65 protein-coding genes and 1 pseudogene (1 of these 66 only partly in view) are annotated in these 57671 nt (G+C 40.9%); 16 read left to right on the forward strand and 50 right to left on the reverse strand.

Annotated elements, in window-relative coordinates; all coding sequences use genetic code 11:
• The 13 genes and pseudogenes from EV146_RS07395 to pdxR all read right to left on the reverse strand — a co-directional run.
• Positions 1-624: the beginning of an electron transport protein gene (locus EV146_RS07395; RefSeq protein ID WP_132004064.1), read on the reverse strand. It extends 1326 nt beyond the left edge of the window; the window shows 624 of its 1950 coding nt (coding positions 1-624); its start codon is at positions 622-624; its stop codon lies off the left edge, out of view.
• Positions 625-893: 269 nt separating this feature from the next.
• On the reverse strand, positions 894-1037 hold the full coding sequence (locus EV146_RS26865) for a hypothetical protein (RefSeq protein ID WP_158287035.1): 144 nt from the start codon (positions 1035-1037) through the stop codon (positions 894-896).
• A 471-nt stretch (positions 1038-1508) separates the two neighbouring features.
• Complete coding sequence (locus EV146_RS07400; protein WP_132004067.1) at positions 1509-1712, reverse strand: hypothetical protein; 204 nt, start codon at positions 1710-1712, stop codon at positions 1509-1511.
• A 108-nt stretch (positions 1713-1820) separates the two neighbouring features.
• Positions 1821-2312 carry an SRPBCC family protein gene (locus EV146_RS07405; RefSeq protein WP_132004070.1) on the reverse strand — a complete coding sequence of 164 codons (492 nt, stop codon included), beginning with the start codon at positions 2310-2312 and terminating at the stop codon, positions 1821-1823.
• Between the two features lie 66 nt (positions 2313-2378).
• A complete protein-coding gene (locus EV146_RS27840; protein ID WP_241993844.1) occupies positions 2379-2855 on the reverse strand; it encodes a redoxin domain-containing protein in 477 nt (158 codons plus the stop codon).
• 405 nt (positions 2856-3260) lie between these two features.
• Positions 3261-4055, reverse strand: coding sequence for a rhamnogalacturonan acetylesterase (locus EV146_RS07420; RefSeq protein ID WP_241993845.1), 795 nt, complete (start codon positions 4053-4055; stop codon positions 3261-3263).
• Positions 4056-4107: 52 nt separating this feature from the next.
• A complete protein-coding gene (locus tag EV146_RS27845) occupies positions 4108-5679 on the reverse strand; it encodes a pectinesterase family protein (protein WP_241993846.1) in 1572 nt (523 codons plus the stop codon).
• Positions 5680-6059: 380 nt separating this feature from the next.
• Positions 6060-6392, reverse strand: a pseudogene (locus tag EV146_RS07430) (hypothetical protein); the annotation flags it as partial.
• A gap of 15 nt (positions 6393-6407) precedes the next feature.
• Positions 6408-6575, reverse strand: a complete 168-nt coding sequence (locus EV146_RS27475) for a hypothetical protein (protein WP_181215922.1) — start codon at positions 6573-6575, stop codon at positions 6408-6410.
• A 16-nt stretch (positions 6576-6591) separates the two neighbouring features.
• A complete protein-coding gene (locus EV146_RS07435; RefSeq protein WP_132004083.1) occupies positions 6592-7026 on the reverse strand; it encodes a DoxX family protein in 435 nt (144 codons plus the stop codon).
• A gap of 58 nt (positions 7027-7084) precedes the next feature.
• Complete coding sequence (locus EV146_RS07440; RefSeq protein ID WP_132004086.1) at positions 7085-7939, reverse strand: M56 family metallopeptidase; 855 nt, start codon at positions 7937-7939, stop codon at positions 7085-7087.
• On the reverse strand, positions 7936-8352 hold the full coding sequence (locus tag EV146_RS07445) for a BlaI/MecI/CopY family transcriptional regulator (RefSeq protein ID WP_132004089.1): 417 nt from the start codon (positions 8350-8352) through the stop codon (positions 7936-7938). Before EV146_RS07445 ends, EV146_RS07440 begins: the two co-directional genes overlap by 4 nt.
• Positions 8353-8471: 119 nt before the next feature.
• Positions 8472-9875, reverse strand: coding sequence for a MocR-like pyridoxine biosynthesis transcription factor PdxR (gene pdxR, locus EV146_RS07450; protein WP_132004092.1), 1404 nt, complete (start codon positions 9873-9875; stop codon positions 8472-8474).
• 111 nt (positions 9876-9986) lie between these two features.
• Here pdxR and EV146_RS07455 point away from each other — a divergent pair, with 111 nt between their 5' ends.
• Complete coding sequence (locus EV146_RS07455; protein WP_132004095.1) at positions 9987-10424, forward strand: GNAT family N-acetyltransferase; 438 nt, start codon at positions 9987-9989, stop codon at positions 10422-10424.
• Between the two features lie 48 nt (positions 10425-10472).
• Here the strand turns inward: EV146_RS07455 and EV146_RS07460 are convergent, their stop codons facing one another.
• Positions 10473-11474, reverse strand: coding sequence for a DUF3231 family protein (locus EV146_RS07460; RefSeq protein ID WP_132004098.1), 1002 nt, complete (start codon positions 11472-11474; stop codon positions 10473-10475).
• Positions 11475-11650: 176 nt separating this feature from the next.
• Between EV146_RS07460 and EV146_RS07465 the strand changes: the two genes are divergently transcribed.
• Both EV146_RS07465 and EV146_RS07470 read left to right on the forward strand, forming a co-directional pair.
• Positions 11651-11848, forward strand: coding sequence for a DUF2187 family protein (locus EV146_RS07465; protein ID WP_132004101.1), 198 nt, complete (start codon positions 11651-11653; stop codon positions 11846-11848).
• A 75-nt stretch (positions 11849-11923) separates the two neighbouring features.
• Entirely contained in the window at positions 11924-12727 is an 804-nt protein-coding gene (locus EV146_RS07470; protein WP_158287036.1) for an STAS domain-containing protein, read from the forward strand.
• Between the two features lie 123 nt (positions 12728-12850).
• Here the strand turns inward: EV146_RS07470 and EV146_RS07475 are convergent, their stop codons facing one another.
• The 3 genes from EV146_RS07475 to EV146_RS07480 all read right to left on the reverse strand — a co-directional run bounded on the left by EV146_RS07475 (position 12851) and on the right by EV146_RS07480 (position 15345).
• The gene (locus EV146_RS07475; protein WP_132004107.1) at positions 12851-13711 is read right to left on the reverse strand and encodes an aminoglycoside 6-adenylyltransferase; all 861 of its coding nucleotides are present in this window, start codon (positions 13709-13711) and stop codon (positions 12851-12853) included.
• A 471-nt stretch (positions 13712-14182) separates the two neighbouring features.
• Positions 14183-14356 carry a hypothetical protein gene (locus tag EV146_RS26870; RefSeq protein ID WP_158287037.1) on the reverse strand — a complete coding sequence of 58 codons (174 nt, stop codon included), beginning with the start codon at positions 14354-14356 and terminating at the stop codon, positions 14183-14185.
• Between the two features lie 146 nt (positions 14357-14502).
• Positions 14503-15345, reverse strand: coding sequence for a P-loop NTPase family protein (locus EV146_RS07480; protein ID WP_132004110.1), 843 nt, complete (start codon positions 15343-15345; stop codon positions 14503-14505).
• Positions 15346-15481: 136 nt separating this feature from the next.
• Between EV146_RS07480 and EV146_RS07485 the strand changes: the two genes are divergently transcribed.
• Entirely contained in the window at positions 15482-16339 is an 858-nt protein-coding gene (locus EV146_RS07485; RefSeq protein WP_132004113.1) for a manganese catalase family protein, read from the forward strand.
• A gap of 102 nt (positions 16340-16441) precedes the next feature.
• Here the strand turns inward: EV146_RS07485 and EV146_RS07490 are convergent, their stop codons facing one another.
• Complete coding sequence (locus EV146_RS07490) at positions 16442-16903, reverse strand: 2-thiouracil desulfurase family protein (protein ID WP_132004116.1); 462 nt, start codon at positions 16901-16903, stop codon at positions 16442-16444.
• Positions 16904-17403: 500 nt separating this feature from the next.
• On the opposite strand from EV146_RS07490, the gene EV146_RS07495 reads away from it, so the two are divergent.
• Positions 17404-17748 carry a LapA family protein gene (locus EV146_RS07495; protein WP_132004119.1) on the forward strand — a complete coding sequence of 115 codons (345 nt, stop codon included), beginning with the start codon at positions 17404-17406 and terminating at the stop codon, positions 17746-17748.
• 197 nt (positions 17749-17945) lie between these two features.
• Entirely contained in the window at positions 17946-18110 is a 165-nt protein-coding gene (locus tag EV146_RS27480; RefSeq protein WP_181215921.1) for a hypothetical protein, read from the forward strand.
• 89 nt (positions 18111-18199) lie between these two features.
• Here EV146_RS27480 and EV146_RS07500 read toward each other — a convergent pair whose 3' ends face one another.
• From EV146_RS07500 to EV146_RS07505, 3 genes are read right to left on the reverse strand one after another with little or no spacing between them, the layout of a single operon-like run.
• A complete protein-coding gene (locus EV146_RS07500; RefSeq protein ID WP_132004122.1) occupies positions 18200-18406 on the reverse strand; it encodes a heavy-metal-associated domain-containing protein in 207 nt (68 codons plus the stop codon).
• A gap of 15 nt (positions 18407-18421) precedes the next feature.
• A complete protein-coding gene (locus EV146_RS26880; protein ID WP_158287039.1) occupies positions 18422-18589 on the reverse strand; it encodes a hypothetical protein in 168 nt (55 codons plus the stop codon).
• Positions 18590-18637: 48 nt separating this feature from the next.
• A complete protein-coding gene (locus EV146_RS07505; protein WP_132004125.1) occupies positions 18638-19216 on the reverse strand; it encodes a uracil-DNA glycosylase in 579 nt (192 codons plus the stop codon).
• Positions 19217-19419: 203 nt separating this feature from the next.
• On the opposite strand from EV146_RS07505, the gene EV146_RS07510 reads away from it, so the two are divergent.
• From EV146_RS07510 to EV146_RS07520, 3 genes are read left to right on the forward strand one after another with little or no spacing between them, the layout of a single operon-like run.
• The gene (locus EV146_RS07510) at positions 19420-20229 is read left to right on the forward strand and encodes a TrmB family transcriptional regulator (protein WP_132004128.1); all 810 of its coding nucleotides are present in this window, start codon (positions 19420-19422) and stop codon (positions 20227-20229) included.
• A gap of 39 nt (positions 20230-20268) precedes the next feature.
• The gene (locus EV146_RS07515; RefSeq protein WP_132004853.1) at positions 20269-21003 is read left to right on the forward strand and encodes an AzlC family ABC transporter permease; all 735 of its coding nucleotides are present in this window, start codon (positions 20269-20271) and stop codon (positions 21001-21003) included.
• Positions 20994-21323, forward strand: a complete 330-nt coding sequence (locus tag EV146_RS07520) for an AzlD domain-containing protein (RefSeq protein WP_132004131.1) — start codon at positions 20994-20996, stop codon at positions 21321-21323. Before EV146_RS07515 ends, EV146_RS07520 begins: the two co-directional genes overlap by 10 nt.
• Positions 21324-21409: 86 nt before the next feature.
• On the opposite strand, the gene EV146_RS07525 is transcribed toward EV146_RS07520, so the two are convergent.
• The 3 genes from EV146_RS07525 to EV146_RS07535 all read right to left on the reverse strand — a co-directional run bounded on the left by EV146_RS07525 (position 21410) and on the right by EV146_RS07535 (position 24248).
• Positions 21410-22174 carry an RsbR, positive regulator of sigma-B gene (locus tag EV146_RS07525; RefSeq protein ID WP_132004134.1) on the reverse strand — a complete coding sequence of 255 codons (765 nt, stop codon included), beginning with the start codon at positions 22172-22174 and terminating at the stop codon, positions 21410-21412.
• 339 nt (positions 22175-22513) lie between these two features.
• The gene (locus EV146_RS07530; protein WP_132004137.1) at positions 22514-22894 is read right to left on the reverse strand and encodes a hypothetical protein; all 381 of its coding nucleotides are present in this window, start codon (positions 22892-22894) and stop codon (positions 22514-22516) included.
• 355 nt (positions 22895-23249) lie between these two features.
• Positions 23250-24248: an LLM class flavin-dependent oxidoreductase gene (locus tag EV146_RS07535; RefSeq protein WP_132004140.1), complete on the reverse strand. Its 999-nt coding sequence runs from the start codon at positions 24246-24248 to the stop codon at positions 23250-23252.
• Between the two features lie 707 nt (positions 24249-24955).
• Here EV146_RS07535 and EV146_RS07540 point away from each other — a divergent pair.
• Entirely contained in the window at positions 24956-26317 is a 1362-nt protein-coding gene (locus EV146_RS07540; protein ID WP_132004144.1) for an alanine/glycine:cation symporter family protein, read from the forward strand.
• Positions 26318-27057: 740 nt separating this feature from the next.
• Here EV146_RS07540 and cdaS read toward each other — a convergent pair.
• The 21 genes from cdaS to EV146_RS07640 all read right to left on the reverse strand — a co-directional run bounded on the left by cdaS (position 27058) and on the right by EV146_RS07640 (position 44988).
• Positions 27058-27696: a sporulation-specific diadenylate cyclase CdaS gene (gene cdaS, locus EV146_RS07545; protein ID WP_132004147.1), complete on the reverse strand. Its 639-nt coding sequence runs from the start codon at positions 27694-27696 to the stop codon at positions 27058-27060.
• 346 nt (positions 27697-28042) lie between these two features.
• A complete protein-coding gene (locus EV146_RS07550; protein WP_132004150.1) occupies positions 28043-28513 on the reverse strand; it encodes a DMP19 family protein in 471 nt (156 codons plus the stop codon).
• A gap of 262 nt (positions 28514-28775) precedes the next feature.
• A complete protein-coding gene (locus tag EV146_RS07555; RefSeq protein ID WP_132004153.1) occupies positions 28776-30125 on the reverse strand; it encodes a D-serine ammonia-lyase in 1350 nt (449 codons plus the stop codon).
• Between the two features lie 172 nt (positions 30126-30297).
• Positions 30298-30486, reverse strand: a complete 189-nt coding sequence (locus EV146_RS07560; RefSeq protein ID WP_121612900.1) for a YezD family protein — start codon at positions 30484-30486, stop codon at positions 30298-30300.
• On the reverse strand, positions 30470-30919 hold the full coding sequence (locus EV146_RS07565; protein ID WP_132004156.1) for an RrF2 family transcriptional regulator: 450 nt from the start codon (positions 30917-30919) through the stop codon (positions 30470-30472). Before EV146_RS07565 ends, EV146_RS07560 begins: the two co-directional genes overlap by 17 nt.
• Before the next feature lie 278 nt (positions 30920-31197).
• Complete coding sequence (locus EV146_RS07570) at positions 31198-32208, reverse strand: aliphatic sulfonate ABC transporter substrate-binding protein (protein ID WP_241993848.1); 1011 nt, start codon at positions 32206-32208, stop codon at positions 31198-31200.
• A 101-nt stretch (positions 32209-32309) separates the two neighbouring features.
• Positions 32310-33125 carry an ABC transporter permease gene (locus EV146_RS07575; protein WP_241993874.1) on the reverse strand — a complete coding sequence of 272 codons (816 nt, stop codon included), beginning with the start codon at positions 33123-33125 and terminating at the stop codon, positions 32310-32312.
• A 36-nt stretch (positions 33126-33161) separates the two neighbouring features.
• A complete protein-coding gene (locus EV146_RS07580; RefSeq protein ID WP_132004162.1) occupies positions 33162-33932 on the reverse strand; it encodes an ABC transporter ATP-binding protein in 771 nt (256 codons plus the stop codon).
• A 23-nt stretch (positions 33933-33955) separates the two neighbouring features.
• Entirely contained in the window at positions 33956-35302 is a 1347-nt protein-coding gene (locus EV146_RS07585; protein ID WP_132004165.1) for an LLM class flavin-dependent oxidoreductase, read from the reverse strand.
• Positions 35303-35399: 97 nt separating this feature from the next.
• A complete protein-coding gene (locus tag EV146_RS28115; protein ID WP_277873208.1) occupies positions 35400-35711 on the reverse strand; it encodes a hypothetical protein in 312 nt (103 codons plus the stop codon).
• Complete coding sequence (locus EV146_RS28120) at positions 35668-36078, reverse strand: riboflavin kinase (RefSeq protein ID WP_277873209.1); 411 nt, start codon at positions 36076-36078, stop codon at positions 35668-35670. The genes EV146_RS28115 and EV146_RS28120 overlap by 44 nt, the downstream gene beginning before the upstream one ends.
• A gap of 63 nt (positions 36079-36141) precedes the next feature.
• Positions 36142-36309 carry a Fur-regulated basic protein FbpA gene (locus tag EV146_RS07595; protein ID WP_132004168.1) on the reverse strand — a complete coding sequence of 56 codons (168 nt, stop codon included), beginning with the start codon at positions 36307-36309 and terminating at the stop codon, positions 36142-36144.
• Positions 36310-36369: 60 nt separating this feature from the next.
• A complete protein-coding gene (ssuE, locus tag EV146_RS07600; RefSeq protein WP_132004171.1) occupies positions 36370-36918 on the reverse strand; it encodes an NADPH-dependent FMN reductase in 549 nt (182 codons plus the stop codon).
• Between the two features lie 158 nt (positions 36919-37076).
• Complete coding sequence (locus EV146_RS07605) at positions 37077-37844, reverse strand: ATP-binding cassette domain-containing protein (RefSeq protein WP_132004174.1); 768 nt, start codon at positions 37842-37844, stop codon at positions 37077-37079.
• Between the two features lie 11 nt (positions 37845-37855).
• Positions 37856-38620, reverse strand: coding sequence for an aliphatic sulfonate ABC transporter permease SsuC (gene ssuC / locus EV146_RS07610; RefSeq protein WP_132004177.1), 765 nt, complete (start codon positions 38618-38620; stop codon positions 37856-37858).
• Positions 38621-38625: 5 nt separating this feature from the next.
• A complete protein-coding gene (gene ssuD / locus EV146_RS07615; protein ID WP_132004180.1) occupies positions 38626-39774 on the reverse strand; it encodes an FMNH2-dependent alkanesulfonate monooxygenase in 1149 nt (382 codons plus the stop codon).
• A 20-nt stretch (positions 39775-39794) separates the two neighbouring features.
• Positions 39795-40766, reverse strand: coding sequence for a sulfonate ABC transporter substrate-binding protein (locus EV146_RS07620; protein WP_132004183.1), 972 nt, complete (start codon positions 40764-40766; stop codon positions 39795-39797).
• A 216-nt stretch (positions 40767-40982) separates the two neighbouring features.
• Positions 40983-41873: a sulfite exporter TauE/SafE family protein gene (locus EV146_RS07625; RefSeq protein WP_132004186.1), complete on the reverse strand. Its 891-nt coding sequence runs from the start codon at positions 41871-41873 to the stop codon at positions 40983-40985.
• 350 nt (positions 41874-42223) lie between these two features.
• Complete coding sequence (locus tag EV146_RS07630; protein ID WP_132004189.1) at positions 42224-43360, reverse strand: bifunctional cystathionine gamma-lyase/homocysteine desulfhydrase; 1137 nt, start codon at positions 43358-43360, stop codon at positions 42224-42226.
• Between the two features lie 2 nt (positions 43361-43362).
• Positions 43363-44286 (reverse strand): PLP-dependent cysteine synthase family protein, encoded by a 924-nt coding sequence (locus EV146_RS07635; protein WP_132004192.1) that lies wholly within the window; start codon positions 44284-44286, stop codon positions 43363-43365.
• A gap of 63 nt (positions 44287-44349) precedes the next feature.
• On the reverse strand, positions 44350-44988 hold the full coding sequence (locus tag EV146_RS07640; protein ID WP_132004195.1) for a class I SAM-dependent methyltransferase: 639 nt from the start codon (positions 44986-44988) through the stop codon (positions 44350-44352).
• A 305-nt stretch (positions 44989-45293) separates the two neighbouring features.
• Here EV146_RS07640 and EV146_RS07645 point away from each other — a divergent pair, with 305 nt between their 5' ends.
• Both EV146_RS07645 and EV146_RS07650 read left to right on the forward strand, forming a co-directional pair.
• Positions 45294-46655 (forward strand): PepSY-associated TM helix domain-containing protein, encoded by a 1362-nt coding sequence (locus EV146_RS07645; protein ID WP_241993849.1) that lies wholly within the window; start codon positions 45294-45296, stop codon positions 46653-46655.
• Between the two features lie 13 nt (positions 46656-46668).
• Positions 46669-47127 carry a FixH family protein gene (locus tag EV146_RS07650; protein WP_132004201.1) on the forward strand — a complete coding sequence of 153 codons (459 nt, stop codon included), beginning with the start codon at positions 46669-46671 and terminating at the stop codon, positions 47125-47127.
• Between the two features lie 56 nt (positions 47128-47183).
• On the opposite strand, the gene EV146_RS07655 is transcribed toward EV146_RS07650, so the two are convergent.
• Positions 47184-48590, reverse strand: a complete 1407-nt coding sequence (locus tag EV146_RS07655; RefSeq protein WP_132004204.1) for a cobyrinic acid a,c-diamide synthase CobB — start codon at positions 48588-48590, stop codon at positions 47184-47186.
• Between the two features lie 304 nt (positions 48591-48894).
• Between EV146_RS07655 and EV146_RS07660 the strand changes: the two genes are divergently transcribed.
• Positions 48895-50319, forward strand: a complete 1425-nt coding sequence (locus tag EV146_RS07660; protein WP_132004207.1) for a Na+/H+ antiporter NhaC family protein — start codon at positions 48895-48897, stop codon at positions 50317-50319.
• 236 nt (positions 50320-50555) lie between these two features.
• Positions 50556-50786, forward strand: coding sequence for a YppF family protein (yppF, locus tag EV146_RS07665; RefSeq protein ID WP_132004210.1), 231 nt, complete (start codon positions 50556-50558; stop codon positions 50784-50786).
• Between the two features lie 275 nt (positions 50787-51061).
• Here the strand turns inward: yppF and EV146_RS07670 are convergent, their stop codons facing one another.
• From EV146_RS07670 to EV146_RS07680, 3 genes are all read right to left on the reverse strand, one after another.
• Positions 51062-53026: an alkaline phosphatase family protein gene (locus EV146_RS07670; protein ID WP_132004213.1), complete on the reverse strand. Its 1965-nt coding sequence runs from the start codon at positions 53024-53026 to the stop codon at positions 51062-51064.
• A 199-nt stretch (positions 53027-53225) separates the two neighbouring features.
• Complete coding sequence (locus tag EV146_RS07675; RefSeq protein WP_132004216.1) at positions 53226-54206, reverse strand: aldo/keto reductase; 981 nt, start codon at positions 54204-54206, stop codon at positions 53226-53228.
• 106 nt (positions 54207-54312) lie between these two features.
• Complete coding sequence (locus EV146_RS07680; RefSeq protein WP_132004219.1) at positions 54313-55239, reverse strand: aldo/keto reductase; 927 nt, start codon at positions 55237-55239, stop codon at positions 54313-54315.
• A 502-nt stretch (positions 55240-55741) separates the two neighbouring features.
• Here EV146_RS07680 and EV146_RS27485 point away from each other — a divergent pair.
• Both EV146_RS27485 and EV146_RS07685 read left to right on the forward strand, forming a co-directional pair.
• Positions 55742-55915 (forward strand): DUF8096 family protein, encoded by a 174-nt coding sequence (locus tag EV146_RS27485; RefSeq protein WP_181215917.1) that lies wholly within the window; start codon positions 55742-55744, stop codon positions 55913-55915.
• 158 nt (positions 55916-56073) lie between these two features.
• Positions 56074-56949, forward strand: a complete 876-nt coding sequence (locus tag EV146_RS07685) for a GNAT family N-acetyltransferase (protein ID WP_132004222.1) — start codon at positions 56074-56076, stop codon at positions 56947-56949.
• 227 nt (positions 56950-57176) lie between these two features.
• Here EV146_RS07685 and EV146_RS07690 read toward each other — a convergent pair whose 3' ends face one another.
• Entirely contained in the window at positions 57177-57665 is a 489-nt protein-coding gene (locus EV146_RS07690; protein ID WP_132004225.1) for an STAS domain-containing protein, read from the reverse strand.
• Between the last annotated feature and the right edge of the window lie 6 nt (positions 57666-57671).

Raw genomic sequence — 57671 nt, forward strand, 5'->3', positions numbered from 1 at the left:
TGGGGCGCCCTCCACCACCTTATCTGTCTCGGGATCAAAGGAAGCGTGGCAGGCGGCACAGCTGATTCCCACACGGACTCGTCCGTCGTGAACTGAAACAGGTAATCCTATCGGAACATAGGCTCCCTTTGCTACATCAATCCCTGTATCCACTTTTTCGCCTTTCTTAAAGGTTTTATCTCCTAAAGTAACATCCTCGGCCAGTTCCACACGCAAGTTGTTTGTTCCTTTACCTTTGAGGGCAAAAATGGCTTTCATTACATTTCCGAGCGTAAATGGCCCATCTACCATACCAAGAATGTCAGTCAAAAATACCTCATTTCCAAATGTTTCTTCATAGAAGGTTTTCCTGCCAAGCTCCAATAGCTCCTTATCAATTTTCACGGCTCCATTTTCAGGAGATAGCTTTTCCCTTCCTTCTTGGGTTTTTGACAAAACCTTTGCCTGTTTGTCCGTAATATATTCTCCCCAAAAATCGTAGCTGCTCCGTTTATTGGGCTGATAATCCATCAATTTTTCTTCTGGGGGTATGTAAGCATAATCAACGTCAAGAAGGTAAAATGTACCGAAACCTATAAATATCAGCAATAAAAAGCTCAGCCAAACCCAGCTTCTTTTTTTCATTTCTTCCTCCCTCTTGCGTTCGGTGAAAGTTCCGTATAAAAATAAACGATAAGTATTAAGAATTATCGTGCCCCAATTTATTGTTTTCATCCATAAAAAAACCATTGTCCAATGACAATGGTCATACTGCAGACAAACTACATAGAAGTGTTTGCTTTTAAACTTGTTTAGCTCAGTTTGTTGACCCTGGTCAGGTCCGCTGGCGGCACCGTAAGCTCCTGAATGCTTAATTATTTTCTTATACCTTTTAGTTTCAGAACTCTAGGCTTCTATTTTAGCTTTGCCATTCTATGTTTAATTGGCAGGCTGTAACAATCGTCGCAAACCCCATGATTATCGATATATTCAGCCTCTTCGGTAATTTCCTTCTGGCATTCAGAGCAAATCCAATACTGAACAGTAACCTGCTCCATTCTACTCAACTCCTTTTATTAACAGGATTCGGCCGAATTTCCTGATTTCCTTCATAAATCACCATTTTATTTCTATTTTTGCAAGCATATGTTTAAAAAGTTTTAAAACTTTGGTCATAATTTTTTCATATTTTCTCGTTATGATTAAGACATGAAAAGGACACCCATCCCTTTTCATATCGCCCCCCTTTTTTTATATAGATTGTACAGATCCGGCTTTAGGCCGGATTCTCTTTTTTTTGGCTCTGATAGGTCTTAATCCTGGTGTTTTTGCAACCATGCGAAGCCTTCCAGTCGGCATAAACAGCAGACTCGAATTATAGATATTTTTTTCTGCTAGAGTCCTCGAGATTGACTTGTTGGGACGAAGCTCCCCTCATAAAAAAGAAGAGGTTAGAATAAAATCACCCATACCTCTCTTGCCAACATACTGAAAAAGCCGCCAGATTTGGCGGCTCTCTCTCTTCCATACTATTTTCCATTTGTTTGTTCAACTAATTTTTCCACGCAGGATATATGAGAAGGATTTACTTTTAGTGTCTGCTCACGGTCTAAATAGACTAGGCTGTTTTTTAAATCCTGATCAGGATTTATAAGCTCTTCCTCTAGCGCAGCAAAGCTTTGTGAATGAACAATATACTCTTTCCCACTGGCCATTGTGATTTTGAACTTCATCTGATCTCCCACCCATTCTTCAATTTTATTTAATATGTATTTGATTATATTATTCGATAAAAAGGCCTGGAAATCCTTCTTGAAGTGAAGAAAGCCCGTCATTTCGAGTTAAATCTGAGTTTTTTTCAGATAATCTTCTATAATTTGATTATATTCTTTGAAGTGTTTTTCCCAGATTTCCTGTGGGTGACTGAATTCTTTCCCGTCAAGCAAAGTCTCAATGACATCAAGACAGACATGCCAACCCGCCAGGTCCCTGGGTGTATGGCTTGTGATTCCATTGAGCTTTTCATTCATGACGAGCTTGCAGCCTTCCAGGTGTTGTTCTAGCTCAAATCTCACCTTGTCCTCACCCCATGTATATTCAAGGATAAAAGGTGCTTCAAGATCTAGTATTTTCATTTCTTCGAAGGTTCCATCCTGCATATCGAATTTAATAACGCCATCTTTACGAAGGTCTTCGATACTTAGTTCAGGAAACCATTTTTTCAGCTGGGCATTTTCAGTAAGCATGGACCATACCTTTTCTATCGGATGGTTGATGTAACGTTCAAATCTTGCCGTGAAGCCTGTTTTATCTTTTGTTAAACATGCGGCCACCTGTCGTTCCTCCTCTATTAAAAGCTCTCCCTTTTATAAAACTTCCACATTACGTGCAAATTTCCTTTAAGGATTGGTCCCTAGTTTTTTAAGTTCTTCAAACACAGCTTCATAGTCACTCTTCTTATCTGCCTTAAAGGAAGTATTCATATAGGTAATGATCCCTTTTTTATCAACGATGAAAACGGATCGGACAGCTGTTTCTCCTTTCTTATTAAACACCTTGTATGCTTTGGCAGTCTCCTTATGCCAATCAGACAGCAATGGATATGGCAGTGTCCCCATGCTGGCGGCAAATACACGATGAGAATGGATATGGTCAACCGAAATCGCAAGCACCTCCGTATCCATTTGCTCAAGGCGATTGTAATCCTCTTTCCAAGAGGCAATTTCCTTTATTCAGCCAGGAGTAAAATCCATTCCATAAAAAGCTATAAGTATATTTTTGCTGTTCCGATAGTCGGTTAAAGACAGCTTTTCTGCAGTGGTAGCAGCTAATGAAAAGTCTGGGGCCAGTTCGCCAATGGTCAATGAATCTTCCACTTTATCCCTCCTTTATTTAAGTTACTCTTTAGCCATTTTAGCCTTGTTTTTACATAATTAGACCATTATCCTGTTTTTTGAAAAAGTGCTTAATGAACTTTTGCAGCAATCAAACGGACTCTAAAATTGCAGCGCTAAAATGGGCCGTTCATCCTGATCCTTTATGAAATAAAGTGCTGGATCATCGTTTTGCACAACGAAAAAAAGGCAGCATATTCTCGCTGCCTATATCATTGTATTATTGTTTTTTCAGGATTTCTGGTGGCATATGGTTCACATGAAATACGTAGGGTTGCACTCAATCCATTATAGGAAGGGAAGATGGCGGACTTCCTATTCTCAACTGCCTGAAGCTCTCCGTCTTTAACTTTAGCTCTTAAAAATCTTGCATCCCTAGGCTTTTACCTATTTATATAGATGGTTTCTTAATGGGACTAGCTTAAGCTCCTTCAAACCTTCTGTCACCAGAACCGCAATTTTCTCTGCCCCTGCCTCCTGAAAATGAGTATTATCCTGAACACCTTCCGGGTAGTTCATGTGTTCACCGGGTTCAAGCCATAAGAATACTTCTTTTGTAGCTTCAGGTCCTAGCTCCTGAAACAAGGACTTGCTTTTAGCTGTAAGATCAATAACCGGGACATTTTCTTCCTTCGCAAGCTCCTTCATGGCAGCTGGGTATTCTCCATGCGAATCACGTGCCAGACCTTCTGCTGTAAAACGTCTGCGCTCCACAGGGGTTACAAGGACAGGAAGAGCATTTTTAGCACGAGCCCCGTCAATGTACTGTTTCAGATAACTTTTATATGTTGAATACGGTTCAGTATAACGGCTTGGATCCTCAATTTTCTGGTCATTATGGCCAAATTGAATGAATAGATAATCCCCTTTTTCAATTTCATCCAGGATCGCATCCAGTCTTCCTTCATCAATGAAGCTTTTCGAGCTCCTGCCAGAAGAAGCTTCATTTTTAACCACAATTTTATCATCAAAATAACGGTCTAAGACTTGCCCCCACCCCATTCTTGGTGCGAGCGACTGATCGTAGTTTGATACAGTTGAATCACCTGCGAGATAAACAGTAATGGTATTTCTATTACTATTTGCATTAGCAGCAGAAGCAGTAAGGTTTCCAAATAAAAGGCTTGAAAGGACAAGGAGCATAGAAGCGATAAGAGACTTTTCTTTTATCCTGTTTAGCATGTTAATCCTCCTTAATTATAGTGAAAAGACGTCACACAGCATAATGGCCCTGCTATATCGACTCGTTATCCTTTTCATGCAGTTCTTTAGGATTCCAGCCTCTTAATACATTTTCAATGGTAAACTGCTCTGCTTCCTCATCAGACAGCTGTCTCCGGTCTTCATTAATGACGGCACCGGGGCCATAATTCTGATATTCATAGAATCTTGCATCCTTGTATGAGAAACCGGACATATCGGTCCAGCCTTGCGGGATAATATGAGGACCAAGATAGCTGTTCATAAACACCACGCTTCCGATGGCATTTGGGTCCCCGCTTGGATGCCATGGCCGTCCTAAATAAACCGTTTGATCAGGGGCATCACTTAATAGTCTGGAATTCAGGAAGAGGTACCCATAAGGCTCGCTGATCAAAGTACTGGCCGCTGTCACATATCCATTATTGGTCGTTGAACCACGGTTAAGTGAAAAAATATCACAGTCTTCAAAAACAGCACGTCCTCCGCCAAAGATAAAGTCTACATCCCCTTCAATATACGACTGATAAAAATATTGAGTACCTTCTCTTACATAGAGAGTATCCTGATTTCCAATGAATCTGGAATTGATGAAGGCCTGGCGTTCTCCTCTTGTATAGACGGCCACTGCCTGTTTGTCCTTTACATCAACACTTTGCTCATCAAAGGAATTTTCGAATGTAAGGTTTTCCGCTATGAAATCATCCCCATAAACGTACACACTTGCACTTCCGGTTGTGCCGTAGGTTCCGCCGCCAGGCTTGGGCTTTCCGGAATAATTATCGTATGTAATGACCGTGTTGGAGGCATCCTCTCCCCGCAGGTGAACAAAAGGCTTATTTTTAGAAATGGTAACAAGTTCCTTATAAATCCCGGCTTCTATGGTAATTTCTACTTTTTCCTTGTTGTTTTCTGGAACAGCGTCAATTGCAGCCTGGACAGTACTATAATCAGCCGGTCCGTCCTTTGATACGGTGAGCAAGTTCGGAATCCCGGCCAGCTCTGCCGTTACATCTCTCATTTTGCGATGGTCACCGCTTTGCATTCTGTTGTCATTTTTGTCAGCAGAAGTGGTCTGGACAATTTTTGCCTCTACTTTTTGCTCACCCGAAAACAAATCTGGGTTAAGGGAGCCGGTTAATTGATAAAGAATCACCGTATTTCCTTCGGGACTCGTGCCAATTGAGGCTCTTTTGACCGGAAGAAGCTCACCATTTTGCAAGAAGGCAATGTCATTCGCATGTACCGATTCCAGCTTTCTATCCAAAGTAACTGCAATCAGACTGTTGCCGATCCATTCAACTTGTTTCATCTTTACTTTGTTTCCGGGAGGAAATTCCGTTGGCTGAACAGTTGAATTTTCACCCTTTGAAAGAATCCCCATCACCTTCAGCTTTTTTAAATGAAGGCCGCTCGTTATCTCCTCAAGCTGTACAATCTGTAATCCCCCATCTTGGTAAACGCTTTCAATTTTTTCGTCATTTGTATTACCCCCTAGTTCACTTGCTATTACGCTGTTCGACATTGCATGGCTGCCGCTCAACACAGCAAATGCTGATACGGAAGAGATTAATAGTTTCTTGCCGTTTTTCTTAAATTTTGTCATCAGGCTTCCTCCCTTTTCTGTAAATCTAAGGGTTATTATATAAAAGTCTTGAGTTAAAACAATATAAAATATTTAGAATATTGTTTCATTTCTTTAGCTATTTCCTTCCTTTCCTTCCCTTTAGTGATAATGTACCATGTCAAATTTAATGACCAAACTTGTATAATAGGTCTAAAGGTCTGAAATATCGTTCAAACTAATCTCTGAAATAAAAACTAGTCTCACCTTCTTACTTCCATCAAGAATAGGGTATTTTTCTTGCCTTTTCATTATGGGTTAACCGTTATTGAGCGGCTATAGCTATTAATTGAAAAAAAGATACGTATATTCTTTCTTTTTATGATTTTTTACGAAAATAAAACCGCAGGAATTCTGCGGTTTTATTCTTTATTAAGTTTCGTATATTCTTTTTTAATTTCTTTCAGTGTTTGATCAAATTGCTCGCCCCAGTGGTCATTGATGGTATGGAAAACAACCCTGCCGTCTTCATCCAGCATGCCATATCCTCTGTAAGCAGAATCCCCATTTTTCATTTCAAATAAATCAATTAATTCCAGACCAGAATCTGAAACAAATGGAAGGCTCTTCCCAAATTGACTTTCCAGCAGGCCATGAAGCTCAAGCTGCTGTTCGGGTGAATCACCGCTTACGATGTAGATGCTCGCATCCAGGCTGTCCAATTTGTCAAGATTTTCATGCAACTGAACCAGTTGCTGCTGGCAATGGCTTCAGGTATACGTGGTAATAAAAAAGAATAATACAGGTTTCTTTTGCGGAAATGTGACTTCCTCATTGTTCTGATTCCGCAAAGTCATGGAGCCTTGCATCATTTCTTGGCCGCATGCAGATACCACAAGGATGGTAATCAGCATTAAAAGTAATATTCTTGCTTTCATGTTCTCTTCCTTTCTATTAGACAGTTCTTTCTGCCCTTTTCCTTTGAGTATCGGTTGAACGAGGCAGCTTAGCGTCAATGCTTAACAGGAAACTTCCATTCAAAGCTAGAAAAACGGCTATTGCCATTAAGACGATATCTAGCTCATAACCTGATCCCTGTCCATTCCCGAGAAATCCAGCTCCCAGCTTGACCTTCAGGATTGCCCCGAGCATAATCATCGCCAGTAAAGCTGATATGATCCTTGTTCCCAGGCCGACGATTAACGCGATACCTCCGGCTAATTCTATCACAGCAACCAGGTAAGCGAGGAACCCCGGTAAGCCAATACTGGAAAACCATCCTGCTGTGTTCTCAATTCCCCCCTGGAATTTTGATAATCCATGAAGTAAGAAGGTAATGCCTAAAACCACTCTTAAAATTAAGGATCCAATTTCTACATTATGTTTCATTTTCATTCTCCTTTCAAGCATATTGCACTACATTGCGTAGTGTTAATAGATAAAAAAATTAGGCAAGAGTAAAAAGAACCATGCCCATTAATAACAGCATTACATGGATGGATATAACGATATGAAACAGTTTTAATTTGACTGGTATAGCCTTCTGCGGTTCAACAAGCTGCTGAAGCCTGAAATTCACTGACTCTCCGGAAAATTGCACCACTAACGTGGAAGGAGTTTTAAAGGAATTTTTTATTAGTTTAAGCAGGGCGCTTCCCAAACTCATTTCTGAACCCATTTTCGTTACAGCATACTCATCTGCCATTAATTCACTCATGATTTTAAAATTTTCATAACACCATTTTGTGAGCGGAATAAACCAAAGCGAATGAGCGATTACCTGAAGTATAAATATTTTTAAAGGGTCCCGATTATTTTTATGGAAGGTTTCATGTTCAACCACCGCCTCCAGTTCCTCCGTTTCAAGCATCTGGACCAATGAAGTGGACAGGACGATAACCGGATTTTTGATGCCGGTTGTAAAAGCAAGAATTCTATCACTCTTAATAATCATCAGATCTTCATGCCGATTCAGTCTAGTGCCATATAACCTCGTCATTTCGTGGTCCTTTAAGTTTAACAATCTTTTTCGAAACCGAAAGGATAGAAAGATTTGAGCAATTACTTTACCAATTGTGACCAGCAGGATATAAGCGATCATCGTGTTCAGGAGGAAGATGACCAAAAAGTAGTAAAAGGAATTTTCCCTGAACAAACTTATACAGAATTTAAAGAAGTTCAGCTTTAAATTCACCCCAAATATCAAATGTGTAAGAAACATACCCATTTGAATCCAGACCATCGAAGCCAGAACCAGGCTCAATAATAAAAGATACCAGGATTTTCTTCTCCACCACATCATGTTTTATCCTTTTTCAGCTGCTGGATTTTTTGTTCCAATTTGTAAAGCAGGGTTTCATCGACATCAGTTAGAGAATCGATCATATGACTGATGACTACTCCGCCAAATTCATCTAGTAAATTCTCGGTAAGCTTTTTGGATTGTTGTTCAAGGAAGTCATCTTTTGACAGGACTGGACTGAACAAAGATATACGCCCGCTTGTCCTCTTCTTAAGAGCACCTTTTTCTACCAGCCTGTTCATTACTGTCATGACCGTATTGAAATTGACTGGCTTTTCAGATTCAAGCTTCTGCTGAACTTCTTTAATGCTGCATTCCTCACCTAGCCAAAGGAATTCCATGATCTTCGCTTCAAGTGGTCCAAAGAACCTGGAAAGTCCTTCTTCATTATACTTGAATTTCTTAATATTCAATCCTCTCACCCTTCCACTACTGATTGTAGTGCTTTGGAGGATCACATTCAAGAGTTTTATATATTTATTTATCATTACAATTGTTACGTACCTTTTAAGATTTTAGAGGATACCAAAATTTAAAGCCCCCAGGCCTCCTTTAGCAGCATAATCCCTTTTTCGATTTCTTGTTCAGAAAGAGCTCCAAACCCTAATAAGATTTTAGGCGGTTGCCTTTCCAGTGGTTCGTTAAAGTATATCGATAAAGGGTAGACCTTTACGCCTGCATTCATTGCTTTTTGAATTAATTCAGGTTCCTCCATTCGACATATTACTTCTAACACAATATGAAGGCCTGAATGTTCACCAATTACCCTGACTTTATTTCCAAAATTGCTTTGAATAGCTGCAAGTAATGTACGCTGTTTTTTACGGTAAAGGGTTCTCATTTTATTTAAATGTCTTTGCCACAGACCTCCTTTCATAAAATGATACAGAGTATCCTGATGGAGACGGGAAACTGTCTGCTTATAGATGGTAAAGTGTTCCCCGTACTTTTTTATGAGACTTAAAGGCAACACCAGATAGCTGATCCGAATAGAAGGAATCAGCGCCTTGGAGAATGTCCCCAGGTAAATCACGTTTCCATTGCGATCGAGCCCTTGCAAGGATGGTATTGGTTTTCCTTTATAGCGATATTCACCGTCATAATCGTCTTCAATAATATAGGCACCCTTTTCTTCAGCCCATTTTAACAGGCCCATCCTTAGTGATATCGGCATGACCATGCCAAGGGGAAATTGGTGTGACGGTGTAACATATACTGCATTGGCATGGGTTTGGTTTAACACTTTTAGGTTGATTCCGTCTCCTTCTAGGGGGATAGGAGCAACCTGTACTCCTAAATCTTCTAGGACCGTTCGAGTGCGGTGGAATCCGGGATCTTCTATAGCATATATTTGTTCCCGGCCTATTAACAGGCATAAAAGCCCAATAAGGACCTGCGTTCCCGCTCCTATGACAATCTGGTCCGCCGAGCATCTTACGCCCCTTGATGCATAAATATGCTTGACAATTTGCCGGCGAAACTCAGGCTCTCCTTGCGGATGTCCCATATGAAACAGTTCCCCGCTGTCCTCATAAAGAGACTGTACAGCCAGCTTGCGCCATGCCTTGTACGGAAAGTGTTCGGTATCAATCTTCCCTGAATTGAAATCAATCAGCACATCTTCTTTTACGTCGGTCGAATGCTGAACAGGTTCCTGGTCGGAAACGCGATCTTGGAAGAGATCATGATCCAGATTCTTAACAAATAAGCCGCTTCGAGGCCTGCTCTCAGCATAACCTTCGGCGCAAATCTGTTCATATGCGCCCTGGACTGTATTTAGGCTTAATCCTAGGTGCTTGGCTAAATTGCGTTTAGAGGGCAATTTTTCTTTTGGTTTTATTCTACCCGCTAAAATTTCTCTCCTAATGAAGTCTGCCAATTGAATGTACAGAGGTGTTTTACTTTCCTTATCTAAAATTGGGGTCAGTTCGATCATAATTCCTCTCCTATTTAACTGATACCATTAAAATGATGTAATTTGGTTCTTTAAATTATACCAGATTATGATTCAATTAATGGTAAACAGAGAGGAAAGGGGCAATAAGAAATGAACAAAAAGATCTTCATTAAAGAACTGTCGAATAAGGAGGAGTGGCTGGAGGCCTTACCGGTTATGAAACAATTGCGCACTCATCTTGATGAGGCTGCATATCTTCAATTAATAGAGGAAGCTGCTGAAAAAGAGGGCTATAAAATGGCTGCTTTATTTGAAGGTTCTAAAATCGCTGCGGTGATCGGCTTTATGCCCATGATCACCTTATATAATGGGAGATTCATCTGGGTCTGTGACCTGGTTACACATGAAGAAAGACGTTCAAAGGGATATGGGAAAGCATTGCTTCAGTTTGCAGAAAACTGGGCGCAGGAACACGATTACAAACTGGTTTCCCTTTCATCGGGATTACAGCGGGAGGAAGCACATCGTTTTTATCAGGAGAAAATGGAATATGATAAGGTAAGCTATGTCTTTTTAAAAAAATTATGAACGTTATTCGCACGAAAGCCTCTCGCGCCTGCCGGAGGCTTTGCTTAACTATTTTTTATGGCGGACAGCTTTCGGAGGAGATTCGAGCCACTTATGCTTGATCATGATGTTCATACCGTCCTCCGCATACAGCTGAATCTCCATTAATAATCTATTGTATGCAGCGGCGATATCCCTTCTCATGCTGGCTCCTAAACCAAGTCCGTAAAAGCCGATACCCATGGCAGTTAAACTACCAGCAACGTACATCATCAGCTTGTCTGAAAAGACATATTCCGTTGTATCGGTTACCTGAGAATCCCAATACAAGCCTGCCGGAAGATGATCCTCTTTTAAGAATGTGCTGAATATTTCACAATGCTTCTCCGCAATCTCTTTTCCTCTTATAAAATGCTTGGATATTTCCTTTGATTTTGCCACTTGGCTGAAGCCCAGCATCACTGATGCTCCCAGAGAATTTCTTTGAAAATTGGCATACAGATTTGTCACTTCTGTAGACAGCAATGGTCTTCGATCTCCAAAAATTCCTGTAAGAAAACCTTGTTCCTCGATAAAATCTGCGCTCTCAGCTGGCTCCAGGAATGGAGAATGAATGTAAAGTCCATTTACGATCAAAGCATTTTTTGCAAGATTATAGAGACGTATGGAATCTGAAAGGCACTTTTCAAATAGATCTGTCGTATCCTTCCGTACTGCGAGTGAAAGATTCACAGCATGGCTCCTCATGCCCACCCTTCCAAACTGGTGCAAAAATTCAAGGATAAAACTGTCTGAAAACAATTCTGAATTGCTGGAGGAAGTTACGTCATTATCTAACGAAAAGCCAAACGGAATAGGATAACTCTCTTCTTTAAATAAAGCAGAAATAATTTCTAAATGCTCCAAAGCGCCCTGGTAGGCATCCTGAACAATAATTTTTATACTTTCATCTTTTGTTATATGTAAAAAATAACTTAGTATACATGCCTGTGCACTATCCCCCATATAAGTTCCCCATAGCTGGGAAATTTCTTGAGAAGTTAAACGATCAAGATTGTTCTCTTCCATCATGCTTCCTCCATCACTACCCTATTTTTTCACAGTGAGCTGCCTGCATTTTTGTTTTGTTAGTATACTTCTTTCGCAAGAATTTATTCTTCAACATTATTCCTTATGAATTCGTATGAGATTAGTTTAAATTGATTTTTAATGGGTATAAACTTTTATACCGAGGAGGAATGAGGACAATGAAAACTGCGAGAGCAAAAATTGGGGATCAGATTATTTCCCAAAATAAAATTAAAGGGATTGTAACAAAAATAAACGAAAATTCCGTTATTATCGACATTCTGGAAAATAACAGCGACCTTGAGTTTCCAAATAACAAGACGGTAATCTCACATAAGCATTATGAGCTTTCGAAGGAACAAGCCCTGCTGCACTAAAGGCAGAAAGTAAACAATATTTCTCAATACATATAAATTTTATTGTGCAATTCAGCAGTCAAAGGGTGAATGGTAGTGGAAAAATTCATAAATAAATTATTTGAAAACAACTCCAAGCAAATCGAGAATTACTGGAAAACTGAAATGGAAGAGGCTATTAAAAAAGAGAAAAGTGCCTCCGCCTTTAATGAACCATTAACCCTTGAATTATTTACAATTATTTTTGAAAGCATAAAGAAAGTAGATACTCAAATTACATCAGATTTGCAGTTCTTTTATTCAAAAATTCTAGAATACAATGGGTCGATAAATTTCATCACTCTTGGATTTCAGTCATTTCGGCGAGTCGCATTGAAAGTGCTCATTCATGAAGAATTGACAAGGGAAGAAATCCTGACGATCTATAATTATATTGACCGCTGGTTTGATCCCGTCATTTCACAAGTCGTGAATAATTGCTCCCAGACACTAGAAAATACCTTTACAGAACAGAAGCAAGCATTAAAGGAGCTCTCCGCTCCTGTCATCGAATTGTTTGATCAGATAGCGGTTATGCCCCTGGTAGGAAATATAAATGATGATCGGGCCAAAAACATAAAGGACAATCTTTTAATCGGTATAGCAAAGAATCAGGCTTCAATCGTCTTTATCGATATCAGCGGTGTCCCTGTTGTGGATACCTTTGTTGCCCAAAACCTGATTGACACTGCAAGAGCGACCAGGCTCTTGGGTGCTGAATGCATCCTGGTGGGCACCAGACCCGAAATCGCCCAGACAATTGTCAACCTTGGTATTGACCTGAGCGAAATCCGCACGTTTAATTCTCTTCACAAAGGATTATTATATGCTTTAGAAAAATTGAATATCTCTATTAACTAAGGAAGTAAAATTCAAAGACTGCAGACTAGTTGAAAAGTTAACTTGTCTGCAGTCTTTCCTTTTCCCGGCAGAATTCAGTAGTTCCTAGCTATCCTCTTTAAGTTAGAGTGATTCATGCGAATATTACCTTGTATCGGAAGGAAGCAATCGGACATGCATTAAATATTGTGTGACTCGCCTGTCTTCTTCATTTGGGTAACTGAATTTATGCCCTGCTGCAACCTTCCTGGAGGTTGAGCGAAACAAGTCAATCATTAAAGATAATGCCTCCCATACGCTTGGTACATTTCCATCTGAATATGTGTGGAGCAGCTTTTGATATATATCTTCCCCGGCGTACCGCTGTAGATGCTTTCCGCATTTCCCAAGGCTAATGGAATAACCATGCTTCATACCAACTTCCCATTCAAGCATTTTTAGAAGCATTTTCCTGCATATATCCATATGGTCCTGAGCATAAATCATTTCGTTTCTCCACAATCCTTTTGCTACATATGTCGTTACCCACCAGAATTCATTGCAGCAATCATCATACATCTCGGCCGACGGTTGTTTTACCCAATAGTGACGATCGGATGGAGCCGCAAGACCTGGCATTGCATCATCCTTATCTAGTAAAATAACGGTTAGGCTGTCTTCCCTGCAATACCTCAATTTGTCCTCAGCCGGAATTAAGGTTAAATCAATTCGATTTCCGTCAGTAAACAGCATTAAATAGGCAAACCGGTTCCTTGGTTGAGACGGATATAAAACCGATTCATCCGGTTTTTGCATGATGATCCGTTCCCCGAAAACATTAATCCAGTCAGGATCGATGATAAAGGATTCCAGATCGGTGACCAGGTAAACGATATCATAATCCATAAAGATGTCTTGGTTCGTATTAGGGTTGGCCCGTGAGCCGTTCATCCCAACCGCCCGCACTCTCTCATCCTCCATTGCCACTTGTAAAATTAGTTCCATCATCCTTTCATATGAACGCATATTAAATCCCCCATTTTTTAATTTTTTTTCCGAAAGTGCACAGACATGTTGTCTTAAGACTTCGGTGGGAACAGGGGGAAATCCCCCTAAATCTTTTATTTTGGGGTATATAGATAAAACTAAGGTTCGATAAAAAAAATATAGAAATAGAAACGTCTGTAACAAGGAGAGTTAAGGTAGCTTAGGGGATTATAGCTAGATGATGTCTATGTTGCCTATCATGCGACCTCGATTTGAACTAGCAGATAGCCCTAATGGTCAATCCTTTGTATTTATTGAATACCCGTGCTGGGGTATTGTTAACACCGCGGCATTTTTCACTGTCAGGAATTTAAAAAATACCCTGCGGCAAGTTCAGGCAAACATCCAGTAATATAGGATAAACTTTCTTAAAGTTTTTAAGGTGCAGAAAAAAATATGGCATTGGCCTGGAGTGATTACCATACAGTTTCAGCAATTAAAGGACAATCTTTATTCCTTTAGCAATTTGTCAATTTTGCGTTCAATGCGCTTTAACTTCTTATCAAATTTACGATAAGTCATATAGCCGGTAATAGCCTTGGCTAAAAAGAAGACCACCGCTGCGATTGCTATTAATATGTAATTACTTCCCGCCCTATGAAGCCACTCATTCAGTTGATCCAATTCGCTAACCCCATTTAGTTTTGCTTACTATGATATCCGATTCCGTTGAATATTATGAATTTCATTACGTGCCTTTTTCTATTAAAACGGATAGACGCTCAATCTTCACGTGTTTTCATTAGGTCTTAATTAATAAAAAACCTTGTTTAACCATTCTTAATAATAATCTCCAGTTGGTTCAGGATATCTTGTCTGTAAGAAGCCATTTCAAACTGAGAATTATCCAATCGGGTTTTTTTCATCTGTAATTTGCTGTATATGACTGATTCAAGACTTTTCCTGGCCTGAAGTACCTTTAATGTTCCTTCCAAACCATCAGCACCGATCTCTCGACCAAAACCCTGCTGTGTGTAGTATTGAACAAATCCATTAAACCAATCTTCCGGTCTTTCCCCTGCCGCTTTTGTAAAAGACTTGCTAACATCCTTTTGGTCTACGTAAAAAAGCAACGGTTCCAAGGGTTCTATAATTTTCGCTAACCGTTCAATGTACCTAATCATAGGGTCATCCTTGACACCATATTTGACCATGCCTATGGTTACAGGATTCTGAATAAAACAGCATTCAAAAATGTAAATTTTTTCTTCGTGAAGTGCTTTACGGCAAAATTCCTGCCATTTTTCGGTTATCAATTCTATATGAATGTCCAAAGGCAATTCGTAAATATCATGGTCATAAAGTACTTTCTTCAGAGAGTCAGGCAGTTCACTACTAAGCTTGAATCGAGAGATGATATAACCATTTTTTCTTTCTTCCCCCGTGCCCGCTAAGGCGGTTTTAAAATCACCGTTTCCTCTTAACAAATCCGTATATTCCTCTTTTGAAAAATAGGATACTCCATCATAGTCTGCAGGGTGATTCAAATTTCCCTCCAGAAATAACTGGGTTTCGATATCATTTTCAAGAAGAATGTCGTGGATTAGCTGAGCTGTCGTTGATTTACCTGATCCTGGCAGCCCTTCTACTAAAATGAGTTTTGTTCTTTCCATACGTTTTCCCCCAGTCTTCCTATTCTATATTTACATCATTTTCGTAACTGTTTTGAGTTCCCAGTTTAATGTATAAAAAAAACCATTTTAATAATCCTAAAAGAGGAACAATTTAAATGGAAAAGAGGGATACGCCGTGTTTTATTATAAAGAAGAGCTCATTAACCCGATTGTCCCAGATCAGCCGGATCCAGCTGCAGCAAGGGTTTTACAGGAAATACTTGGCGGCCATTATGGTGAAATGCGTACAATGATGCAGTTTTTCTTCCAAAGCTCTAATTTCAGAGGCAAGGACACTCAATTTCGTGATTTAATCAGAGGGATTTTTTTGGAAGAGATTGCACATGTCGAGCTAGTTCAAAACACGATAAATCAATTATTAAACGGCTCAGGAGAATCCAATGCACCTGGAGATTCAGGAGCAGATCATGCGCCACTTGACGAGACAGTTTTACATGCAAACCCTCATCATTATATTATCGGTGCACAGGCTTCCCTTCCCGTCGATGCAGCCGGAAACCCGTGGAACGGCTCATGGGTCTACAGCCATGGCAACTTAATCGGTGACTTGCTTGATAACCTTATTCTAGAATCTACCGGGGTCCTGCAAAAAAGCCGAATTTATGAAATGAGCTCCAATAAAACGTTCCGTGAAACACTTGCATTCTTAATCGTTAGGGATAATGCCCATCAAAATGCTTACGCCAAAGCTTTGGAGACATTGGGCGTAAATTGGGGCAAGCTTTTTCCGGTCCCTAACTATGACATTAATAAATATCCTGAATGCAGAAAATATGTGGAACTGGGTTACCACAATGTTCAATTTAACTTTAGGCTTGATCAAACAAGGATTGGTGAAATATTCTCCGGGCAAACACCAAGCCGGAATGGTGGAGATCTTGCTGTCGTAGAACCGCCGCAAGGATTCCCTGTTCCATTAATGCCAGAAATGCCTAATGAACATAGTCCGGGAACCAAAGATATGAATTTCTAATAACCATATCTAATAATCAAACGATGCAGCGTGCCTGGTCCCCTTTACTGCTTTAAAGCGCAGCGGGTCAGGCACGCTGCAGTGCTTTATTGCGTAAAAGTTTTATTTTTTGTTATTGTCCTCATAATCTTTCTCGGACATTACACATATATTGTTCCTTTTTAGCAGGGCGGATGTTACTCCATCCCCGGCAATGATTTTCCCCGAGAATTCACCATTATAGATGGCCGCACTCCCACATGAAGGGCTATACTCCTTAAGTACTACTGCCGTTGCGTTAAGTTCTGTTGCTTTTTGAAGTGTCAGGCGGGCTCCTCTTATGTACATTTCGGTTACATCGCGACCTGATTTTTCAATCACTCTCGCCTTTCCATCCAGAACATCGTCTCCGGTCCCGCCGATGATTTCAGCAGGTTCCCTTGGAGTTGAAAAACCTGCCAGGAGTTCGGGGCAGACAGGAAGAGCTTTGTTCTCCTTTACTAGCTTTTGAAGCTGCAAGTTTAAAGAATGAGTTTCATTGTACCGTACCTCCAGCCCAGCTAAGCAAGAACTAATAAGGATCATTTTCCTTCACCTCAATTTAGGTCAAAGACTCGCCATGTAAAAAAGTGTTAATTGGGCTAATGTGAAGACATTTGACGACAGACTTGACCAGACATTTTAAATGTAACAATCCTTTCTAAATTCCTCTTCCACACAATTAAGAATAACAGAACCCTGTCAAAGTTAATCTCGTTTTCTTTCATTTTTATCATCATTGCGCTCCAACAGGCTCACTCGCATAAAAACAAATAAGCGCGTATTCCCCCTTTTAGTTCGTTTCACCGAAATAAAACTTTCTATGTCCCAGATGACGGCATCAATCTTCTTTTCCATAAATGATATGGTGCATCCGCCGGAAAATAAACACATAATCAGTATAATTATACATTTTCCAGGTCCAAATGCCCCACTATTGAGGAGGTTTATTCGTTCAGGAAAAGAGATAATATATAGAATAGACTTTTTGCCCCGTTAAATACCTCTACAATGCGGGGAACTTACAATGATAGGAGGAAAACTACATGAAGATTCAATGGAATTTAATCCTGGCCCTAATCTTTGCCCTTATAGTTGCTGCATTTGCAGTAGTGAATGTTGAACCAGCACGAATGGATTATGTATTTGGAACAACAGAATTGCCTCTCATCATCGTCATACTTGCATCGGCCCTCTTAGGCGGAGTCATAATTGCATCTATTGGCCTTGTTCGAACGATGATGCTTCACCGTAAAATAAAGCAGCTAACAAAAGAAAACGCAAAACTTGAAGAGAGAGTGAGCGAGCTCACCCGAGAAAAAATCACCAGTAACAATGAACCTGCTAAGCAAACTGATGATGACCTTTCAATGAAGTCAGGGATCAATTGATTGGTATATTCCTTTTACGTGCTAACTGATATTAAAGGTTGCCGCCGTTGCTTGAATAGCTGATTCGGGATTGTCGCTAAATTTTCCTTTTGAACAACTATTGGGATTCGTGGTTTTGTAGTAGTAAAATTTCCCTTTTTAATCTTTAACCGTTAAAGAAATAATAAGAGGAATCTCGCTTTAGGAGGACAACTGTCATGAAAAAGGACAACTTAGAAAATAAAGAGAATCTGGTGAGTCTAAAACACTCAAATGAAGAGATTTTGGAAATCAGCTCTACCGGTTATGGATTAGAATCGGTTTCGAAGGAAAACGGAGAGGCTTCCAAAGAAAATGGCCAACCTTCTTGTGGTGGACTTTGAATTTTAAAACCAGACTTAATAAGACAGCAGAACAATTCTTAAATTGTTCTGCTTTTCTTTTTTAAGGTCCTAATCCTGGAATTTGCTACTTATTGCAGGTGCATTCCATGCTGTTTTATCCTGGTTTTTATTGACTCAGGCGAAACCTGCTCTTCATTATAGACGATTTTGACCTCCCCATCCTCTATATCCACCAATGCTCTTTCAATCCCTTCCATCTGTACAAGAATGGTTTCAAGGTCTGAGATGGGCTTTTCATGTGTTGCCTCTTTTACAAATATGGTCATATCCTTCATTGAGCCTCTTCCTTTCTATAATTGTTCCTTCTCTAATGAATCAGCCGGGATCTTGTTATTTCGATGCCCGAATTCCTTCCTGGCCCTAGAGATCAATTGATCGTGTTTTTCATCGGTATTCGTATCCCAAATACTATACGGAATCTCGTATTGAGCATGCCCTTCTTTTTCACGCATGTCCATGCACCTCACTTCCCTTTAGTTTGAATTAATATCAATCTGTTTATGCTGTTATTTTTCGAGACGATGGAAACGGTCCGCCACCAGCTTCCAGTCCTCAATAAAAGAAGGCCACAGATTAGGCCTGCGCCTCACAGCTAAGGGATGGTAAGCAACTGCAGCTTTGAAGCCTTGAATCTCATGCCAGCTTCCACGGAGAGTTTTAACCTCTGCCTCAGGCTTCTTAAAAAAAGATTGTACGGCCACATTACCCAGACACAGAATGATATCAGGCTTTTTTTCCGCAAGCTGGTCCTGGAGATGCCTTATGCAGATATGGCGAGTCTTCTCTTTCTCATAAGCACGGGTCGGCTTCCTTTTTAGCACATATGTTATATATAACTCGTCGGCCTTTAAGTTCACTTCGTTTGCAGCCAGTTGAAGTGTCTGTCTGGTGCCGCATAAAAACGGATTTTCTTCCCGGTCTTCCCTTGCCCCTGGATTATCCAGAACAACCATAATGGAGGCTGAAGGATTTCCTTCCCCCCAAACCATTCGGGATCTGTGTGTGTACAGGCCGCATTCTTGACAGGATTGATGGTCTTTGGGTGTTGGATCTTCTGGTAAAATCGATGGGCAAAAATGACTCATATCATTCCCTCCAGGCTATAGATTCAAATAAGTTTAGTTTCCCCGAAAGTCATGTCGATATGTCGTTCCTGTTTATTTCAGTAATTTTTTATTCACTTTCCGAAAATTCTTGATTAGTCTGTTTAGTCGCCAGTATAATAACTACTATAAATTAGTAAGTATTCTTCTAACGACTATAAACGACTCAGGTAAGGGTGTTAAAAATGGAAGAGCTTCTTAAGGAACTACAAAAGCTGGGTTTTTCCCAATACGAGTGTAAGGCCTATATTGGATTATTAAAAAATTCTCCAATCACCGGGTATGAAATAAGCAAAAGATCGGGTGTTCCAAGGTCGATGATTTATGAGGTTTTAGGCAAGTTGTTAGAAAAAGGGGCCGTTTATACCGTCCCTTCTGAACCTCTAACTTACGCTCCTTTGCCGGCGAAGGAATTAGTCGGAAGATTACGGAAGTCTTTCGATCATTCCTTTAGCTTTCTCGAAAAGAATCTGTCTGTCCTGGAGGGGGAACAAAAAGTCGATGTCGTTCGGCGGATCAACAGCGAGGAGCGGGTCCGGGAGGAAATGGCAGAAATGATCAGCAACGCTCAAGAAGAACTGTGGCTGTCCATCTGGGCACCTCAAGTTCCTTTCGTCAAGCAAGAGACCCAGAAAAGGATGAAAGACGAAATTGCTGTTTTTTCCATCCTGTTCGGTGCCCCTGAGGCAGAAATAGGAGTAACCACACATCATGATTATATGTCTACGGAAATAGCAGAGAACCGTATGAAGGGCAGGCTGACAATCGTCGCAAAGGATCATAAAGAAGTTTTAATCGCTAATTTTGCTCCTTCCACTTCGGCCTGGGCGATTAAAACGCAGGATCCGGCACTAGTTTTAGTGGCTGTTGAATACATAAGGCATGATATCATGGTGGCACAGATCATTAAGGAGTTTGGTCCTGAAAAGGCAGAATCATTATGGATGAGTCACCAGGACCTTTTTCGGGTTGTTACAGGACAACGCTTTAAGTAAGCCTAAAAAAAATTACAGCACAGAATGAGGGGGAGTATGATGGGTCTCTCAAATGCCCAGATCAACACAACGACTCTCCCAAAAGTGGAGGATACATTTTTACAAGGGGTTAAGGAATGTCTTCCTACACTTTTGGGATATTTAAGCATAGGATTTGCTGCGGGTGTCGTGGAAAAAACGGCAGGTCTCAGTATACTTGAAATTGCACTATTAAGTTTTATTTTATATGCCGGTTCCGGACAATTTATTGCAGCAGGCATGATTGGTGCTGGGAGTTCGGCGACCGCAATTATTATTACCATTTTCTTTGTCAATCTCCGGCATATACTGTTGAGTGCAGCCCTGTCCCCTTATTTCCGGCATCTCACTCCTATTAAAAACATGCTTGTGGGGGCCCTGTTAACAGACGAGACTTTCGGTGTAGCCATTAATAAAGCAGCCAAAAGAAAACAAATCAGTGAAAAATGGATGCACGGTTTAAATATAACGGCTTACCTGAACTGGGTTGCTGCCAATGTTGCCGGTGCCTATTTTGGTCAGTGGATTTCCAATCCCGAAAAATTCGGGTTGGATTTTGCTCTGCCCGCAATGTTTATTGGACTTCTTGTTTTAACGATAGCCTCCCGCGGGAAGGTAAAGCTGGATATTATAGTTGGAATCATGGCGATTATAATTGGAGTTGGTGCAAGTGTGATGTTTTCTGCAAGTATAGGAGTCATTGTTGCAACCATCATTGCTTCAACCATTGGGATGGTGATTGAAAAATGGAAGTAAGAGCGGGAATTTTATTAATCATTTTAGGAACTGCAATCGTGACATTTATACCAAGAGTCCTTCCTCTTATGATCCTGACACGTTTTGAATTGCCGGAATGGGCCACAAGGTGGCTGAGCTTTGTTCCCATCTCCGTTATGGCAGCTTTAGTGGGGCAGGAACTTCTGATGAATGATGGAGAGGTGGCTCTCACTACTAATACAGTAGAAATATTGGCCGCCCTGCCAACATTCCTTGTCGCAATCAAAACTAAAAGCTTATTGGCAACAGTAGTTGTTGGAATTCTATCCTTAATGGCTCTACGATTTATATTCATTTAATAATAAAACGCCCCAGTTTATGAACTGCCCCGATCGTAAATGGTATTTAACCAATCGGGGAGTTGAAAACGGAGGGCGTTCTTTCATTATTTGATGTTGGAGAGATGAATAATATGCTTGAGACCGGAATACGCATTTTTGAAGGTTAATATATTTCTGGACATGTCCCCTGCAGCCATCGCAAGTTCCGGAGTGATCCCCACAAGGATACATTTTGAACCAATTAAATTAAGTGAATCATTTAGTTTTTGCAGTTCATGTTTTGTTTCATATTCAAACTCATAGAGTCCACTCAAATCAACCAAAACATATTGAATCTTATTTTTTACGCATTCCTCCAGAACAGAGGCAATCACCCTGTCAGCACGGTCCTTATTGAAAATGCCAATGAGTGTTAAGGCAATCGTTTTCTCCCATATTTTTATAATGGGAACCGATAAAGCATTTAATAATTTTTCTTTTTCGTTATCTTCCTCTGCTTTTGTCGTAACATCCATCAGCATGACGACATAGCCCTGAATTTTATCCTCATTATCTTTAATTGATGTAATGACAATATCGGCAACGAAACGGTCCTTAATGGTAATCCTCGCACGGTGGCTGCCCTCGAGCTGGTCCATAATAATCTTCTGGTGCTCTGGCCTTTGGTGGAACCGCCCCATATTCATTCCGATTAATTCATTTACATCCGAGATTCCAAATAAAGGTACTACGTCCGATAGCAGATTGGCAGCACTGGAATTCATCCATTGCACATTATAGTCCCTATCCGCGATAATAATCGTTTCTCCTATACTGTCCAGGGCATGCAGCAAGGATATATTCTCTGGTATTTTTCCAACTGTCCCCATAGCTCTACCCTTTCATTCACAAGATGATACCATAATAACATATGTTAATTTATGCATCAAAGATATCAGCGGCAGGCATACCATTAAAAAATTTCTTGTAGCATCCTGAAAAATGGATCGCTATTTTTATTTTATTCTCTGAACTTAATAACTAGAAATAATGGCTTAAGTAACATAAATAAAGCTTCAGTTTCATTTTCATATGCTTTTGCTTTGAATGCAGATTTTAAATGACTGGGGCTCTTTCCGAATCATAGCAGACGCTAGCAACTTCCTACCCTTATGCTAACAAGGAAATATCTGAATTATTTTTAATTTGCTGTAAATAACACTTACTAATTAAAACAAACCTAAAGCTATTAAAATAGTGGCTAGGCCTGAAATCGTTAATTCTGTCCGCCACTTATCGATAATGGTTTTATATTCATTTTCATGCAGATCATGAACCTTCTTTTGAAGAGATTCGTCTGAAAATAGTTCAAGATTATGTGTACCCTGTATTCCTCTACCACCAAAGTAGATGATTTTGTGAATGGGCAAGACAGCAATCAATATTATCAAACCCGCAAGCAGACCATAATTTCCAATAAAATTATAATCTATTCCTTTATTAAGAATAAATCCTGTCACCATGATCATTAGATAGATACCAAAAACAATTACTCCACTGAACAGAATTCTTTTACCCAGTCTAAACCACCTCGCCGTATTGTTCTCCATTAATGATTCTACAAGAGTAATGGTTCTCCTTCAGCCTGTAAGATTAAACCAATTGACTATATACAAGAATTCAAGAAATCTGTTGCCGTGGCTGGCAATACTTTTGCATTCTTTTTTTGAGATGGTGGATTAACCAAGATACACTAAAAAATGAAAAAGGTTTTGTTTATGCTCACCCATTTCAATCTACTTGCCAATAAAAGCAGTGTTCTTGTATATGGCTTGTCCAGCTCACTTCCGCCTCTATCTGCTTCAATGGGACAATAAAAAGCAATATTGGGTTGGAGGGGCTTAGGGTAAATAAAAAATCATCCCGGATGCCTTTAGCGCGGGATGATTTTTGTTGCCTGGTTTCTCACTTTCCGTCCGCAACTTCCTTCAGGATTTCATACGAACGTTTTTGCTTGTCTTCGTCATAAATATAAGATACGGCCATAATTTCATCAACGTGGTAGTTATCCTGAAAAGACGCGAGCTGTTCCCGGATGGTGCCTTTGCTTCCCATAAGTGTAACGCTGCCCATGGAAGTGGCCATTTCTCTTTCCATCGGATTCCACAAGCTCTCTAGATCCTCAACCGGAGGCTGCATTGGACTCTGGGTGCCGCGAACCACGTTTAGGAAAAATTGATGCATTGTGGTAGACAATAAGCTTGCCTCTTCATCGGTTTCAGCTGCAATTACATTCAGGCATACGATCATGTATGGTTTGTCCAGGTATTGAGATGGCTGGAAACGTTCCCGATAGATGGAGATCGCTTCCTCCATGTATCGTGGAGCAAAGTGTGATGCAAATACATAAGGCAAACCCAGACTCGCTGCTAAATAAGCAGAATCTGTGGAGGAACCCAGGATATAGATCGGTATATTTGTTCCAACACCTGGATAAGCTTTTACGAAGCCTTGCGTTTCCTCGGGTCCGAAGTAATTCAGGAGGGCGTTTACATCCTCTGGAAACGTATAGACGGAATCATATTGAGAACGTCTTAGTGCATTTGCCGTCTTCATATCTGTGCCAGGTGCACGCCCCAGTCCCAGGTCAAGACGGTCAGGATATATAGTCGCCATTGTACCGAACTGTTCAGCTACGACCAAAGGAGAATGATTCGGCAGCATGACTCCGCCAGAACCCACTCGAATGGAGTTTGTATGCTCCAATGTATGCTTAATGAGAATGGATGTGGCTGAACTTACTAATGTGGGAGTATTATGGTGCTCAGCTATCCAATAACGTTGATAGCCCATTTTTTCCGTTGCCTGCGCAAGATCCACCATTGAATTGATTGCTTGCCTTGCCTCCTGTCCTTTACGAATGGGGGCTAAATTTAAAACGGATACGGGAATTGTAGTTGCCATATAAAATTTGTCCTTTCTTGATGAGGATTCAATAATATAGTATCAATTGAACAGAGTGAAAAAAACTTAAATGCTTGGAAATTGTCTGGTCCCTCTAAAGGTGTGATGTCTCCCGGCAATATGAAGCCGCTTGAGCACAAGCAATGAAGTGTAAATTGACCTTTGATGTGATTTCGGGTTTTATTAGTATACGATAGGCTTACACCCCTATACAAAGCCTGCTGGATTTAATGATTAAGGAGGCATATTTAACCAGTGCGTGAATGAAATATTTGATCCCATGAGTGATGATCTATTCTGGTCTGGATGGAAGCCGCTAAGGAAGAGCAGCATGTAAATTAATGACTATTTTGACTCATGGGGAATTGCTCTTTTTTTTATAATAAGGGTACGCAGCTATTCGATTATATGATTTGTTAAAATTAATACTATTGTTATTTTCCTTGCGCTCTATAAATAGTAAGGTAATACACAATTCCATAGATGGCAAAATATTCTAACAAAGAGTTTGACAGTAATGGATGATCTGTTTTACAATACCAAATATTATATGTTATAGAGCACAGCTGCTATAAATCTAATATGTTACTTTGCTTTTATCCAAGATCATTCACGGTAAGCAGCATTTCTGTTTGAATACATATAATTGACTCCTGCCAATTGGCAGACTCATAGCTTTAAATATTCTTTATAAGGACGGTGGAATAATGACAGATTTTCTCAATTGGTTAAGCGGTGTCGTTTGGGGCCCGCCAACTCTTCTCCTCATCGTGGGAACAGGACTATTACTTACTATACGTTTAGGTTTTTATCAATTTTCAAGCTTGCCTTACGCACTCAAGCTGGCATTCTCCAAAAATCAGGATAAAAGTTCTGAAGGAGACATCTCCCACTTTCAATCATTGATGACAGCCCTTGCTGCAACTATTGGAACAGGAAATATTGCGGGCGTTGCTACGGCTGTAGTATTAGGAGGACCAGGTGCGATCTTTTGGATGTGGGTTACAGCCTTGGTTGGAATGGCCACAAAATATGCAGAAGCCATTTTAGCAGTTAAGTACCGAACAGTCGGCGGTAATGGACAAATGGCTGGTGGACCGATGTATTACATTGAAAAAGGGTTAGGATGGAAATGGCTTGCAGTACTGTTCGCTTTGTTTGGTTCGATAGCCGCCTTCGGAATAGGTAGTTCCGTTCAATCCAACTCTGTCGCTGCAGCTGTGGAGAACAGCTTCGGCATTAATCCATGGATTACAGGATTGATCTTAACTGTCTTTACGGCCCTTGTTATCCTAGGCGGCATTAAGAGTATCGGGAAAGTAACCTCATTATTCGTTCCCGTTATGGCTATCTTTTACGTAGTTGGAGGTTTGGCCATTATTTTAATGAACCTTGATCTTCTGCCAACAGCATTAGGAAAAATTTTCTCAGATGCTTTTACTGGACAGGCAGTGGCAGGCGGAGCCATTGGTGCCGTTATCCGGTATGGGGTGGCTCGCGGTGTCTTCTCAAACGAAGCTGGAATGGGATCTGCACCAATTGCAGCTGCTGCAGCAAAAACAGATCATCCGGGACGGCAGGCATTGATTTCCATGACAGGAACCTTTTTAGATACCATCATCGTTTGTTCCATCACGGGCATCACTCTGGTCATGGGAGGAATGTATCTTGACACTGATTTAACCGGTGCCGCATTAACGACAGAGACATTCAATTCGTTGCTGCCTGGCGGCGGCTGGATTGTAACGATTGGTATTATTTTATTTGCTTATTCAACCGTTCTTGGCTGGGCCTATTACGGTGAAAAATGTTTTGAATATTTATTTGGAAACAAATCCATTATGATTTACCGAATCGTGTATGTAGCCACTGTATTAGTCGGTGCCGGTATGAATTTGGGCCTGGTTTGGACAATTGCCGATATCTTCAATGCTCTAATGGCGATCCCAAACTTAGTTGGTCTTCTATTCCTCTCAGGTGTAGTTGTTGCGGAAACAAGATCCTTTAAGAAGCTTCGTGAGCAGGAAAAGCTGGAAGAAAAAAATGTCAATATAGGTTCTTCTCTATAAAAAAAGAGCATTTTGCTCTTTTCAGTCTATAGCCAAAAGGGGTTCGGAATGGTTCCATTCCGAACCCCTTTTGGCTATTATTGAGTTTTTACAAAAGGATAGACGACTCCCGCTTCGGGCTCCAGTCCAATATAGGACCTTTACATATGCAATTGGCTATCTTTTTCAGGTTCAAGACGGCGAATGTATGTATAGCCTGCATCGACCAGTTTTTTAAGTCCCCTTAGGATTGTCCAATGCATGCCATGTTTTTTTTATCTGCGAATATCTGCTCGATGGTTTCCTTCAGTTTCGCATATATATCTATTACTTCATGTCTAAGCTGGGCTGTTTATTTCCGTTCCAGTCTTCGCTTTCCGCGGGGCTGGCGCTGAGCCTCCTCGTCGCAGCCTCCTGCGGGCATTCCACTCCAATCAACAGGTTTTCAAAAGTTTATCTAGCTGTGCAACCAAGCCCATTTTAAAATAGATAACTAACTAGTTTTATGAAGATGCTTTCGAAAAACCACTCAATCCAACGGGACCAACTTTAGTTTGTCCACCAACCAAACTAAAAAGATTGTAGGCAAAATACGAATTTTCATCGAGTTTTGTCTACAGTCTGAAAAGAGCATTTTGCTCTTTTTCTTTCTATATAAAAACAATTTTTGAAGGACTTTTCCCTCCAGTTCTCTTTTCATTTTCATTCATGGTACATCCTGAACATGCATTTCAAACGATCCATTTTGCCCTTTCTAAATATTAATGGACAACCGGTGCTGTAAGGATAGGGTGAAGTTTCCCCTTTAGTGCAAATGAAACTTTGCCTGTCTCCTCTGACACCACCAGCACGAGAGCATCGCTCCTTTCGGTTAATCCTAGAGCTGCCCGGTGCCTGGTTCCTACTTTCTTTCCGATAATTACACCTGATGTCAGAGGAAGTACGTTTGCTGCTGAGACAATTTGATTTCCACGAATCAGTACAGCCCCGTCGTGCAAAGGATTCCCTGGATAAAAGATCGCCTCCAGAAGTGCGGGTGTAAGTGCTGCCCCCACTGGCATTCCTTTCTGAATCAGAAGCTCCACTGGCTCCAATCTTTCGACTACAATCAACGCACCATGCCTGTGATGCGATAGTCGTTGAACAGCAACAGCAAGGTCCGAGTATTTATCCGTAAAAGAAGACAAGTAACAGTTTAGATAAAATGATGCTGCTTTAGCTTCAATTATGTTGAATTTTTCTTTAATATCTTCTAATTTGCCCAATAAGCAATCATTTGCATCATCAAGAACTTCCAGGCTTTCTTTTAGTTCGTCCGTAATTTCATGAATTCCCTCCGCTAATTGTCGCTTTATAGGCGAAAAATCACAATTAGCTGTTCCTTCGCTGTGTTCTAGCATGGATATCCTCCCAAGTCTTTTGGGATTATTATCCGCTGGTCTGTCTTATATTATTTAAGTACCTTCTCAAAAAGCTTCGTAATGTCGGAAGGATTGGGAGTGGAAAGATTCAGAGTTGATTCATTAGGAACATGCGGCATCCAGGAAACATAGTGATGCTGCCTGATATTCTTTTTTCTTCATCCCTAAAACACCAAAGACCTTTATGAAAACCCAGCTGCTAGGTATAAGAAACACTTACCTTTGTGCTGCCTTTCTCATGTTTTGCCTATAAAATAAAAATAGGGAACTAATAAAGTTCCCGCTTCGTTAAAAACTGATTTATTTTAATGTTACCCAATGGAAATTAACCCTCGTCGACATCAATGAGATCTCTATGAATTCTGATAAAATAGGCTTCCAGTGATGCTTGGAGCTTGCTGTCAAGCTGGTGGTATTCACTGTCTCCTCTTTCAACTAGGGAATAAAATTCTTCTTCCCCAATTTCACCATTTTCAAGCGCTGAATATTTTTCCCATATGCCTTGGATATACTTGTTTTCAATCTCTGCATATTCATGAGCACCGATTTTTTTCAGAATGCCAACTAACTCGTTTGCGAAACAATTGATACCAATGTTCTGTATGTGTTCTGAAAACCAAGTGATTAAACTTTCGTGACCCCCGCTCTCCAGTTCGGAATAGCATTGAAATACAATGAAAGTTTCATTCAATAATTTATCTTCGCTTGGATAATCCTGGTCACAAACTACATTAACTACAGCGTTCCATATATCGTCACGATCCAGCAGATCACTTCGTTTCATTTTAGGCTTCATGGTTTCACTCCTGCAGACTAATACACGTTAACACGTGACCAGTGTCTATTATTATCCTCAAGGTGAATTACAAAAGACTACAAACAAATTATAAACCTACTATTTGAATAATCATTTTTTTACAAATATTATCTATAAGATTTTAACATTCTTGTAAGATTTCTCTTAGATAAATGATAAAAAGCCAGTTCTATCGCTTTTAATCTCTTAATGCCTATCAAACTCGCTTGTTTATGTACAATATGATCGCAACGTACCCAGCCTAGATTCTTGTGCCTTTGTTGAAATACTCTTCCATGATTTCATGTGGCACCATGTTTCCGCCTGTGCCCCAAATGAGATGATGCCCATTTCGAAGTATACCTTCTAAATTATGTTCTTTAAGATAGTTTAACCCAACTGGGTGATTCTCCAGTAGGATGGGACCATAGAAACCGGCAAGAGCGGACGGCTCAAGATACAGATTTTCTGTAACAGCCAGATGATGCAAGAAGGAATATAACCGCTGATCTTCAATTGTGTAGCATCCGCTCAGCAGATGTCCCATTTTCCTTCCGACAAATCGGGAAGGACGTCCTACTGCCAACCCATCTGCCTCTGTTTTGTTATCCAGTCCAAAATCCTGGACTGACACCGAATCGTAAAGGCCGGTCATCTGCCCGATTAGGAAGCAGGGTGATTGGGTGGGCTCCGCAAAAAAGCAGTGAACATGATCTCCAAATTCCGCTTTAAGCCCATAGGCGACTCCCCCCGGACCCCCGCCAACTCCGCATGGCAGATAGACAAACAGAGGATGGTTTTCATCCACGGTAATCTTCAGTCCTTCAAGCTGCTTCCTTAACCTGGAAGCGGCTACGGCGTAACCTAAAAAAAGGTCCTTCGAATTTTCATCATCGATAAAATAACACGTTGGATCGGCTGCCGCCTGGCTGCGGCCTTCTTCAACAGCTTTGCTGTAATCGGATGCATATTCCTTCACATTAACACCCTTGTTACGGAGCAAATTCTTTTTCCATTGTTTTGCATCAGAAGACATGTGGACAGTTACCTTGAATCCCATCTGTGCGCCGACAATTCCGATGCTTAATCCTAAATTTCCTGTTGAGCCTACCGCAATTGAGTATTGGCTGAACAAATCTTTAAAATCAGACCCGTCGAATGCTTTATAATTGTCGGTCAAATCGATTAAACCATGCTTAATGGCAATGTCTTCTGCGTGTTTTAATACTTCGTATATACCGCCCCTTGCTTTTATTGATCCTGATATTGGCAGGTGACTGTCACATTTAATCAGGAGTTTTCCTTTAAGTTCTATACTTTCAAGTTCTTCCATTCGCTTCTGCATAGCCTGAATGGATAATAGTGGTGATTCAATGATTCCATTTGACTCTGCCGTTTCTGGAAATACCTCAGCTAGATAAGGTGCAAATCGCTCCAATCTCCGGGAGGCATCCTGGATATCTTCCTTTTCAGAAATTGGGATGCCGCATGAGGACTTGTCATATTGGGGATTGCCCCAGAAAATCTCAATGGGTTCAATTAAATCCTTTAATAAAGGATAATCCACCAGCCACTGTTCAAGGCTCTTGCCACCTATCAGATTTGTTTTCATAGTCCCTCCTGTGAAAATCGATTGTTTAAAAGATAACAGTGTATCAACTGCCTTATTACCTTTCATTCTATCAGAAGAAGGATGCCATTGAGTCAATAATCACTCATATCAAGATAAAAGACAGGGGAAAATTCCCTGTCTTTAGGTAATCAGCAAACGGACCTTTAAAGGATTACTCGCCCTTGGCTCTTCCAAGGTTTTCCTTTACTTTTTTCAGCGCAAATCGGTACTTCTCCCCTTTCTCGATTTGAGTTACCTGTGAATCGTGGACGGTGATCTGGATCGTTCCATATTCCAGGTTCTCTAAAAAGCTGAGGATCTTATCAATGACTTCCTGATCGATTTTATTCTTTGAAGACAACGAAATCTTCTCCTTTCATTAATCTAATCCGATTTAACAGTAAATCTTCAAGAGTTGTACGTTCCAGCACATAGGCAATCGTATCCCTGACCAGGGACCATAGCGGTTTTAACTGGCATCCTTGCTCTAACGGGCAGGGTTCGTACTGGGTGATTGAGGCACAGCCCATCGGTGACAACGGTCCTTCAAGATTTCGAATCACTTCGCCGATAATGATATTCTCTGGACTTTTATGAAGAAGGTACCCACCCTTTGCACCACGTTTGCTTTGTACATAATCCAGCTTTTTTAGTTGAAGAAGGATTTTTTCTAGATACTGAATGGAAACCAGAGTTTTCTCCGAAATTTCTTGAATAGTCATTACAGTACCCTGATGTTGTCCCAGTACCAAAAGTGAACGCAATGCGTATTCTCCCTTACTGGATACCTTCATGTTGGCCTCCTACGAAAGTCGAGTAAACCAGTCGACTTTCAGCTTATTTTAAAAGTCGAGTCATTTAGTCGACTTTTGGGCAGTTTTTAATGTGTATGCGTTTCACCATGCTAACAATTCCAAGTAATTCTATTGGTTATTAATATTTTAATTTATCATATTATGGGACTTATGTTAAAGCAACCACCTGCCAAGAAATTTTTTACAAATTTATTTTTCTCAATCTGATGTTTATATAGATAGTCACTATAAAAGGTTATTTTAATAAATGGTATATTTTATTTTATTCCCTGTATCTCTTTAAGAGCCTGTTCTACAAATTTGTTTTCAATCACTTTTTTGGTCTCAAGCTCCTTGTCAATTCCGCCAACGGAATATAAAAAGTCTGCCTGTTCCTGATGGGCGTTCGCAAATTCCTCTGTTGTCGGCGATAAAATGGAATCAGACTTTTCCAATACGGATTCTATAATCTCCACATCTATCTTTTCTGTCTTGGCTATATCCTTAGAAACCTCGTCAATATTCTCTGTAAAATGCTGTCGGACTTCTTCATATGTCTTTAAAAACAGGACCGTTAAATCCTTATGCTCTTCAATGAAATCTGTTCTGGCAATGAGAAAGCTTGGCGCATTAATATTGAGATCTTCTCCAGTGACCAGGACTTTTGCTCCGGTTTGATATACGGCAGTGGTAGTATAAGGCTCCCATATCGACCATGCATCAATTGAACCATTATCCAATGCAGGACGTGCTTCGTCAGGCTGAAGCTGGATGACCTCTATGTCCTTATCCGATAAACCTGCGCGGTCTAATGCCAGGTATAAAAAATTGTAAGCGCTGCTCCCTTTTGCTACCCCGATCTTCTTTCCTTTTAGATCTTTTAGTTCCTTTATGGAGCTGCCTTTTGGAATCACGATTGAATTTCCCTTCTTGCCATCACTGGTAACTGCTATGGCTTTAAAATCGACATTTCCAGACTGACCTGCAATGACCGGTGTGCCTCCTACTGCTCCAAAATCAATTCGCCCAGATGCCAATGCTTCAAAATGAGGCGGCCCACTGGCAAACTCATTCCATGTTACCTTAACCCCAGCTTTTTCAAATGCTTTCTCAAAATATTTATGTTGCCTTGCATATGGCAAAATTCCTACCTTCCCTTGAACACCAATGTTTACAACAAGATTCTGGTCTTTATTCGAGGTGGTGGCTTCTGATGAAGCGCCGGTCCCGGCGCAGGCACTGAGCAGGAATAAAGATAAAATTAGTGAAAACATTTGAAGTGGTTTCATCCTCTTACCCATCTATTTTCTCTTCCCTTCTATTCTTTATTTTTCTCATCTTTATAGTCGGAATTGAATGGCAAGAAAAGAATTCTTTCTTTTTCCTCCAACTATCCCTGGAAATTATCCTGCCACTTTAAAAGTTTACGTTCAAATACTCTTACGAAAGAATCGGACAGTTTTCCAAATACGGCAAAGATAATGATCCCGACAAAAACAACGGATGTTTGAGAGAATTGCCTTGCATCCATGATAAGATACCCTACACCCTGACTTGAACCCATTAATTCAGCGGCTACCAATGCCAGCCATGCTACTCCTAATGATAATCTCAAACCCAGAAGGATGTTAGGGAGAGCTGCAGGTAGTATTAATAAAGTAATTTGCTTCCACCTGTTGAACTCTAAAACCTTAGCAACTGAAAACAATCTTGAATCGACTCCCCTTATTCCAAGAAAGGTATTTACATATAAGGGGAAAAAAGCACCCTTGGCAATTAACAATATTTTTGAAAGCTCACCAAACCCAAACCACAAGATAAATAAAGGAATCACTGCCAAAGTTGGAATGGTTCTTAACATTTGCAAGGTAGGATCCAGGGTGTCTTCAACATTCTTGTTAAAGCCCACTGCCAGCCCTGCAAGCAAGCCTAGAGTTCCGCCTAACAGGAAGCCTCCTAATGCCCTTAATAAGCTGATTTGAAAATGATCAGCCAGATTTCCGGTTGTTAGCAAATCGATAAAAGTGAAGAAAATGATGCTTGGCCTTGGCAGAAGTGTCTCGGAAATGATGCCCAATACTCCTGTGAGTTCCCAAAGGACTAAGATCATTACAGGTAGGATGAATCCCTTTAACAGAAGGCCGATGTTTGTCAATTCTCTTCTTCTTCCAGCAGCCTCTTCCTTTCCAGACTTGAGTTTGTTCAATGAAACGGTTGTATGGTTATGCACTTTTCATCCCCCTTATATTCCAGCACTATTGACTAGCTCCAGCTCTTCTACCTTTTCAAATTCCCCCATCACTTTTTGCCGATAATCCTGAAAAAGCTTTGTTGTTTTTTTTCTTGGAAATGGTAAATCGATCGTAACAGCTTTTTGGATTGTCCCTGGCCTGGAACTCATAATCATGACCTTATTTCCTAAATAGACAGCCTCATCAATATCATGAGTGACAAAAACCATTGTTGTTTTCTCTTCTTTCCAAATATCCAGAAGAGCTTCTTGCATGTGCGAACGGGTAAATGCATCCAATGCTCCAAAAGGTTCATCTAACAAAAGGATTTTAGGCTTTCTAAGCAAAGCTCTGGCAATCGCTACTCTTTGTGCCATTCCGCCTGACAGCTCTTTTGGATATGCCCGTTCAAAACCTTCCAGCCTTACAAGTTTGATCAGCTTTTTGACTTCCGCCTGGACCTTTTCATCTTTAAGAGATAAATTGGCTGCGATGTTCTTTTCTACTGTAAGCCAGGGAAATAATCGGGGCTCTTGAAAAATAAATCCTTGATGGACACTGGCACTTGTAATGATTTCACCATCCAGTCGAATGTCGCCCTCATAGTCTGTATCAAGTCCCGCGATTGCTTTAAGCAGTGTGCTTTTCCCGCACCCGCTGGGACCTATTATGGTTAGAAATTCGCCTCTTTTTACATTTAAGCTGATGTCCTTCAATACGTGGACTTTTTCCCTTCCTTTACTAAAGGTTTTGGTTAAATGATTTAGTTCAAGCAGTGTCATTTTTAGCTCCTTTCGATCCCTTTTTAAACATTTATTTTCTGAAAAATATTAGCTGGTCTTAAGAGACCAAGGTGCTCTCGTAAAGTGGTTCCTGTATAGTCTTCTCTGAAAATGCCCCGGTTTTGTAATTCGGGGACTACTAGGTCAACGAATTCATCCAATCCGCCAGGCATGTACGGGGGCATAATATTAAACCCGTCTGCCGCACCATGTTCAAACCATTCCTGCAGCTGATCGGCAATCTGGATGGGTGTCCCCTTTATCTCCCTGTGTCCTCTTGCCCCGGCTACACGCTGGTATAATTGCCGTATCGTGAGTTTTTCCCGGTCTCCTAAACTTTTTACAAGCTGAAACCTGGTCTTTGCTCCGTTAATGTCCTTGATATCGGGAAGTTCAGGTAGTGGTTTATCAATTGGATACTCCGATAAATCATAGCTTATGAGGGCTGAAAGCAGGCCGACACCTACTTTTTCTGGAATCAATTCCATCAGCTGCTGTTTCTTTTCAGATGCTTCTTTTTCTGTCCTTCCTATTACAGGGAATACACCGGGCATTATTTTCAATGAATGTTCCTCACGGCCATATTTCTTCAAACGCCCTTTAACATCCTGGTAAAATGCCTGAGCCTCTGAAATGGTCTGCCAGGCAGTAAAGATTACTTCCGCGGTTTTAGCTGCAAGGTCTTTTCCGGATTCTGATGACCCCGCCTGAATAATGACAGGATGGCCTTGTACAGGCCTGGCAATATTTAAAGGTCCTTTCACGGAAAACCAATGATCTTTGTGATCTACTTGATGAACTTTCGTGGGATCTGCAAATATCCCTGTTTCTTTATTAATTAAAAGAGCATCATCCTCCCAGCTGTCCCACAGTTTTTTTACTACCTCTACAAACTCCTCGGCCCTGTTATACCTGGCACCATGTTCGAGGTGCCGTTCCTTGCTAAAATTCAGAGCTTCCGCTTCACTTGATGAGGTTACAACATTCCATCCCGCACGACCGGAGCTAAGATGGTCAATGGTCGCAAATTTTCTTGCGAGATGATAGGGCTCGTTATAAGTAGTGGATGCAGTAGCTGCTAATCCTATCCGCTTCGTAACGACTGCAAGAGCAGAAAGAAGGGTCACCGGATCTGGCCTTATGTTGACGCTTTGCTCAATACCTGCTCCATCACGGTCATGAACTGCATAACCGTCTGCAAAAAAAATCATGTCAAATTTACCCCGCTCTGCAGTCTCTGCCAATTTGCGATAAATATCAAAGGACAGAATTCCGTCAGTCTGGCTCTCAGGGTGTCTCCATGAAGCTACATGATGGCCCGGAACCATAAAAAATGCCCCTAATTTCATTTGTTGCTTTCCAATTTGCATCTTATCGACTCCTGTTTGCTAAAATTCTATTCGATTTACAAACCGTACTACCAAGACAATCAAAATTTAGGCTTTTCAAAGTGATCCAATCATTCGTTTACAGGTTAATATTTTTAATAAACTCATTCAGTTTAATCGCCAATCCACCATGACCGAATCTAATAAATTTCTGTGTTCCTGCAGCAGGTATATTCGTAGATATGAATTTAAGAAAGGTTAAAATATAAAACCTTCTATTAAGGACATCTTCCACTCCGTTTTCAAAAAACCAATTATCGATTGTGTTAAACACCCCTCTGTTAATGTGATAAAGTTCATAACATCTGCTATAAAACTTTAAATCTGGCAGATTTAACTCACCATTGTCAGGCTCCGTTATATCCAATATGTTTAAAACTTCTTTCGGCACTTGAAACATCCTTCCTAATTTGCTGGGCTAATTGATCAAGTGATTGGAATTTTCTTTCCTCTCTAATTTTAAACAGCGGTGTGCACGTCAAAGTTTCACCATATAGAACCCCATTAAAACCCAGCAGATGAATCTCCATGGATTTCCTGCTATTCGTTCCAAGTGTTGGCTTTACTCCAATATTCATCACACCCAGGTAATTCGATTCATGGAGATTAACCATCACTCCGTATACTCCATTATCCAGCGAGAATTCAGTCAAATCGAGATTGGCTGTAGGAAAGCCTATATGCCTTCCAAGTTTCTGTCCAGGTACGACTGTGCCAACAATGGGCTGTTTGGTCTGGATCATTGAAGAATCTGCCAATAACATTCACTCCTTTCTCGCTTCTGTTTTCTTCCAAAAAGCCCTTCGGCGTTCCTCTTTGAATTACCTCATTGCTTTCATCCTGTTTCGCTCATTTTGATATTCCGTTTCAATTTCGGAAAGCGTTAATTCATATAGATGATGTTCGTCTTTTTTATACACTCCTAGCGCTAGTAGCTTTTGGATCAGCTTTTCTTTTCTTCTGGTGACTGCTCTGCTGAGCTGGCCCATCCTCATTCCCCCAATCTCCAGATTTTTGCTATCCCCAATGTTGATCCTTCTCTCTGTCTGTTACTGAATTAATGGTGTACTGATCTTTATTTCCTTGACGAACTGGTCGAGGCCTTTCTTAAGCCGATGTTGTGCTTCCTTTTGTATCGTAAATTGATTTTTCCCTTTCCGTTCAATATGGTGGTCAATCGTAAAGACCCCATTTACAACGTGACTAGCTCCTAATGCGGATAGAACCGGATTTAAGGCATACTCAATTGTCAGCAGATGTCCGAAAGAGCCGCCAATTACCAGAGGGAGGATGATTTTATCCTCTAGGATCTTCTGCGGCATAAGATCGAGGTAGGTTTTCAATATCCCGGAGTAGGATGCTTTGTATACTGGTGTTAACACAACCAGCCCGTCGGAATTCTTGATCATTTTATTCGCTTCATTTATGGCCAGGCTATCAAAATTAGCCGTGATCAGGTCTTCAGCCGGCAACTCGTGAACCTTAATGACTTCACTGGATACGCCTTCTTCCCTAAATACTGTTAAAGCATAATTCAGGATTCCATTAAGGCGTGAATGGTCATTGGGTGCCCCGGTAATAATGGCTACTTTTGGCATAGGTTCCTCTCCTTTTTAATGTCTCTGATTTTTTTGGGAATTTTTTTAAGGGCAGACCTAACGAATGGAGGTTAGGTCTGAGACTTTTAAAATGGTTTTTCGATTATTCATCCCGGTTAACTCGGGATTATTCCGAAGTTATTTACAGGGATCTGGAGTTACATGGAAGTAGAATAGAGTTGATTATCCATAGAATCATTGTTTTCTTTCTCCAGGATAAAGTTTAAAATCCTGCTGACATATTTCATGAATAACGGGTTTTCTCTTTGCCTCGGGTATGGAAGGTTAATTGTCTGAAGCCATGAAATCTCCCCATTTTGTATGACAATGACCCGGTTTGCCAGGGCAACAGCCTCCTCTACATCATGGGTAACTAGGATGGCCGTAAACTTCTTCTCCTTCCATAAATCCTCGATTAACTGATGCATCTCTATGCGGGTTAATGCATCCAGTGCTCCCAATGGTTCATCTAATAACAGGAGTTCAGGCTGGTGAATAAGGGCTCTTGCAAGGGCTACTCTTTGTCTTTGTCCACCTGATAAAACCCCAGGCCAATCTTTCGAACGGTCCAAAAGCCCTACTTGATCCAAAATAGTATGAATTTTATTATGTGAACCTTTTTTTAATCCAAGGCCGACATTTTGTTCAACTGTTTTCCATGGGAGCAGGCGCCCATCTTGAAACATGATTTTCGCTACGGATTTATCTCTTATTGGTTTACCTTTTTGCATTAAACTGCCTGAGCTGGGTTGCTCCAATCCGGCAATCAGCCGAAGGAGAGTGCTTTTGCCGCATCCGCTCTTGCCTACAATCGCCACAAAATCCCCTTTATTCACCTTTAGATTTATATTGTTTAAAACCTGTTGCTGCCCAAAAGTTTTGTGGACACCCGACAGCTCCAGTATTGTCTCTTTCCCTATGTTCACTTTCACTCCTCCTACTTTTGGTAATTGCTATTCCACTTCAGGAACCGTTTTTCAGCCAATTTAGCGGCGACATCAGAGAGCTTTCCAAGTATGGCATACAGCATGATACTTAGGACCACTACATCTAATTGCATAAACTCTCTTGCATTCATCGCCATATATCCAATTCCCGAGTTCGCTGCAATTGTTTCGGCAACAATTAAGGTCACCCATGTAATCCCCAGTGCAAAGCGCACTCCCACTAAAATCGAGGATAGAGCTCCTGGGAAAATTACATGCAGGAATAAACTGAAGCCTTTTAAACCATAAACTTTGCCCATTTCGATTAAAGAAGGGTCAACCGAACGAATCCCGTGAAAGGTATTCAAGTAAATTGGGAAAAAAGTACCCAATGCCACCAAGAACAGCTTTGCCTCTTCCTCAATTCCAAACCACAAAATGACGATTGGAATTAAGGCAAGATGGGGAATGTTCCGAATCATTTGAATGGTTGTATCAAGGATCGTTTCCGCCACCTTCGATAATCCGTTCCATAGGCCGAGTATAAATCCAATCCCTCCACCGATGATAAACCCCCAGAATGCCCGTTTGGAGCTTACACCGATGTCATGCCACAGCTGTCCAGACTGCCCCAGCTCCACCCCTGCTTTAAATATATCCACAGGATTCGGCAAAATCCGGGATGAAATGTAACCTAAAACTGATAAAACCTGCCAGGCAGCCATTAAGAGGATTGGGACGATCCATGGCACCAGCTGTATTAGTCTTTTTTTCATTATACTCACCTGTTTGCCTTTAGACTTTTAGGATAAAGATCGTTCGCGACGATTTCTCCAAATGGACTCACAATTCCAGGAGTCTTGCCTGAAGTGCCGGACTTTTCCAAATCTAGATGAGGGAATAATAATTCTGCTACACGATAGGATTCTTCTAAGTGAGGATAGCCAGATAGAATAAATGTTTCGATTCCTATTTCCTCATACTCTTTCATTCTTTTTGCTACTGTCGCCGGGTCTCCAACTAATGCTGTACCAGCTCCTCCTCTGACTAAACCTACTCCTGCCCATAAATTGGGACTTATCTCTAATTGTTCCTTGCTTCCAGAATGCAATTGGGACATTCTCTTTTGACCTACAGAATCAAATCTGGAAAATACTTTTTGTGAGGAAGAAATTAATTCATCATCCACATATTTAATTAAATCTTCTGCTGCCTGCCAGGCCTCCATTTCGGTTTCCCTTACGATGACATGAAGGCGAATACCAAAACGTAGCGTTCTCCCCTGTTGTTCGGCAAGCTTTTTTACGTGGTTGATTTTTTCCTCGACTTTTGCAGGCGGTTCTCCCCATGTCAAGTAAACATCTACATGCTTGGCCGCAATTTCCTGGCCTATTTGAGATGAACCTCCAAAATATAGCGGTGGATATGGGTCCTGGACTGGAGGATATAATAATTTACCGCCATCTGCCTTTAAATAGCGGCCATCAAAATCCGCTTTCCCAGTTGACAATAAATCTCTCCATATGGTTAAAAATTCATCTGTCAGTTCATAACGTTCGGTATGGTTCAGCTGAAGCCCGTCACCTGCAAGTTCAACGGGATCGCCCCCTGTAACGACATTGATCAGAAGGCGGCCATTTGAAAGACGGTCAAACGTGGAAGCCATTCGCGCAGCTTGTGATGGTGAAGTAAGTCCTGGACGTACAGCAACCAAAAACTTCATTTGGGAAGTAACCGAGATAAGGGAAGATGCTACCACCCAGGCATCTTCGCAGGATCTTCCTGTTGGAAGCAAAGCCCCTGTATATCCCATTGAATCGACTGCCTGTGCGACTTGTTTTAAATAAGGAAGATTCACTTCCCGCCCTCCAGTTGAAACGCCTAAATACCTCGAATCTCCATGAGTAGGAATAAACCAAAAAACCTTCATCTCATTCATCCTTTCTCTCTTTATTTAATGCTTGCATCTTTTACATTTATCTTTTTAGGAATTAATTTAAGGTCATAAAACTGGTCAGCAATCTTTTGCTGATCATTCAGGACTTCTTCTGTTACCTTTTCTAAGCCAAAACTTCTCCTGTTAAGTGTCCTTTCTAGTGTTTCAACGTCCATGCCAATTTGTGGCGCCAGGAACTCAGCTGCTTCTCTTGGGTTTTCGGAAACCCACTTTTCTGTTTTCTTTACCTCTTCGTAAATGATTTCTAGAACATCAGGATTTTTATCCGCAAATGACTTTGATGATAGGAAAAACTCCCTGTTGGCGGCTAATTCTTTCGCATTGGCGATTATCCTTGCATTTGCTGTGAGCTCTGCATCAGCTAAAAATGGATCCCATATGACCCACGCATCGATATCCCCTTTTTCAAATGCAGCCCTTGCATCTGCTGGCGGAAGAAAGGCAGTCTCGATTTCATGGTATTGGATTCCTGCTTCTTCAAGCGCCTTCACAAGTAAGAAGTGAACATTGGAACCCTTATTTAACCCAATTTTTTTTCCTTTTAAATCCTTCAGGCTTTCGATCGATGAATTCTCAGGAACGATAATGGCTTCCCCATTTGGATTCGGTGGTTCATTTGCAAAGTAGACGAACGGTGCTTCCGCAGCTTGAGCAAAGATGGGCGGTGCTTCCCCGGTATGGCCAAAATTAATACTTCCTACATTTAAAGCTTCCAATAATTGAGGACCCGCGGGAAATTCTGTCCATTGAATGGAAAACCCTTTTTTCTTCAAGGTATCATCAAGACTTTTATCCGCTTTTAAAATATTTAAGGTTCCAAACTTTTGATATCCTATATGAATGACTTTGTTATTCTCCTTATCCGGTTCGCTGTTTGCTTTCCCCGACGGCGTTGAACTGCATCCACAAATCATGAAAGCTAATAATGTGCTCATAATAAGGAACATGAAAGAGCGTAACTTCATTCCATCAACCTCCAATTTTTAGTTCGGGAATTTGATAAAACTGCTTTCGGTGATCCGATCAGCACTGACTGCGCCATACATGCATAGCAGGACTGAATATTCCGGTACATCAGGTTGGCGCGGGTAAGGAAGAAGCAATATAAAAAGGCTCTGGGTTTAAGTGTCTAATAGAACACTTAATTCCAGAGCCTCTGGCCTTCCAGTCGGCATATGAATTTATGGATTAATATCCAATTGATTGACAGCTTTATAATTCGTGATTTTTGAAACCGTATAAACGATGGCAACAATCCAGATGAAAGCAATTCCAATATAAACATAGGGGTAAAGTGCAGCGTTATCAATCCAGGTGGTAACCAGAGTTCTGGCATTCACAAGGATAATAAAGCCTCCAACCAGCACTCCCATCAATTGCGCATGAATTTTTTGAACCAGCCATGCCGCAATTGGAGCCGCAATAATGCCCCCGATCATCAAGGCTGCAACCCAGAGCCAGTTCACTTGCTCCCATCCCAGGGAAATCAGGAACCCAAGAGTAGCAGAGACAGCGATGGCAAATTCACTAGTATCAACGGTCCCAACTACTTTGCGGGGACTCATGCCTTTCTTGGATAATAAAACCGGGGTTGCAATTGGACCCCATCCCCCTCCGCCAGTTGCATCCGCAAAGCCTGCAATTAATCCTAAAGGAATCGATTGCTTCCTGCTAAGTGAGATGCCTTTCTTTTCTTCTGAGGGACGGAACTTGAACAAAAATCGGATTAGAACATAAACACCTAATAATAGTAGAAATAAGGATACATATGGCTTTGCCAGGTTGCCTGGTATATTGCTTAAGAAGGTCGCTCCTAAAAAGGCACCAATGGAACCGGGAATTACCAGGCGATAAACGGTCTGTTTATCCACATTCCCAAACTTGATATGCGAAACTCCCGAAGCAGCAGTTGTAACGACTTCGGCAAGATGGACCGAAGCAGAGGCCACTGCCGGCGCGATGCTAAATGCCAGTAAAAGCGAAGATGATGTAACTCCATAAGCCATGCCTAATGCCCCATCGATCAACTGGGCAAGCAAGCCAATAAATGCGAAGATGATTAACTTTTTCATAAAACACACCTCGTAAACAATTTGATTTGGGTTATAAAAAAAGACATAACCCAATTAACGAAAAAAGGTTATGCCTTCGGTGTTCCGATCGGTCATAATATTTTGTTTTTGTTGATTAATCAGATTATAATCCAGACTATCCGCACCAGTCAACTAGGAATTAAAATTTTATAGATTTATATTTTATGATCTTCCTCTCTCTTTACGCTTTTACTCTTTAATCTCTTGATACCCGGGTTATGAACCTATTTTATGAGAGATTGAAACAAAGGGTGTCTTAAAAAAATACTGTCCTTGTAAAAAAAAACAGCACCCTTTAACTTAGAGTATGGAGAGCAAATTTTAGAGAATTAAAGCTTCAATGCCTGTTCTAAATCACCGATTAAATCCTCTATGTCTTCAATTCCTACAGATAGGCGAATTAGCCCGTCCGTGATTCCAAGTTCCTTTCTCCTGGCCGCCGGGATGGAAGCATGGGTCATTAATGCGGGAATGGAAATCAGACTTTCAACAGCACCCAGACTTTCAGCCAGGGTAAAGTAGTTTAGTCTCCTCAACACTTCTTCTGCCTTTTCCTCACTGCCTACATCGAATGATACCATGCTCCCAAAACCCCGAGCCTGTCTCTTGGCGATCTCATGGTTAGGATGATGTTTCAGTCCTGGATAATAGACTTTTAATACGTGTTTATGCCGCTCTAAAAACTTCACGATTTCTTTCGTGTTCTGTTCGTGCTCTTCCATTCGGATTCCGAGTGTTTTCATGCCCCTCAGCAGAAGCCATGAATCTTGAGGTCCAAGGACACCTCCCGTAGAATTTTGTATAAAATGAAGTTTATCACCAATTATTTTATCGTTAACCGCAGCTAATCCGGCAACGACATCACTGTGTCCGCCTAAGAACTTGGTTGCGCTGTGCAGAACGATATCTGCCCCTAATGTTAATGGATTCTGCCAGTAAGGTGTACTAAAGGTATTATCTACAATGGTTAAGAGTCCAAACTGCTTTGCGACAGATGCAGCCCCCGCTATATCTGTAACCTTTAATAAAGGATTCGTAGGCGTTTCAAGGAAAAGAGCTTTTGTATTCCCCTTTATCTCCTTTTCGATATTCCCTAAATTGCTTGTATCAATAAAAGTGGCCTCTAGCCCAAACCTGTTTAAAACCTTGGTCATTAAACGAAAAGATCCTCCGTAAACGTCGTCTGTCAGCAAAATATGATCTCCCTGGCTAAACAGCATCATGATTGCGGACATCGCGGCCATACCTGAACTAAAGGCGAAACCGCGGTCCCCCTCTTCAACATCCTTAATCAATTCCTCCAATGCATGGCGAGTAGGATTCCCAGTTCTGGAATATTCATACCCTTTGGGTCTGCCGGGGCCATCCTGCTTATACGTGCTGACCTGGTAAATAGGCACTGACACTGCACCAGTATGCTCATCCCCAAATATCCCTCCATGTATCAGCTTTGTCTTCTTCTTCATATTTAGATTCCCCCTTGATAAATATTCTTGCTTAAATACCTTTCACTTGAATCAGGAAAAATCACCGCAATATTTGTTTCAGGCTTTGCCTGTTCCGCTTCTATTAAAGCAGCCCTGAATGCCGCTCCGGAGGAACTACCGACCAGCAGACCTTCTTTCATGGCCAGTGCTTTCACCATCGAGAAAGCTTCCTCATCGGAAATCGTGTGGATGGAGTCAAAGTAAGTGTCATCCATGTATGGAGGAAGAAACTCCATTCCAATTCCTTCTATCTTGTGAGGGCCCAGCGGTCCAAGGTTCAATATGGAGCCTTCAGGTTCCACAATTACCGTCTTTATCTCTGGATTCTTTTCTTTTAAAAACTTTGCACTTCCCATGAATGTCCCGCCTGTACCGGCACCTGCTATGAATATATCCACTTTTCCCCGAAGCTGGCTCCATAACTCTGGTCCCAATGTTTTATAGTAAGCTGCAGGGTTTGCAGGATTATGAAATTGCTGAGGGGAGTATGAATTTGGTATTTGGGTTGTTAATTCTTTCGCTTTTTCGATTGCGCCAGCCATACCGAGTTCAGTCGGTGTATTGATCACCTTTGCTCCTAGAGCTTTCATGAGTTCCTGCTTCTCCAAACTGAATTTTTCAGGGACACAGAAGATCACATTAAGCCCCTTGTTTATCGCTGCAAGTGCAATTCCGATACCTGTATTGCCAGCCGTCGGCTCAATTAAAGTCCCGCCTTTTGCTAATTCTCCATTCACAAGGGCTTGCTGAAGCAGTTCGAGACCAAGGCGGTCCTTGATGCTTCCTCCGGGGTTGAGGAATTCCAGCTTTGCATAGATGCGTACACCCCTGGATATGGGAAAATGCTTTATTTCCAGAACAGGGGTCTTTCCGATTAACTCGTGTATACTTTGAACAACCTTCATCTGGCTCCCCTCCGAAATCTGTTTATAAAGGTAGTGATGTTCAGAATTATTTAGTTGAGATGTTTATAGGCTGACAGCTTCAAGAATCCATACATAGCGATTCCGTCGGCTGAAGGTCACTTTGTAATCATTCTTTTCAAACAGTTCCCGTAAAACCGGAATGGTCGTATAATACTCGGTCTCCAAATCCTTTGCCAAGTTAGGAAAACCCGCCAATTTGGCATCTTTTATAGCTTGATTATAGTCGTCCTTTGTCTGAAACATTGTATCTGCAAATACAATCCTTCCACCTGCTTTTAAGATTACTTTGTATTGGGCGATTGCCTTGTTCTTCTCAAAATCAGTCAAGTGGTGAAAAGCATATGTGCTTACGATCGTATCGAATGACAAGGAGTCTGGATAATTTAGGAAGTCTCCGTCAAGTAAGTTCATTTTCCCCTTTAATTTTCCCTCCGCAATTTTCCTCATTGCAGGTGATGGTTCAATCCCTGTAACTTTATTGCCGTTTCTTAGCAGCAGGTCCGTCAAATTGCCTGTTCCCGCCCCAAACTCTAATACATGCCCAAATGAACGCTCCGCCACTGTTTCAAGAATGGACTGGTACCCTCTAAAAACTTCCTGGTACTCTATCGTATTTCCGCCAACTGTACTGTCATAGGAGGAGGCCCATTCATCGAAAACATTAAGAAATTCTCTGCCCAACCTGTTCACCTCGTTTAATTTGATTATTCTTACCTGCATAGTATGATTTATGGGTTGAATGGTGCTCTATCCTTTTTATATGAATCTGTCTTCAATGAACATATAGCGAACCATACACACTCGGGGCAAACCCTTTTATTCTCATGGAAAAATGGAATCAAACATCAGGGGTACAATTATGCTCAGTAGACTGGTAATTCAAATTAAATCGTAATGATTACGAAACTCATTTACAAAAATGCCAACATGCTCTACAATTCTATAAGTAAATCTTTAAAGCTATGTTTATATTAAGGAGATCTATTATGGAAACAGATAAAAGCCAATCATCGGCTAAAACCACCCCCTCTCTTTTTCGAACGATATGGAGGTGGCATTTTTATGCAGGGATTATCATAGCTCCATTCCTGGTGATCCTGTCGGTTACTGGAGGAGTGTATTTATTCAAGCCCCAGATTGAACAGGTACTTTACAAGGACTTTTACCAAGTGCATCCCGACGGGGAAAAAACGTTGGCTTCCCGGCAGTTTGAGGAAGTAAAGAAGCTCTATCCAGAAGGGGTCCTAACAACCTACCGTCCAGGTGAAAAGGCTGATCGTTCCAGTGAGGTAGGGATAAGCCTAAATGGAAAGTCTCTAACTATCTTTATTGATCCGTATACAGCAAAGTTCATAGGCGAGCTAAATAATGATGATAGGATCATGGATAAAATTGAAGAATTTCACGGGGAACTCATGGCAGGCACTCCGGGAGACAGAATTGTTGAATTAGTGGCTTGCTGGGCGGTTGTCCTGATTATCACCGGACTTTATCTTTGGTTTCCAAAGAAGGCCCAGTCGCTTTCTGGTTTGCTCGTACCCAGGTTTAATAAAGGCAAAAGGACTTTCTATAGAGATCTTCATGCGGTACCGGCCTTCTGGATTGCTGCGGGTATGTTCTTCCTGATCATGACAGGCTTGCCATGGTCCGGCCTTTGGGGAACCCAATTTCAAACGCTGGCAACCAATTCAGGGTCCGGTTATCCCCCCTCTGTCTGGGTTGGGGATGCCCCGGTTTCCGGCTTAAAAACAAAAGAAATTGGTGATGTACCCTGGGCAGCAGAGAATTTGGATGTACCGGAATCGAAAATTGAAGGATTTATCACACTTCCCATTGATCATGTGGTTGAAGTAGCGAATCGGGAAGACATTCATCCTTCCTATACAGTTATAATTCCTCAGGATGAGAAAGGTGTCTATACATTATCTGCCTTCCCTCCAAGAGCGCAGGATGAAGCGACCATTCACATTGACCAATACACTGGCGCTGTTCTGGCGGATTACCGGTATGACAACTATGGAACTCTAGGGAAAATAGTTGCCTGGGGGATTACACTTCATAAAGGAACACAATTTGGGTTCCCTAACCAAATCATCAGCCTGGTCATTTGCATTGGCATTGTATTTGTTTCGTTGAGCGGTTTCTATTTATGGATTAGACGAAAACCGAAGGGTGAACTTGGTGCGCCCCGGGCTCCAAGAATTCTAAAAAAGAAATTCTTTTTACTACTGATCATTATATTGGGAATCTTATTTCCGCTAGTGGGCTTATCCCTCATTGGGGTTTGGCTCCTGGATTTGATGATTATTCAAAAAATACCTGCAGTCAAAAAATTTATGAATGCTTAGGAAGTTAATTGCCATGAAGAAACTAATCTATTTGCCATTTATACTCTTGTTACTCAGTGCCTGCGTCCAGTTAAAGGATACAGCTGCAACCCTATATGAAAAAGAAAACCCTATAGAAATCAGGATTGAACTACCTGACTCCATTTCAAAAAGGAAACAGATAAAAATAACAGCGGTGCTGACACAGGATCAAACAACCATTGAAAAGTTCGTGCACTTTCAAATTTGGAAATCAGATGATTCTGTAAATTATGGGATGGAAGAGGCCATAAATGAAGGAATGGGAAGATACAGTATTTCAAAACAATTTGACACAGACGGACTTTATTATATAAAAGTTCATGCCGGCAGCAATGATTCAATCATCATGCCACAATATCGGATTGTTGTGGGAGATCTAACAGAACAGGATTTGAAGATCCTGCAAGAAGGACAGAACAGGCAAAATTCCATGCACGAACATCACCACTGAGCTTAAGTTGATATGCAAAGGTGAATGAAAGTAAAGGGGCGTATCGTAACGCCCCTTTATTTTTTGGAGATTTTATTTTGCAGACTTTCATTTAAACTCTTTTTATAAGTCCGACACTCTTTTATCCAGTTTTTGACCATCCCGGGGCAAGAACCAAAATGAAAATGAGTGTATCCAGCCACCAAATTGCCCTTCAGATACCCTTCTTTCTGGATGCCGCGCATTCCTTTTGATTCGTATGCTGGATGAAACGATCCATTGGGATGGAACGTAGAATAATGAAATTCATGACCTCTCGCTTTCAGGTTTCCCGAAAAAAGAAAATTTCCGCTTTCACCGGTTACTTCCCGGTAACCTAAAGCTGCCAGCTTCGTTTGCATTTTAACCACTCCCGGAATGATCCCTACCATACTAAAGCTTTCTTTACTGGTTGTTTCAATTGCATCATTTAAAAACATAAATCCCCCGCATTCCGCAAGTGTGGGAAGACCGCGGTTAATACCCGTTCGAATTGAATTCTTTACACCTTCCTGTGCAGACAGTTCTCTTGCAAACTCCTCAGGAAAGCCGCCGCCTATATAGAGCCCATCTGCATAATCTGGCAAAACCTCCCCTTTCAACGGAGAAAACTCCACAATTTCGGCACCGTACTCTTTAAGCATTTCAAGGTTTTCTTCATAATAGAAATTAAAAGCAGCATCTCTGGCCACTGCAATACAGACATTCGATTCCTCAGGAACCGGCAGAAGAGGCGGTTCAAGGCTGGCATCCAAATCAGGAGCCTCCGCCAATTGATACAGACGGTCTACGTCTATTGAATTAAGCACCATTTTTCCAAGTTCATCAAAAAATGAATCCAGCTCCCCACGTTCCACAGAAGGAATAAGGCCCAAATGTCTTTCCGGTATTGAAATGTTATCATTCCTGGAAAGATACCCAACAACAGGTATTCCGCACTCCTGTTCAACTGCCTTTTTTATTAAGGTAAAATGGCCTTCACTGCCAACCTGGTTCGCAATCACGCCGACGATATTTGTTTCCTCCCAAAAAGTTTGAAAACCTTTGACAATTGCCGCTGCGCTTCTTGCCATGCTGGAACAGTCTACCACTAGCACCACCGGAGACTTGGTAAGCACACTAATTTCCGCAGTAGTCCCTTCATTTGTGGCAGGGTCCTTTCCATCAAATAATCCCATAACGCCTTCGATGATTGAAATGTCTGCCCCTTCGCTGTTTTTCGCCGCAATATCACTAACCATTTCACGAGGTAACATCCAGCTGTCAAGACTTCTGGAAACACGTCCTGTTACGGCTGTATGGTACGTAGGATCAATATAATCAGGGCCGCATTTAAACCCCTGGACACAAAAACCTTTCCTTTTTAAAGCTGCCATCAGGCCGATGGTCAGTGTTGTCTTCCCGACTCCACTGCCTGTTCCGGCAATTACAAGCCTCCGTTGCATCTCATTTCTCCCTTCAATATGAATGACCTTTGTACTCTCTTAAACTATTAGCTCCTATATTAGCTGAAGGATAATGACTTTACAATTAAGATCTTACTTGATAATTGGTTAAGGGAACCATTTATCATGCCCATCTATAAAAAATGTGCACAACGAAAAAATCGCTTAAGCGGAGGATTTATACGGACCATATTTCAATCAGGAACCAGAGTTTCTGCAGTAGTTATTAATAGAATTCACCTGTTAAGACAATAATAAAATAATTAATCTTACGTAATAGCTGTAAAGGCAGGAGTGAATTTCTTTGGAACATGCATGGCTATCTTTAATGCCTTTTATCATCGTTATTTCAATGTCAATCTGGCTGAAGAATATTTTGCCCGGACTTGTTGTAGGACTGTTGGTTGGCTCCTTTATTGTAAAGCCTGATCTAATGGACGGCCCATTCCAATCAGTATCCTATATCGTTGCAACATTATCAGATGAAACCAATATAAAAATTATCGCTTTTCTTTATATTTTTGGCGGCCTGGTTGGGATGATGAATATCTCAGGAGGAATCAAGGGATTTTCTGAATGGGTTGGTACAAAGATCAAGACAGAACGGGGATTGCTGATTCTTATCTGGCTGACTCTCCCTTTTACCTTTATGATGCCAATGTTCCGAATTATGATGATTGGGCCTGTGGTCAAGACCCTCATAAAAAAATTACAATTGCCAAAACAAAAGGTCGGACTGACAATGGATATTTCCACAGAATCCGTTATTGTTCTATTGCCAGTTGCCACAGCATTTGTGGGGTTTATGGTTTCCTTGGTAGAGGGAGGCATTCGGGAGTTACAGCTGGACATATCTCCCTATCAGGTATTCTTGCTTAGCATTTTGTTTAATTTTTTTGCCATTGTCATGCTGGTGATAGGGATCATTCAAACGTTTTGGCATTCTGCCAGCAAAACTAAGGACAGCAATCAGGCACAAGATCATTCAGAGGATCAGGAACATGAATTTCATCGGGCTGGAATTAAAAAAGAGTTATCCTTAGTGAAAGCCCAGCCCTGGAATCTTATTGTCCCTGTTATCTTGTTATTAGGGTCCTCCCTATTCTTGTTATGGAAAGATGGAATAGACAAAGGTGCGCAGACAATCTTTGAAGCTTTTTCTGAAGCGGACGCCACCTTCGTCATGCTGTTAGCTGTATTCATCACCATTGTATTATCTTTTGTTCTTTACATATTCAGGCGGCAGCATATGAATGAAATTCTATATCATTTCTACGATGGCGGAAACCAGATGATGGAGGCAATAAGCCTTCTTATCTTGATTTGGGCATTAACACTTTCTGCAGAAGATCTGGGGTTCTCTACATTTATCAGTTCGACACTGGGATCTTTCCTGCCCGCTGTACTAACCCCCGCAACCATATTCCTGCTTGGTTCGGTCGTCGGTTACTTTATAGGTTCATCGTGGGGGACTTGGGGATTATTTATGCCATTAGGAATGACTTTGGCTGTTTCCACCGGTGCATCGATTCCTTTAACAGTTGGTGCAGTTTTTGCAGCCGGGGCCTTTGGAGCATTGACTTCCCCATTGGGGGACACAACCATTACAACTGCATCCATCCTTGATTTGCATATTGTGGATTACGCACGATATAAATTGAAAATCTCCGTTATCGGTGCTTCTATATCCCTCATCCTTTATTTTGCAGCTGCCTTCTTTATCACGTAAATAGGTTGCATATGACTGCATTTTTTGAATATAAATAAGGAACAAAACTTGCTCGCTAGAAAAATTGCGGGCTCTTACAGCATGACTTACTTTTTTTCTTTTAGTGATGATATAGGTTTATGTAGAAATGTGTCGGAAATTTGAATTTTCTTATAATAAGGGTATCAGAAATCACATGGTATACTGATAACTGTAAGCGTTTCCATAGTTGATTAACCTTGAAATGGAGGAATTATATGTTATTTGAAGAATTAATTCATCGTTTTCAGCTAGAGAAAAACCAGCCGCCAAGCCATGCAAATGAACTCTTGGATTTTATTCAAAAAAGCTATATTCAACGCGAACTGTCCATTGTTGAATACAAAAAGCTTTATTCAGAACTGAATAACCGGAATGCAGAAAAACCGCAATCTTATATGTTTAATTTAAATCATGCAAACTTACAGAAAATTAATATTCCAGGTTAAGGGACATGCTGGTCTCCCTTAAAATTAACGTTTAACTATTGTCAGAAGGAGTTCTCAGGCTGTGTTTGGGGCTCCTTCTTTTATTTGCGTTAAGATGTAAGGTTAATCGTACCTCTTTTATATCTCGAGGGCATATTCATATCCCTTTGTGTTTGAGGCAACAACGGACTCGCACCTTGAAAACACTGGAAAGAAAAAGTAGAGTATGGAACTAAAGCACAAAGGCAAGAGGACCCTTCCAAAGGATCCTCTTTCTGAAATCAGTTTATTATCGGTTATCTCTTTTCTGTTAATTCCTTGATCTTTTCGCCTTCTACAAAATCGGGTGTTTCCAGGCCAAGAATATCATAAATGGTTGGTGCAATATCTAGATTGGAGATCGGCTGGATCTGTTCCCCCTCTGGAAATTCCGGTCCCATTGCGATAAAAACAGCTTTTAATTTTTCACGGTCCGGGTTTCCTCCGTGAGTTCCCAGTTCTACTGCAGGTTTGACAGTCTCAGACATCCCATTTCCCATGATATATCCGGGAGCAGCCATTAACAAAATGTCACCTATATTGTGATCCTTCCTGATAGCTGTTCCTTCTTTCGGGATGGGCTTTACCATTTCATAAGGATGTACTCGCAAATTCAGGATATGGCTGTAAAGATCCGTTGCGCTCTCTTTGAATGCATTTAGTGATAATCCCTCATTCCGAATGCTGCTCCATAGTTCACCTAGATGATGAGAGATTAACGGCCCATTGACATTCCTGGTGACTTCTATATCTTTGAAAACATTCATAATTTCATCCCGAACCTGCTGGTAGTCCCCTTTAGGAACAATTCCGCCCTTTTCCCTTGACTCAAGGTTAATGTAAATATGAGCCGCTGAACCACTGGGAATGGCAATCGCCTTGGTCTTATTTAACAGCACTTTGCCTTTTTCATCTGTTACAAGCAAACCATGATCTTTTAAAATTTTATTAGGTTCTAGCGTTGAATGTGCAGGCTCCATTCCATGATCGGAAACAATAAACAAAGTATCGTTCTTATCCATGGCATGGATCGTTTTGCCTACAACATCATCTGCCGCTTGATAGGCCCATTCAATATATTTTTGATACTTTTTAGACTTTTCCGCGGTGTATCCAGGCTGTCTTGGATCTGATAATAAATACAGGTGTTCCTGATGATCGATTTGCGGAGCATAAAACATCAATAGGTCAGGCTGATATTCCTCCTTAATAAACAGGGATACATCTGTTACCCAGTGTACAAATCGTTCAGAAATCTCTTCATATTCCTTTCTGGAAATCCACCCTTTTTCCAGAGCTCTATCATCATCCTGAGGGGGAAAAACTCCAAATCTCTCCCTAATATTTTCCCGGAAGCCCTCGGGACCATCAATTTGACCTGAGGTAACCCCGGATCGGTACATGTTCACTTTCTCTTCTAATCGAGGGTCTTTTGGAGCAAATCTGAACCATGTTCCAGCGGCCTGGTTCCCTTTTATCGTAAAAGTGAGAGAACCCCATTTCCCTTTTTTTGTTTTTTTGCTCACTTTATGTATCTCTTTCCTTTCAGACACAATAAATTGATCATAATTCACCTTTTCATCGTCTGTTGAATCCACAGCCAGAACATAAAAGGTATGATGTTTTTGATTTTTTATTTGAATATCGAAATACGACTCCTTTAAAGGACTGTAGGTCCTTGGGGCGTTTTTCCATTCAGATGCCTTTCTGAATTTAAGTGTTTCTCCACTGCTTGGAGACCAAGTATCTCCGTAATAAATCGTATAGTCCCCCTGTTTGCCCGTGGTTGGATTGGCTCCTGCAAAGGCAACGGTAGCGGTCGTTTTACCTTGTTTTCTAGCTTCCACCCATAAGGGGTCCACTTCGAGTTCACTTGAAAATGCATTTTCTTTATTAGTCAGTGCTGCGTTCGGTTCTTTCCAAGCATTGCTTACGATGGATGTTTTCAAGGGAGTCGCCCCTGTAGCTATAGCAGCATGTGATGGGGCTGTAAGAGATGGACTAATCGTTTTTGCATATTTTGCCATCGAACCCTCATCCGTCATTTTTTTTATGTTAGGCAGTTTTCCTTCTTTTACATACTTCCTTGTCAAATCGTTTCTCATCCCATCAAACGAAATGAGGATGACTTGCTCCTTGTCTTCTGCAAGGACCCCCTTTTCTTGCATTCCTGTCGTACATAAAATAATTAGACTTAGTATAGTGAATATTCTTGTTGTCATAAGCGCTCCCCTATCAATGTTGTACCTAGTGTTTTACCTGTTTTAAAAGTTTCTAAACCTTGGAAGTACTTTTCGGCCGGATATAAAAGCAAAAAAAGATCAGCCTGAAAAGCTGATCTCTTGGTAGGAACGGTGTTCTTTTACCTGCAAAGGGAAGTTCATATTAATGATAATAAAAAGCTGATCACATATTTTCAAACTAAGCAAAGCCTAGGACTGGATGCGGTACATAAGGTTCTTCCAGGAAAGAAACCTCTTCCAATGACAATGTAATTCCTAAAGCAGCTACTGCATCCTCCAAATGAGAGATTTTGGTCGCTCCAATGATCGGTGCCGTAACCGGTTTTTTTTGGAGTACCCAGGCAAGCGCAATTTGTGCTCGAGGAACACTTCGTTCCTTGGCCAATTGTGCTACCCTCTCAACGACAGCCTGATCTGCTTCTGCTGTGGCTGAATAGAGTTGTTTGCCAAATTCGTCCAATTCGGATCGAGCTGTGGTTGCTTCCCAATCCCTTGTCAGCTTTCCTCTTGCCAATGGACTCCAAGGGATCACCCCAACATTTTCTTCCCTGCAAAGCGGAAGCATTTCCCTTTCCTCTTCACGATAAAGAAGGTTTAAGTGGTTTTGCATGGAGATAAAACGTGTCCAGCCATTTTTTTCGGCAATATGCTGCGCCTTAAGGAACTGCCATGCAAACATCGACGAGGCACCGATGTATCTCGCCTTCCCAGCTTTTACTACATCATGTAATGCTTCCATCGTTTCTTCAATGGGAGTATTGTAATCCCAGCGGTGGATCTGATAAAGATCGACATAATCAGTTCCCAGCCTTCTAAGGCTGTTGTCTATTTCAGTCATGATCGCTTTGCGGGAAAGACCAGCACCGTTTGGTCCATTGTGCATCCTGCCATGAACTTTTGTTGCAAGCACAATTTCATTCCGATTGGCCATTTCTTTTAGAGCACGGCCGACAATTACTTCACTTGTACCTTCGGAATACACATTGGCTGTATCAAAGAAATTAATTCCACGATCAAGAGCCTTTTTTATCATTGGGCGGCTTTCTTCTTCGTCAAGCACCCACTTGTGATTTCCTCGTTCAGGAACACCGAAGCTCATACAACCAAGACAAAGGCGTGATACCTCCATGCCTGTATTGCCCAATTTTACATAGTCCATTGCCTGTCCACCCTCTTCCGGATATATTTTTTGCATGATTTGGTTGGTTGAGTCTTATTGTTGCTTAAGCGAATATTTTCTATATTGTACTTTTGCCCTATTTTCCTTACTTGAAAATTTCATCAATTTGTTGAATTTCTTCTATTGTTAGCTGTACTTCGAGGGTTTTTAAATTATGAAGGACCTGATCAGCTCTCTTGGCACCGGGAATGATCACATCAATGGCTTCACATGTTAAGTACCAGGCAAGAACAACGTGGGAAACTTCTGCCCCCTTTGCTTCAGCAATTCCCCGCAATTTTCCAACTTTCCCAAGTGTCTCTTCGAAGAGTTCTCTTTCAAAAAACTTACCGCGTTTTTCCGCCAAGTTTGTATTCTTGTTATACTTTCCTGTCAATAACCCTGATGCCAGCGGGAAATAAGGAATAAATGAGATTTGTTGATCTACTGAATAAGGAAAGAATTCATTCTCGGCTCCTCTGTTCAATAAATTGTACTCCCCCTGATAGACATCAACATATCCATCCTTATTCGCTTCCTTCAGTTGATCAATCGAAAAATTGGATACACCGATGGCCCGAATTTTCCCTTCATCCTTCAGTTGCTTCAGAGCCCCGACAGCTTCATCCTTTGGCGTGTCCTGATCGGGAAAATGTATGTAGAATAAATCGATATAATCCGTCTGAAGACGCTTTAAGCTTTCCTCCACTGATTGTTTTAAAAATGCCGGCGAGTTGTCCTGCACGATTTCTTGCCCAACAAATTTATGGGAGGCTTTTGTAGCAATCACAATTTCCGACCGGTTTCCTCTGTCTTTCAAGACTTCACCAATAATTTCCTCGGAGCGTTTCGGACCGTATATAAAGGCAGTGTCCAAGAAATTGATTCCATTGTCCAATCCTGACTGAACTAATTTTCCCCCTGCCTGTTCATCCAGGTTGGGAAAAAGATTATGTCCGCCAACTGCATTGGTACCCAGGCCAATGGGATTAACGTAGAGATCTGTCTTCCCAATTTGGGTTTTGTTCACCATTTATAACCGACTCCTTTCTTTTCCTCTCTTTATCATAACAAAACCGGGAAAATAAAAGAAAAGACAAGACTTCTGAATTATTAAATTATTAAATGCGAATTTGTGAACATTTATTACGATAGAATCTAGGATATTAACCGATTTTGCTCAATTTGTCATTGCCTTGATAAATGAGTAATAGACAGTAGAGCAAACTACTTCAAAACGCGGCATAGAATGGAGGTTCAAAGCCCTGCCGCTCTTCAACTGTTCTTCATGTATCCTTCTTTTTTCCGCCAATGTCGGTGCTTGTTCTTGAATCTTTTAAAAAATTCGGTGGCATATTTTTCGGGATTTTTTCTAAATTCTTGTCTAGGAATCCTTTACACGCTTTCACTTCCCATTCAATTTAAACAAATAAATTAACATACGTTTTTCATGTATTAAAAAGCTGGCTCGTATCTTCTTTTTTAATAGCTTGTGGTAAGATTATAACTAGAATTTTATTTAAGGAGCAATCTGCATGGAGAATGAAAAAATAGAATATGATTTAGAGAAAGTTTATGACTATAATGAATATCCGGATAAGGTCAGTGGCAGGTGCGACAATTGCGGAAATGCTTTGTTCAATAGCTCTGTTAAAGATTATGTATACCTAAGAGAGTGCCGCCAATGCGGGATGAAAAAACGGATTTAGCCCTGGTTTCCTCAGGGTTTTTTTAAAAAAGTTGGCCAGCCAAGAATCGTCCTCGTCATTATCCAGTCCAAAAACATAAAAGCAGGCAGAGGCTATTGCATCAAACAAGATGTTTATTAAAGGACAGAATTTACCTGTACTGTAAGGAGGTAAAAAAAGTGAATGATCATTCGGGTATGGAAAATAAGTTCAAACATACAGAGAGAACGTTGAGGATTTTTACTTACGCTGAAACGGAAGCAAAAAAGACAAACAGTGTTATCTATCCAATACATCTGTTAATCGGCACATTGATTGAACGAACAGGGGTATGCAGAGAACTACATTCGAAATATCCTGATCTGCTGGATGTATTAACTGAACATAGCCTAAAAAAACAGCCTTCATCTGAACAAATCCCAGGATGTCCTCCCTTTTCCTGCCCTCTCTCTATCTCAACCAAACAAGTTCTGGATCATGCATTCCAAGCGATGGAACGGTACAATCAGGTTTACATAAATGAAGGATTGATAATTAATGCAATCATAAAATTACCTGAAGCACTGACAACTTCGGTAAAAGACGTATTGGACATGGAGGGGATCCTTGGCATTATGTCCGTTCCAAGAGATATGATCGTCCCTTTAAAAAACTATTCCTTTCCTTATATGAAAAATAGCAAGGCGGACGTTAGAAAAGCAGACAATGATCTAGCACCATCGTTAATAGACTTTGTTAGAAGTAACTTTGGCCAAGCTTGGCTGGATTCTATTAACAACGGACTCCGTAATGAAAAGAATCAAATATATATAGCGTATATAAACGGCAAAATCGTGGGGTTCGCTTGTTTTGATAGTGTCCAAAACAAAAAAGGGGTGTTTGGTCCAATGGGTACCGCCAAGACTGAACGTGCGAAAGGTATAGGAACACAATTGCTTCATCATTGCTTACATGCAATGAAAGAAACCGGCTATGAATATGCTATAATAAGTGAAGCTGGCCCTCTTGAATTCTATGAGAAAGCATGTTCTGCGCTTGTTATTCCGACATTCTAAACATTCTTGATATTATTATACGTGGAATTTAGCTACTTCCTTTTTAATAACGTAGAACATTCTTCTGCCGGAATAGCCTTATTGCTGCTGATTTTCATTCCAATCAAATTAGAATTAGACAATTTCCCTTTTAATAATAATGGCAAAGTGAATCAGTTAAAACGGATTGGACTAAAATAACCTTCTGAATTCTCAGGAGGTTATTTTTTTATTGAAGAAGTTTTTTACTATATATGGGTTAGGGCTAGTCCCTTCTCTTTCATTAGAAATTGTAATGCTGTTCTAAATGTGGAAAAAGCCTTCAATTCCTTTACGAAACCTAAACCAGACTTGACAAGCTCTTGAGCAAACTGCGGAGAAAAGCCTACAAAAAGGACTTGAACACCCATCAGGTTTAAGGCTCCTGTCAGGTTTTCTAGATGCTTGCCTAAAACAGCCAAGTCATCAATTTCTTGGTGGGAAATGGCTGTAAAGTCAATGATGGCAGTGTCTGTATTCATATTGTTTGCCTGATTTAAAATTTTAGGCATGATGATTTGAAAGCGTTCCGGAGACAGCTCCCCATAAACGGGAATTAAAATGGTATTTGGTATGATTGAAGGAATGATGGGGACAGCCGCTTGCTCAACAAGCTGCTCCAGTTCAGTCACTCTCTTAGTCAATTGATTAATCGTCTCATGCATGGTCTCATATTCATTTGTGTTGTTTCTGTCCATAATACC

Origin of the sequence: Mesobacillus foraminis, from assembly GCF_004340465.1 — a bacterium.
Lineage (GTDB): Bacteria > Bacillota > Bacilli > Bacillales > Cytobacillaceae > Mesobacillus_B > Mesobacillus_B foraminis.

Excerpts from the sequence above, each read along its gene's own strand:
- EV146_RS26865 (WP_158287035.1), bottom strand. The coding sequence starts at position 1,037 with ATGGAGCAGGTTACTGTTCAGTATTGGATTTGCTCTGAATGCCAGAAG.
- EV146_RS07400 (WP_132004067.1), bottom strand. The coding sequence starts at position 1,712 with ATGAAGTTCAAAATCACAATGGCCAGTGGGAAAGAGTATATTGTTCAT.
- EV146_RS07420 (WP_241993845.1), bottom strand. The coding sequence starts at position 4,055 with ATGCTAAACAGGATAAAAGAAAAGTCTCTTATCGCTTCTATGCTCCTT.
- EV146_RS27845 (WP_241993846.1), bottom strand. The coding sequence starts at position 5,679 with ATGACAAAATTTAAGAAAAACGGCAAGAAACTATTAATCTCTTCCGTA.
- EV146_RS27475 (WP_181215922.1), bottom strand. The coding sequence starts at position 6,575 with ATGAAAGCAAGAATATTACTTTTAATGCTGATTACCATCCTTGTGGTA.
- EV146_RS07435 (WP_132004083.1), bottom strand. The coding sequence starts at position 7,026 with ATGAAACATAATGTAGAAATTGGATCCTTAATTTTAAGAGTGGTTTTA.
- EV146_RS07440 (WP_132004086.1), bottom strand. The coding sequence starts at position 7,939 with ATGATGTGGTGGAGAAGAAAATCCTGGTATCTTTTATTATTGAGCCTG.
- pdxR (WP_132004092.1), bottom strand. The coding sequence starts at position 9,875 with ATGATCGAACTGACCCCAATTTTAGATAAGGAAAGTAAAACACCTCTG.
- EV146_RS07455 (WP_132004095.1), top strand. The coding sequence starts at position 9,987 with ATGAACAAAAAGATCTTCATTAAAGAACTGTCGAATAAGGAGGAGTGG.
- EV146_RS07460 (WP_132004098.1), bottom strand. The coding sequence starts at position 11,474 with ATGATGGAAGAGAACAATCTTGATCGTTTAACTTCTCAAGAAATTTCC.
- EV146_RS07465 (WP_132004101.1), top strand. The coding sequence starts at position 11,651 with ATGAAAACTGCGAGAGCAAAAATTGGGGATCAGATTATTTCCCAAAAT.
- EV146_RS07475 (WP_132004107.1), bottom strand. The coding sequence starts at position 13,711 with ATGCGTTCATATGAAAGGATGATGGAACTAATTTTACAAGTGGCAATG.
- EV146_RS07480 (WP_132004110.1), bottom strand. The coding sequence starts at position 15,345 with ATGGAAAGAACAAAACTCATTTTAGTAGAAGGGCTGCCAGGATCAGGT.
- EV146_RS07490 (WP_132004116.1), bottom strand. The coding sequence starts at position 16,903 with ATGATCCTTATTAGTTCTTGCTTAGCTGGGCTGGAGGTACGGTACAAT.
- EV146_RS07495 (WP_132004119.1), top strand. The coding sequence starts at position 17,404 with ATGAAGATTCAATGGAATTTAATCCTGGCCCTAATCTTTGCCCTTATA.
- EV146_RS27480 (WP_181215921.1), top strand. The coding sequence starts at position 17,946 with ATGAAAAAGGACAACTTAGAAAATAAAGAGAATCTGGTGAGTCTAAAA.
- EV146_RS07500 (WP_132004122.1), bottom strand. The coding sequence starts at position 18,406 with ATGAAGGATATGACCATATTTGTAAAAGAGGCAACACATGAAAAGCCC.
- EV146_RS26880 (WP_158287039.1), bottom strand. The coding sequence starts at position 18,589 with ATGGACATGCGTGAAAAAGAAGGGCATGCTCAATACGAGATTCCGTAT.
- EV146_RS07505 (WP_132004125.1), bottom strand. The coding sequence starts at position 19,216 with ATGAGTCATTTTTGCCCATCGATTTTACCAGAAGATCCAACACCCAAA.
- EV146_RS07510 (WP_132004128.1), top strand. The coding sequence starts at position 19,420 with ATGGAAGAGCTTCTTAAGGAACTACAAAAGCTGGGTTTTTCCCAATAC.
- EV146_RS07515 (WP_132004853.1), top strand. The coding sequence starts at position 20,269 with ATGGGTCTCTCAAATGCCCAGATCAACACAACGACTCTCCCAAAAGTG.
- EV146_RS07520 (WP_132004131.1), top strand. The coding sequence starts at position 20,994 with ATGGAAGTAAGAGCGGGAATTTTATTAATCATTTTAGGAACTGCAATC.
- EV146_RS07525 (WP_132004134.1), bottom strand. The coding sequence starts at position 22,174 with ATGGGGACAGTTGGAAAAATACCAGAGAATATATCCTTGCTGCATGCC.
- EV146_RS07530 (WP_132004137.1), bottom strand. The coding sequence starts at position 22,894 with ATGGAGAACAATACGGCGAGGTGGTTTAGACTGGGTAAAAGAATTCTG.
- EV146_RS07535 (WP_132004140.1), bottom strand. The coding sequence starts at position 24,248 with ATGGCAACTACAATTCCCGTATCCGTTTTAAATTTAGCCCCCATTCGT.
- EV146_RS07540 (WP_132004144.1), top strand. The coding sequence starts at position 24,956 with ATGACAGATTTTCTCAATTGGTTAAGCGGTGTCGTTTGGGGCCCGCCA.
- cdaS (WP_132004147.1), bottom strand. The coding sequence starts at position 27,696 with ATGCTAGAACACAGCGAAGGAACAGCTAATTGTGATTTTTCGCCTATA.
- EV146_RS07550 (WP_132004150.1), bottom strand. The coding sequence starts at position 28,513 with ATGAAGCCTAAAATGAAACGAAGTGATCTGCTGGATCGTGACGATATA.
- EV146_RS07555 (WP_132004153.1), bottom strand. The coding sequence starts at position 30,125 with ATGAAAACAAATCTGATAGGTGGCAAGAGCCTTGAACAGTGGCTGGTG.
- EV146_RS07565 (WP_132004156.1), bottom strand. The coding sequence starts at position 30,919 with ATGAAGGTATCCAGTAAGGGAGAATACGCATTGCGTTCACTTTTGGTA.
- EV146_RS07570 (WP_241993848.1), bottom strand. The coding sequence starts at position 32,208 with ATGAAACCACTTCAAATGTTTTCACTAATTTTATCTTTATTCCTGCTC.
- EV146_RS07580 (WP_132004162.1), bottom strand. The coding sequence starts at position 33,932 with ATGACACTGCTTGAACTAAATCATTTAACCAAAACCTTTAGTAAAGGA.
- EV146_RS07585 (WP_132004165.1), bottom strand. The coding sequence starts at position 35,302 with ATGCAAATTGGAAAGCAACAAATGAAATTAGGGGCATTTTTTATGGTT.
- EV146_RS07595 (WP_132004168.1), bottom strand. The coding sequence starts at position 36,309 with ATGGGCCAGCTCAGCAGAGCAGTCACCAGAAGAAAAGAAAAGCTGATC.
- ssuE (WP_132004171.1), bottom strand. The coding sequence starts at position 36,918 with ATGCCAAAAGTAGCCATTATTACCGGGGCACCCAATGACCATTCACGC.
- ssuC (WP_132004177.1), bottom strand. The coding sequence starts at position 38,620 with ATGAAAAAAAGACTAATACAGCTGGTGCCATGGATCGTCCCAATCCTC.
- ssuD (WP_132004180.1), bottom strand. The coding sequence starts at position 39,774 with ATGAAGGTTTTTTGGTTTATTCCTACTCATGGAGATTCGAGGTATTTA.
- EV146_RS07620 (WP_132004183.1), bottom strand. The coding sequence starts at position 40,766 with ATGAAGTTACGCTCTTTCATGTTCCTTATTATGAGCACATTATTAGCT.
- EV146_RS07625 (WP_132004186.1), bottom strand. The coding sequence starts at position 41,873 with ATGAAAAAGTTAATCATCTTCGCATTTATTGGCTTGCTTGCCCAGTTG.
- EV146_RS07630 (WP_132004189.1), bottom strand. The coding sequence starts at position 43,360 with ATGAAGAAGAAGACAAAGCTGATACATGGAGGGATATTTGGGGATGAG.
- EV146_RS07635 (WP_132004192.1), bottom strand. The coding sequence starts at position 44,286 with ATGAAGGTTGTTCAAAGTATACACGAGTTAATCGGAAAGACCCCTGTT.
- EV146_RS07645 (WP_241993849.1), top strand. The coding sequence starts at position 45,294 with ATGGAAACAGATAAAAGCCAATCATCGGCTAAAACCACCCCCTCTCTT.
- EV146_RS07650 (WP_132004201.1), top strand. The coding sequence starts at position 46,669 with ATGAAGAAACTAATCTATTTGCCATTTATACTCTTGTTACTCAGTGCC.
- EV146_RS07655 (WP_132004204.1), bottom strand. The coding sequence starts at position 48,590 with ATGCAACGGAGGCTTGTAATTGCCGGAACAGGCAGTGGAGTCGGGAAG.
- yppF (WP_132004210.1), top strand. The coding sequence starts at position 50,556 with ATGTTATTTGAAGAATTAATTCATCGTTTTCAGCTAGAGAAAAACCAG.
- EV146_RS07670 (WP_132004213.1), bottom strand. The coding sequence starts at position 53,026 with ATGACAACAAGAATATTCACTATACTAAGTCTAATTATTTTATGTACG.
- EV146_RS07675 (WP_132004216.1), bottom strand. The coding sequence starts at position 54,206 with ATGGACTATGTAAAATTGGGCAATACAGGCATGGAGGTATCACGCCTT.
- EV146_RS07680 (WP_132004219.1), bottom strand. The coding sequence starts at position 55,239 with ATGGTGAACAAAACCCAAATTGGGAAGACAGATCTCTACGTTAATCCC.
- EV146_RS27485 (WP_181215917.1), top strand. The coding sequence starts at position 55,742 with ATGGAGAATGAAAAAATAGAATATGATTTAGAGAAAGTTTATGACTAT.
- EV146_RS07690 (WP_132004225.1), bottom strand. The coding sequence starts at position 57,665 with ATGGACAGAAACAACACAAATGAATATGAGACCATGCATGAGACGATT.